This is a genomic window from Bradyrhizobium sp. BEA-2-5, assembly GCF_032918025.1.
Classification (GTDB): domain Bacteria; phylum Pseudomonadota; class Alphaproteobacteria; order Rhizobiales; family Xanthobacteraceae; genus Bradyrhizobium; species Bradyrhizobium pachyrhizi.
In genome coordinates this window covers 2,577,274-2,633,091 of the sequence record NZ_CP136629.1, presented here as the reverse complement: position 1 = coordinate 2,633,091, position 55,818 = coordinate 2,577,274, and the positions used below count along the sequence as shown (strand labels likewise).

The 55,818-nt window shown below is 64.5% G+C and carries 52 protein-coding genes and 5 pseudogenes (2 of these 57 cut by a window edge); 34 read left to right on the top strand and 23 right to left on the bottom strand.

All coding sequences use genetic code 11. The annotated features are described in order from the left end of the window. From RX327_RS12335 to RX327_RS12320, 4 genes and pseudogenes are all read right to left on the bottom strand, one after another. On the bottom strand, positions 1-877 hold the 5' portion of the coding sequence (locus tag RX327_RS12335) for an acyl-CoA dehydrogenase family protein (protein ID WP_317250383.1). It extends 296 nt beyond the left edge of the window; the window shows 877 of its 1,173 coding nt (coding positions 1-877); its start codon is at positions 875-877; its stop codon lies off the left edge, out of view. Further along, entirely contained in the window at positions 871-1,668 is a 798-nt protein-coding gene (locus RX327_RS12330) for an ABC transporter ATP-binding protein (protein ID WP_317250382.1), read from the bottom strand. Before RX327_RS12330 ends, RX327_RS12335 begins: the two co-directional genes overlap by 7 nt. Beyond that, a pseudogene (locus RX327_RS12325) lies at positions 1,662-2,679 on the bottom strand (ABC transporter permease). Before RX327_RS12325 ends, RX327_RS12330 begins: the two are co-directional and overlap by 7 nt. Beyond that, complete coding sequence (locus RX327_RS12320; RefSeq protein WP_410712156.1) at positions 2,657-3,754, bottom strand: ABC transporter substrate-binding protein; 1,098 nt, start codon at positions 3,752-3,754, stop codon at positions 2,657-2,659. Before RX327_RS12320 ends, RX327_RS12325 begins: the two are co-directional and overlap by 23 nt. Before the next feature lie 473 nt (positions 3,755-4,227). Here RX327_RS12320 and RX327_RS12315 point away from each other — a divergent pair, with 473 nt between their 5' ends. Both RX327_RS12315 and RX327_RS12310 read left to right on the top strand, forming a co-directional pair. Then, positions 4,228-5,214 carry an ABC transporter substrate-binding protein gene (locus RX327_RS12315; RefSeq protein WP_317250380.1) on the top strand — a complete coding sequence of 329 codons (987 nt, stop codon included), beginning with the start codon at positions 4,228-4,230 and terminating at the stop codon, positions 5,212-5,214. 323 nt (positions 5,215-5,537) lie between these two features. Beyond that, complete coding sequence (locus RX327_RS12310) at positions 5,538-6,317, top strand: SDR family oxidoreductase (RefSeq protein WP_050387779.1); 780 nt, start codon at positions 5,538-5,540, stop codon at positions 6,315-6,317. A gap of 167 nt (positions 6,318-6,484) precedes the next feature. Here the strand turns inward: RX327_RS12310 and RX327_RS12305 are convergent, their stop codons facing one another. Further along, a complete protein-coding gene (locus RX327_RS12305) occupies positions 6,485-6,784 on the bottom strand; it encodes an HU family DNA-binding protein (RefSeq protein WP_317250379.1) in 300 nt (99 codons plus the stop codon). Between the two features lie 434 nt (positions 6,785-7,218). On the opposite strand from RX327_RS12305, the gene RX327_RS12300 reads away from it, so the two are divergent. The 4 genes from RX327_RS12300 to RX327_RS12285 all read left to right on the top strand — a co-directional run bounded on the left by RX327_RS12300 (position 7,219) and on the right by RX327_RS12285 (position 12,525). Further along, a complete protein-coding gene (locus tag RX327_RS12300) occupies positions 7,219-8,832 on the top strand; it encodes an ABC transporter substrate-binding protein (protein ID WP_050387780.1) in 1,614 nt (537 codons plus the stop codon). A 260-nt stretch (positions 8,833-9,092) separates the two neighbouring features. Further along, on the top strand, positions 9,093-10,070 hold the full coding sequence (locus RX327_RS12295; protein ID WP_028334421.1) for an ABC transporter permease: 978 nt from the start codon (positions 9,093-9,095) through the stop codon (positions 10,068-10,070). A gap of 2 nt (positions 10,071-10,072) precedes the next feature. Further along, positions 10,073-10,903: an ABC transporter permease gene (locus tag RX327_RS12290; protein WP_028334422.1), complete on the top strand. Its 831-nt coding sequence runs from the start codon at positions 10,073-10,075 to the stop codon at positions 10,901-10,903. Further along, the gene (locus RX327_RS12285; protein ID WP_317250378.1) at positions 10,900-12,525 is read left to right on the top strand and encodes an ABC transporter ATP-binding protein; all 1,626 of its coding nucleotides are present in this window, start codon (positions 10,900-10,902) and stop codon (positions 12,523-12,525) included. Before RX327_RS12290 ends, RX327_RS12285 begins: the two co-directional genes overlap by 4 nt. 16 nt (positions 12,526-12,541) lie before the next feature. Here the strand turns inward: RX327_RS12285 and RX327_RS12280 are convergent. The 3 genes and pseudogenes from RX327_RS12280 to RX327_RS12270 all read right to left on the bottom strand — a co-directional run bounded on the left by RX327_RS12280 (position 12,542) and on the right by RX327_RS12270 (position 16,675). Further along, positions 12,542-13,686, bottom strand: a pseudogene (locus tag RX327_RS12280) (fructose-1,6-bisphosphatase). Between the two features lie 214 nt (positions 13,687-13,900). Next, positions 13,901-15,088: a 6-phosphofructokinase gene (locus RX327_RS12275; RefSeq protein WP_317250377.1), complete on the bottom strand. Its 1,188-nt coding sequence runs from the start codon at positions 15,086-15,088 to the stop codon at positions 13,901-13,903. Between the two features lie 219 nt (positions 15,089-15,307). Continuing rightward, entirely contained in the window at positions 15,308-16,675 is a 1,368-nt protein-coding gene (locus RX327_RS12270; RefSeq protein ID WP_050387951.1) for an NAD(P)/FAD-dependent oxidoreductase, read from the bottom strand. Between the two features lie 77 nt (positions 16,676-16,752). Here RX327_RS12270 and RX327_RS12265 point away from each other — a divergent pair, with 77 nt between their 5' ends. The 4 genes from RX327_RS12265 to RX327_RS12250 all read left to right on the top strand — a co-directional run bounded on the left by RX327_RS12265 (position 16,753) and on the right by RX327_RS12250 (position 20,803). Beyond that, a complete protein-coding gene (locus tag RX327_RS12265; RefSeq protein WP_317250376.1) occupies positions 16,753-17,607 on the top strand; it encodes a VOC family protein in 855 nt (284 codons plus the stop codon). A 117-nt stretch (positions 17,608-17,724) separates the two neighbouring features. Beyond that, a complete protein-coding gene (locus RX327_RS12260) occupies positions 17,725-19,047 on the top strand; it encodes an ABC transporter substrate-binding protein (protein WP_028334427.1) in 1,323 nt (440 codons plus the stop codon). After that, on the top strand, positions 19,044-19,982 hold the full coding sequence (locus RX327_RS12255; protein ID WP_050387784.1) for a carbohydrate ABC transporter permease: 939 nt from the start codon (positions 19,044-19,046) through the stop codon (positions 19,980-19,982). The genes RX327_RS12260 and RX327_RS12255 overlap by 4 nt, the downstream gene beginning before the upstream one ends. After that, complete coding sequence (locus tag RX327_RS12250) at positions 19,979-20,803, top strand: carbohydrate ABC transporter permease (protein WP_028334429.1); 825 nt, start codon at positions 19,979-19,981, stop codon at positions 20,801-20,803. Before RX327_RS12255 ends, RX327_RS12250 begins: the two co-directional genes overlap by 4 nt. On the opposite strand, the gene RX327_RS12245 is transcribed toward RX327_RS12250, so the two are convergent. Continuing rightward, entirely contained in the window at positions 20,800-21,477 is a 678-nt protein-coding gene (locus tag RX327_RS12245) for an isochorismatase family cysteine hydrolase (protein ID WP_317250375.1), read from the bottom strand. The genes RX327_RS12250 and RX327_RS12245 overlap by 4 nt on opposite strands. A 145-nt stretch (positions 21,478-21,622) precedes the next feature. On the opposite strand from RX327_RS12245, the gene RX327_RS12240 reads away from it, so the two are divergent. Next, entirely contained in the window at positions 21,623-22,636 is a 1,014-nt protein-coding gene (locus RX327_RS12240) for a formamidase (protein WP_050387785.1), read from the top strand. 63 nt (positions 22,637-22,699) lie between these two features. On the opposite strand, the pseudogene RX327_RS12235 reads toward RX327_RS12240, so the two are convergent. After that, positions 22,700-23,771: pseudogene (locus RX327_RS12235) on the bottom strand (YeiH family protein). Between the two features lie 86 nt (positions 23,772-23,857). Here RX327_RS12235 and RX327_RS12230 point away from each other — a divergent pair. Next, positions 23,858-24,829, top strand: a complete 972-nt coding sequence (locus tag RX327_RS12230; RefSeq protein WP_050387787.1) for a LysR family transcriptional regulator — start codon at positions 23,858-23,860, stop codon at positions 24,827-24,829. Here RX327_RS12230 and RX327_RS12225 read toward each other — a convergent pair. The 3 genes from RX327_RS12225 to RX327_RS12215 all read right to left on the bottom strand — a co-directional run bounded on the left by RX327_RS12225 (position 24,777) and on the right by RX327_RS12215 (position 27,852). Further along, positions 24,777-24,998 (bottom strand): hypothetical protein, encoded by a 222-nt coding sequence (locus RX327_RS12225; protein ID WP_038377517.1) that lies wholly within the window; start codon positions 24,996-24,998, stop codon positions 24,777-24,779. The genes RX327_RS12230 and RX327_RS12225 overlap by 53 nt on opposite strands. A 149-nt stretch (positions 24,999-25,147) precedes the next feature. Further along, a complete protein-coding gene (locus tag RX327_RS12220) occupies positions 25,148-26,383 on the bottom strand; it encodes an ATP-binding protein (RefSeq protein WP_317250374.1) in 1,236 nt (411 codons plus the stop codon). A 197-nt stretch (positions 26,384-26,580) separates the two neighbouring features. Beyond that, positions 26,581-27,852: an allantoate amidohydrolase gene (locus RX327_RS12215; RefSeq protein ID WP_317250373.1), complete on the bottom strand. Its 1,272-nt coding sequence runs from the start codon at positions 27,850-27,852 to the stop codon at positions 26,581-26,583. A gap of 373 nt (positions 27,853-28,225) precedes the next feature. Here RX327_RS12215 and RX327_RS12210 point away from each other — a divergent pair, with 373 nt between their 5' ends. From RX327_RS12210 to RX327_RS12190, 5 genes are read left to right on the top strand one after another with little or no spacing between them, the layout of a single operon-like run. Further along, complete coding sequence (locus tag RX327_RS12210; protein ID WP_050387790.1) at positions 28,226-29,335, top strand: BMP family ABC transporter substrate-binding protein; 1,110 nt, start codon at positions 28,226-28,228, stop codon at positions 29,333-29,335. Further along, the gene (locus tag RX327_RS12205) at positions 29,332-30,441 is read left to right on the top strand and encodes an ABC transporter permease (RefSeq protein WP_050387791.1); all 1,110 of its coding nucleotides are present in this window, start codon (positions 29,332-29,334) and stop codon (positions 30,439-30,441) included. Before RX327_RS12210 ends, RX327_RS12205 begins: the two co-directional genes overlap by 4 nt. Before the next feature lies 1 nt (position 30,442). Next, positions 30,443-31,369 carry an ABC transporter permease gene (locus RX327_RS12200; RefSeq protein ID WP_028334438.1) on the top strand — a complete coding sequence of 309 codons (927 nt, stop codon included), beginning with the start codon at positions 30,443-30,445 and terminating at the stop codon, positions 31,367-31,369. 19 nt (positions 31,370-31,388) lie between these two features. Continuing rightward, positions 31,389-32,072 (top strand): cysteine hydrolase family protein, encoded by a 684-nt coding sequence (locus RX327_RS12195; RefSeq protein WP_050387793.1) that lies wholly within the window; start codon positions 31,389-31,391, stop codon positions 32,070-32,072. After that, complete coding sequence (locus tag RX327_RS12190) at positions 32,069-33,601, top strand: ABC transporter ATP-binding protein (protein ID WP_050387794.1); 1,533 nt, start codon at positions 32,069-32,071, stop codon at positions 33,599-33,601. The genes RX327_RS12195 and RX327_RS12190 overlap by 4 nt, the downstream gene beginning before the upstream one ends. A 302-nt stretch (positions 33,602-33,903) precedes the next feature. Here the strand turns inward: RX327_RS12190 and puuE are convergent, their stop codons facing one another. Further along, complete coding sequence (gene puuE / locus RX327_RS12185) at positions 33,904-34,842, bottom strand: allantoinase PuuE (RefSeq protein WP_317250372.1); 939 nt, start codon at positions 34,840-34,842, stop codon at positions 33,904-33,906. 1 nt (position 34,843) lies between these two features. Further along, a complete protein-coding gene (locus tag RX327_RS12180; RefSeq protein WP_317250371.1) occupies positions 34,844-35,257 on the bottom strand; it encodes a DUF3830 family protein in 414 nt (137 codons plus the stop codon). Positions 35,258-35,453: 196 nt separating this feature from the next. On the opposite strand from RX327_RS12180, the gene RX327_RS12175 reads away from it, so the two are divergent. Then, complete coding sequence (locus RX327_RS12175; RefSeq protein WP_317250370.1) at positions 35,454-36,188, top strand: SDR family NAD(P)-dependent oxidoreductase; 735 nt, start codon at positions 35,454-35,456, stop codon at positions 36,186-36,188. On the opposite strand, the pseudogene RX327_RS12170 reads toward RX327_RS12175, so the two are convergent. The 3 genes and pseudogenes from RX327_RS12170 to RX327_RS12160 all read right to left on the bottom strand — a co-directional run. Further along, positions 36,185-36,343: pseudogene (locus tag RX327_RS12170) on the bottom strand (IS5/IS1182 family transposase); the annotation flags it as partial. The gene RX327_RS12175 and the pseudogene RX327_RS12170 overlap by 4 nt on opposite strands. Positions 36,344-36,600: 257 nt before the next feature. Beyond that, positions 36,601-37,146 (bottom strand): cytochrome b, encoded by a 546-nt coding sequence (locus RX327_RS12165; protein ID WP_160321825.1) that lies wholly within the window; start codon positions 37,144-37,146, stop codon positions 36,601-36,603. 8 nt (positions 37,147-37,154) lie between these two features. After that, positions 37,155-38,018, bottom strand: coding sequence for an oxaloacetate decarboxylase (locus RX327_RS12160; RefSeq protein ID WP_050387797.1), 864 nt, complete (start codon positions 38,016-38,018; stop codon positions 37,155-37,157). A gap of 155 nt (positions 38,019-38,173) precedes the next feature. On the opposite strand from RX327_RS12160, the gene RX327_RS12155 reads away from it, so the two are divergent. The 3 genes from RX327_RS12155 (at position 38,174) to RX327_RS12145 (ending at position 39,719) form a co-directional block, all read left to right on the top strand. Continuing rightward, the gene (locus RX327_RS12155; protein WP_317250369.1) at positions 38,174-38,641 is read left to right on the top strand and encodes a MarR family winged helix-turn-helix transcriptional regulator; all 468 of its coding nucleotides are present in this window, start codon (positions 38,174-38,176) and stop codon (positions 38,639-38,641) included. Between the two features lie 193 nt (positions 38,642-38,834). Beyond that, a complete protein-coding gene (locus RX327_RS12150; RefSeq protein ID WP_050387799.1) occupies positions 38,835-39,065 on the top strand; it encodes a hypothetical protein in 231 nt (76 codons plus the stop codon). Positions 39,066-39,113: 48 nt separating this feature from the next. Beyond that, complete coding sequence (locus tag RX327_RS12145; protein WP_082190838.1) at positions 39,114-39,719, top strand: CarD family transcriptional regulator; 606 nt, start codon at positions 39,114-39,116, stop codon at positions 39,717-39,719. A gap of 78 nt (positions 39,720-39,797) precedes the next feature. Here the strand turns inward: RX327_RS12145 and RX327_RS12140 are convergent, their stop codons facing one another. Continuing rightward, positions 39,798-40,484, bottom strand: a complete 687-nt coding sequence (locus tag RX327_RS12140) for a hypothetical protein (RefSeq protein WP_050387800.1) — start codon at positions 40,482-40,484, stop codon at positions 39,798-39,800. Between the two features lie 112 nt (positions 40,485-40,596). Between RX327_RS12140 and opgC the strand changes: the two genes are divergently transcribed. The 4 genes from opgC to RX327_RS12120 all read left to right on the top strand — a co-directional run bounded on the left by opgC (position 40,597) and on the right by RX327_RS12120 (position 43,576). Next, a complete protein-coding gene (opgC, locus tag RX327_RS12135) occupies positions 40,597-40,875 on the top strand; it encodes an OpgC domain-containing protein (protein ID WP_050387801.1) in 279 nt (92 codons plus the stop codon). A gap of 281 nt (positions 40,876-41,156) precedes the next feature. Next, complete coding sequence (locus tag RX327_RS12130; RefSeq protein ID WP_050387953.1) at positions 41,157-42,005, top strand: Npun_R2479 family HD domain-containing metalloprotein; 849 nt, start codon at positions 41,157-41,159, stop codon at positions 42,003-42,005. Positions 42,006-42,290: 285 nt separating this feature from the next. After that, positions 42,291-43,292 carry a tryptophan--tRNA ligase gene (gene trpS, locus RX327_RS12125; protein WP_283090058.1) on the top strand — a complete coding sequence of 334 codons (1,002 nt, stop codon included), beginning with the start codon at positions 42,291-42,293 and terminating at the stop codon, positions 43,290-43,292. An 83-nt stretch (positions 43,293-43,375) separates the two neighbouring features. Beyond that, positions 43,376-43,576, top strand: a complete 201-nt coding sequence (locus RX327_RS12120; protein WP_050387954.1) for a hypothetical protein — start codon at positions 43,376-43,378, stop codon at positions 43,574-43,576. Between the two features lie 11 nt (positions 43,577-43,587). On the opposite strand, the gene RX327_RS12115 is transcribed toward RX327_RS12120, so the two are convergent. From RX327_RS12115 to RX327_RS12105, 3 genes are all read right to left on the bottom strand, one after another. Further along, positions 43,588-44,457 carry an aldose 1-epimerase family protein gene (locus RX327_RS12115; protein WP_317250367.1) on the bottom strand — a complete coding sequence of 290 codons (870 nt, stop codon included), beginning with the start codon at positions 44,455-44,457 and terminating at the stop codon, positions 43,588-43,590. A 112-nt stretch (positions 44,458-44,569) separates the two neighbouring features. Further along, positions 44,570-45,337, bottom strand: a complete 768-nt coding sequence (locus RX327_RS12110; RefSeq protein ID WP_050387804.1) for an enoyl-CoA hydratase-related protein — start codon at positions 45,335-45,337, stop codon at positions 44,570-44,572. 77 nt (positions 45,338-45,414) lie between these two features. After that, on the bottom strand, positions 45,415-45,849 hold the full coding sequence (locus RX327_RS12105; protein ID WP_028334454.1) for a MarR family winged helix-turn-helix transcriptional regulator: 435 nt from the start codon (positions 45,847-45,849) through the stop codon (positions 45,415-45,417). 298 nt (positions 45,850-46,147) lie between these two features. Between RX327_RS12105 and RX327_RS12100 the strand changes: the two genes are divergently transcribed. The 8 genes and pseudogenes from RX327_RS12100 (at position 46,148) to RX327_RS12065 (ending at position 54,628) form a co-directional block, all read left to right on the top strand. Then, positions 46,148-47,047, top strand: coding sequence for a CHAD domain-containing protein (locus RX327_RS12100; RefSeq protein ID WP_244482658.1), 900 nt, complete (start codon positions 46,148-46,150; stop codon positions 47,045-47,047). 165 nt (positions 47,048-47,212) lie between these two features. Beyond that, positions 47,213-47,485 (top strand): helix-turn-helix domain-containing protein, encoded by a 273-nt coding sequence (locus RX327_RS12095; RefSeq protein WP_038377518.1) that lies wholly within the window; start codon positions 47,213-47,215, stop codon positions 47,483-47,485. Further along, a complete protein-coding gene (gene hyfB, locus RX327_RS12090) occupies positions 47,482-49,497 on the top strand; it encodes a hydrogenase 4 subunit B (RefSeq protein ID WP_317250366.1) in 2,016 nt (671 codons plus the stop codon). Before RX327_RS12095 ends, hyfB begins: the two co-directional genes overlap by 4 nt. Continuing rightward, positions 49,488-50,444, top strand: coding sequence for a respiratory chain complex I subunit 1 family protein (locus RX327_RS12085; protein ID WP_317250365.1), 957 nt, complete (start codon positions 49,488-49,490; stop codon positions 50,442-50,444). The genes hyfB and RX327_RS12085 overlap by 10 nt, the downstream gene beginning before the upstream one ends. Further along, positions 50,444-51,106 carry a hydrogenase-4 component E gene (locus RX327_RS12080; protein WP_317250364.1) on the top strand — a complete coding sequence of 221 codons (663 nt, stop codon included), beginning with the start codon at positions 50,444-50,446 and terminating at the stop codon, positions 51,104-51,106. Before RX327_RS12085 ends, RX327_RS12080 begins: the two co-directional genes overlap by 1 nt. Then, positions 51,103-52,552: pseudogene (locus RX327_RS12075) on the top strand (hydrogenase 4 subunit F). Before RX327_RS12080 ends, RX327_RS12075 begins: the two are co-directional and overlap by 4 nt. A gap of 18 nt (positions 52,553-52,570) precedes the next feature. Then, positions 52,571-54,082 carry an NADH-quinone oxidoreductase subunit C gene (locus RX327_RS12070; RefSeq protein ID WP_317250363.1) on the top strand — a complete coding sequence of 504 codons (1,512 nt, stop codon included), beginning with the start codon at positions 52,571-52,573 and terminating at the stop codon, positions 54,080-54,082. Positions 54,083-54,094: 12 nt separating this feature from the next. After that, on the top strand, positions 54,095-54,628 hold the full coding sequence (locus tag RX327_RS12065) for an NADH-quinone oxidoreductase subunit B family protein (RefSeq protein ID WP_050387810.1): 534 nt from the start codon (positions 54,095-54,097) through the stop codon (positions 54,626-54,628). Positions 54,629-54,677: 49 nt separating this feature from the next. Here the strand turns inward: RX327_RS12065 and RX327_RS12060 are convergent, their stop codons facing one another. Continuing rightward, the gene (locus RX327_RS12060) at positions 54,678-55,688 is read right to left on the bottom strand and encodes a LacI family DNA-binding transcriptional regulator (protein ID WP_050387811.1); all 1,011 of its coding nucleotides are present in this window, start codon (positions 55,686-55,688) and stop codon (positions 54,678-54,680) included. 98 nt (positions 55,689-55,786) lie between these two features. Between RX327_RS12060 and RX327_RS12055 the strand changes: the two genes are divergently transcribed. Further along, on the top strand, positions 55,787-55,818 hold the 5' portion of the coding sequence (locus tag RX327_RS12055; RefSeq protein WP_028334463.1) for a phytanoyl-CoA dioxygenase family protein. Its footprint extends 841 nt past the window's final position; 32 of the gene's 873 nt are visible here — the first part of the coding sequence; the start codon lies at positions 55,787-55,789; its stop codon lies beyond the right edge, outside the window.

Here is a 55,818-nt window from a genome sequence, read left to right as displayed (position 1 = left end):
CCTCCTGCATCCGTGGCAAGGTCGCAAGCGGCGCGCCGAGGCTGGCGGGCACGCGCTGCTTCAGGAACTGGACGAACCAGTCGCGCGCCGCACGGGCAATACCATCATAGATCGCGGCGACGAAGATCGCGTGCACGGTCGCCTGGGTGACGTCAGGAACCTTCCAGTCGTCGGGCCCGCGGACGTCGATCTCGTAATCCAGCGGAAACACCACGTCGTCGAAGATCACGGTATGGCTGCCGCTGGCGCGCAGGCCGTGATGGTCCCAGGTCTCGACGATCCGCGTTCCCGGCAACCCGGCGGGAACCAGAAACAAGCCGACACGGGTCTCCGGCTCATCGGTCTTTGCCCAGACCGAATACCATTTCAGGATCGGCGCGCCGGTCGAGTAGATCTTGTGGCCAGAGAGCCGCCAGCCGGTCTCGGTGCGGCGGGCCACTGTCGCCGGCAGGCCGCCCCGCGCGGGCGAGCCGAGTTCGGGCTCGACCCGCAAAGCGTTGATCAGCGCCACACCCTCGACGGCTTCCTTGGCGAGCTTGCGCGACAGCCGCGCCGGCCAGGTCGGGCTGCGCGCCATCACCAAATGATTGATGTAGTGCATCGACAGCACCAGCGCGGTCGACGGATCGGCCTTGCCGATGATGCCGAGCACACGCGCGGCGTCGCGGGCACCCGCTCCGCCGCCGCCGAGCGCTGCCGGCACCGTCAGCGCCAGCAGGCCTTCGCGCGACAGATCGGCGAAATTCTCGAAGGGAAAGCTGGCGTCGCGGTCGTGCGCCGGCGCGCGCGCAGCAAACACAGCGGCGAGCAGCAACGCGCGCGCGATGTACTCCGGCTCGTTCGCCGGCGGCAGCTCCCTCGCCGCTGATGTCACCATGTCGCCTCCAGTCCGAGCAGGCCGAGGATCTGCTTGCGCAGCTCCGCCAGATAGGGATCGCCGCGATGCCGCGGGTACGGCCGGGCGACGGCGATGTCAGCCTTGATCCGCGCCGGCCGATCGGACAGCACGATGACGCGGTTGGCGAGCACCAGCGCCTCCTCGGCATCATGCGTGACGAGGAGCGTGGTAAAGCCCTTGCGCTGCCACAACGAGACCAGCTCGGCCTGCATGGTGATGCGGGTCAGCGAGTCGAGCTTGCCGAGCGGCTCATCCAAAATCAGGATCTTGGGATCGTTCACCAGCGCCCGCGCCAGCGCCACGCGCTGCGCCATGCCGCCGGAGAGCTGGTGCGGATAGGCATTGCGGAACGACGACAGTCCGACGAGATCGAGCGCATCATCGACACGCTGCCGCTGGCTCTTCAGAATGCCCTGGGCTTCGAGGCCCAGGGCGACGTTGTCCCACACCGTGCGCCACGGAAACAGCGTCGGATCCTGGAACACAACGACCCGCGACGGATGCGGGCCACTGATGCGCACTTCATCCTCGCGCAGCGTGCCCGCGCGCGGCTTCTCCAGTCCCGCCACCAGCCGCAGCAAGGTCGACTTGCCGCAGCCGGACGGGCCGAGCAGCGCGACGAACTCGCCCGGCTCGATCGCGAGATTGACATTATCGAGCACCGGAAGCGTGGCGCCATCGATATCGAAGGCGTGGCTGATGCCTTCGATATCGAGCTCGGCGCCGACCGCCGGATAGGTGATCGCCTCAGCTGCGGACTGCACTACCATTTGACGACGCCCTTCTGCCAGACCAGCAGACGGTCGCGGATCGCAAACAGCAGCGTGATCGCGCCGGAGCAGAGCAGCGACATCACGATCAGCGCCGCATACATGTTGGCATAGGCAGCCCAGCCCTGCGCCCATTGCAGGTACCAGCCGAGACCGGCCTTTACGCCGATCATCTCGGCGACGACGAGCACGGCAAAGGAGGCGCCGAGCCCCATGAACAGCCCAACGAAGACGTGCGGCAGCGCGGCAGGGATCGCGACCTTCAGCACCAGGAAGGACGGTTTTTCCCCGAGCGTCCGCGCGACATCGTAATAAGCACTGCTGACACTCGCGACGCCCGACCATGTCAGCACCGTGACGGGAAAACCGGTCGCGAGCGCGATCAGAAAGGTCGACGCGCTCCAGCTCGAGGGGAAGGTGAAGAACGCGATCGGCAGCCAGGCGGTTGCCGGCAGCGGCCCGATGAAGCGCAGCACCGGGTGCACCCAATAGCCGACCGCGCGCGACCAGCCGATCGACACCCCCGTCAGGAAGCCGACCGCAGCGCCAATGATGTAGCCGCCGAGCTGCAGCTTGACCGAGGCGAACAGGCTGTCGAGCAGCTTCGGCAGATCGTCGGTATAGACCTCGATGATCGCCTGCGGCGGCGGGAAGAACGGCAGCGGCAGCCAGGCAAACTTGGCGGTCGCGACCTCCCACAGCGTCAGGAACGCGCCGAGCGCGATGAGCCAGGGCGCGCGCTGGCGCAGCGCCCTGCCCGGCGCCGCCGAGATAATCCGCGCTGAATGTGCCGAACAGGATGAAGGCAGCGACAACGATCGCGCCGATGCCGAGCGATCCGGTCCGCGACCAGTCGCCGACATCGGGCCAATAGAGGCATGAGAGGCCGAAAGCGAGCCAGACGAGGCTCGCCGCAAGGCCCACACCGTAACTGCCGGAGAGGTCCGCGAGCGTGATCGCTGCCCGCGGCGCGGCCGCGGCAGTCGCGTCAGACACTGAATACGTCGACATAGATCCGCTCCGCGAATTTCGCCGTGTCGGTGCTCTGCTTGAACACCTGCACCGTCTTGAGGTCGTCGGCGTAGCCCTTCAGCTCGCGCTTGAGCACTTCGCCGGTCGGATGATGATGGTGGGTGTGGTAGCGCACCATGCCCTCGATATCGGCGAGCGTTGCGGCCTTCGGTGCGTAGGGCTGGAATGACTTTGCCGCGACGGCCGGATTCTGCGAGGTGAACATGGCGGCGTCGAGCAGCGCCTGAGTGATCGCACGCGCGACCTGGGGTTCTTCGCGAACCAGCGAGCCGCGCAGGCCGACGATGCAGCAGCTCTTGTCGCGATAGTCGCCATCGAGGTTGGAGGCGACCTCCCTGTACTGGGTGTCCTTGAGCCAGAGATAGGCAAGCGGGTCGGACGACAGGAAAGCCTGCACCTCGCCCTTCTGGACCGCAACATCGAGCAGATTGCCGGGATAGGCGCGCCAGTCGACGTCCTTGTTAGGATCAATGCCGAGTTTTGCCAACTGGATCGAGAAGAAGTTCTTGTCGGGACCAGCGAGATCGCCGACCGCACCGATCTTGCCCTTGAGATCGGCAAGCTTGTTCACGCCGGAATCGGCGCGGCTCAGCACGCGCATGCAGCCGCCATGGGTGCCGGCGGCGATCTTGACGTCAAAGCCCTGCTCGAGCGGTTTCAGCCAGCGCAGCGCCATGCCGAGACCGGCATCGCTCTTTCCGGTCGCGATGGCCTCGAGCAACTGGTCGGTCGAACCGGAATAGTTGACGAGCTCGACATCGAGATTCTGCTTCTGGAAGAAGCCGTGCTCGATCGCAACAGGCAGCGGCGCAAGGCACACCGCGCCGGCATTCCACGAGAGCTTTAGCTTGCGCGGGGCGCCGGTCAGAGCCGGCGCATCGGACGCGGTCTTGCAGATCGGGAATTCGGAGAAGTCGATCGCCGGCGTGATCGCCCGTGGCGCGAAGGCCTGCGCGCTATACGCCCCGATCGGCGCGGCAAAGGCCGCGGCAGCGCCCGCACGCAGCAATGTGCGGCGATCCATCACCGTCTTCTTGTTATCCGTCGACATCATCACTCCTGCATTTCGGCAAGGCTCCGCCCCGCGCGCAAAACGTCTCCGTTTGCGCACCCCGTCGTTCGAAGCTCATGGTTTTAGAAAAAGCGGATTTCTCCGGCGCTATTGCATTCAAAGCAACCCGCAAATGATGCGGCGCGACAAGTTCATCGTCAATGAAATGGAATTTCGAATGTTGTCGGCGCCGCAGCTGAACTCTCCACGATCGCATCGCGCGGCGATGAAAGGATTTTCACGATCGTCCCACACGGAGATGCGGCGCGATCACCCGTGACTGCATCAAATTTGAGCGTTTTGCGGTCGCATGCGCGATGTCTTCTACGCGCGGCATGCCTGACGAGATCATCCTTGCCGCGCAGCCGCCGAATTCAGATTTCCGTTTCGTTGACGGCGAACGGCTTGCTCATAGACTTGGTCGAACGCTGCCGCGCGTTCCGCCGAGCAGCGAATGAATTGGGAAAAAAATTCCAATGCGCAAACTGACCCGCTCGGGCCTTGCCTATTCTCTCACCCGCCGCACCGCGGCCGCGCTGATCGCGGCCGCGATCACGCTGTCGACGTCGGCCGCGGCACTCGCGGGCGACGCGATCGTGCTGCGCGTCGGCGACCAGAAAGGCGGTAAACGCTCGCTACTCGAGATCTCGGGTTATGCGAAGGACCTGCCTTACAAGATCGAATGGTCGGAATTCCCGGCGGCAGCTCCCATTCTGGAAGCGCTCAACGCCGGCGCGCTCGACGTCGGCTACACGGGCGATCTGTCTTTCCTCTCCGTCTATGCAGCGGGCGCGCCGATCAAGGCGATCGGCGGCACGCGGTCGGATGCCAAGACGCAGGCGATCCTGGTTCGTCAGGATTCACCGATCAAGTCGGCCGCCGACCTCAAGGGCAAGCGCCTCGCTGGTACGCGCGGCGGCTGGGGCCAGTTCCTGATCAACGCGACGCTGGAAAAAGCCGGCAGCAGGATCGAGGACGCGACCTTCGCGCCTCTCGGCCCTGTCGATGCCAAGGTGGCACTGGTGGCGGGGTCAGTCGACGCCTGGGCGGTGTGGGAGCCCTATGTCTCATTCGCGACGTTGAAGGACAAGGCGCGCGTCATCGCCGACGGCGACGGCCTGACGCCGACCATCACCTTCATCGTCGCCTCCGACAATGCCATCGCCACCAAGCGCGCCGCGGTTCAGGACCTCGTGCAACGGCTGAACAAGGCACGGCTGTGGTCGCTGGACCATATTGCGGAATACGCCAGGAGCACGGCCGAGCTGACCAAGCTGCCGGAGGACGTGCTGCTCGCGGCCTACACCGCGCAGCGCACCAGCCCGATTGTGATCGACGAGGGCGTGGTGAAAGAGGTGCAGGAAGCCTCCGACCGCTCGACCCGCTACGGCATCCTGCCGAAGACGCTCGACGTCAGCAAAGCCGTCGACCGCAGCTTCACGGCGAGCGCGAACCTGAACTGACGCGCGCCTGAACTGGAGCGCTCTTTCCTCACCTCCCCTTGCAAAGGGGAGGTCGGATTGCGCGCAAGCGTAATCCGGGTGGGGATCTGCCTCCACAAGCGGCCGGCGTCCGCGGAGAGCAACCCCCACCCCGCCCTCCCCCTTTCAGGGGGAGGGAGATGAGCGGCGGTGCTCACCTCACAACGCACCACAATGGAGACCTCCGATGTCCGGCCCGCTCCATCTCGCACTGATTGTCACAGCACACCTGCTCTGCATGACCTTGTTGGTCGCGCTGTCGGTTTGATAGCGTCCTCTCCGGGCCAGCCCCAGGGAGAACAACAATGAACCTATCAATGAAGGACCGCGTCGCGGTGGTTACCGGCGGCAGCAAGGGCATCGGGATCGCGGTGGCGCGGCGGTTTGCCGAATCCGGCGCCAGGGTCGCGATCCTCGCCCGCGGCGCGGCCGATCTCGCTGCGGCGCGCGAGGCGCTCGCCAGGGATGGCCTCGTGGTGCGCGATTATGTCTGCGACGTCGCGAAGGCCGCCGACATCAGCAAGGCCCACGACCAGATCGTTGCCGATCTCGGCAAGATCGACGTGCTCGTCAACAACGCCGGCACGGCACGCACGCTGGCGTTCGAGAGCATCAGCGACGAGGCCTGGCAGGAGGACCTCGACCTGAAGCTGTTCGCCGCGATCCGCTTCAGCCGGCTGGTGTGGCCGGGCATGAAGCAGCGCAAATGGGGCCGCATCATCAACGTGCTCAACACCTTTGCAAAGGCGCCGGCCGGCAATTCCGCGCCGACCTCGGTGTCGCGCGCCGCCGGCATGGCGCTGACCAAGGTCATGGCCAATGAAGGCGGCGAGCACAACATCCTGGTGAATGCGCTCTTGGTCGGCCTGATCATGAGCGATCAATGGGTCAAGCGGCATGCTGCCCAGGCGCCGAACACGGATTTCGGGGAATTCGCCAAGGGCCTTGCCAAGGGCACCCCGCTCGGCCGCATCGGCACGGCGGAGGAGTTCGCCAACCTCGCCTGCTTCCTGGCCTCGGAGCAAGGCTCCTACATCACCGGCACCGCCATCAATGTCGATGGTGGCCGCTCGCCGGTGGTCTAGAGCCCCGGTCCCGGTTCAACCCGGTCCGGAGCTCCAGATTCTGCTTTGGCGCGTTTTCTTCACGCGAACCGGTGTCCGCTGCGCTCGAAAACGCTCAAGCGGGCAACCAACGGCAGGAAGCGACGGCTCAAAAGCAAAAGGCCTCCGTCACCGGAGGCCTTTTCGTCTTAAACGGCGTCCTTGGCGGCCTTGACCGGACGGGCGCGGACGATCTTCCGGGCCGGCTTGGCCTTGAACATCATCTCTTCACCCGTGAACGGGTTGGTGCCCTTTCGCGCCTTGGTCGCGGGCTTCTTGATGACCACGAACTTGGCGAAGCCCGGCACCAGGAACAGGCCGTTCTTCTTGAGCTCCTTGTGACCGACGTCGGTCAGCGTCTCCATGACGTTCTTGACGTCGCGCTTGGAAAGCTCTGTGGTGGTCGCGATCTTCTCGATCACTTGCGACTTCGACAGTTGGGTAGCCATGGTTGCTCCATTGATTCTGGAGTGGGCACGATATGGCGGAAAATGCCGAGAAAAACAGTGTTTTCTGCACTTCCCACCACAATATCGCTGTGGACAGCCTCCGAATCAGGGATTTTTCCAGTGTTTTTTCAAGTCAAGGCGCTTCCGACCCCTAAAATTACAGCGTTTGCGCGGCTTCGGGGCTCCCGAAACAGTCCCTCGAGAGAATCACCAGACGCAACTCGCGCGGCCCAAACTGCGACAATGCGGCGCTCGATCCGGGTTGCGAAGCGCTGCCGCGCGCCACTTCAGGTTTCGGAAACGATCCTCCAAAAGGCCGAGGCATTAGAAAATGACTTGGGTTCCCATTCCAAGCTAACATCGCCAAATGACGGCCACGACCGATCGGCTGGCCGCCCGATGCAAGCCTTTATGCAAGTTCTGGAGACCCGCGTATGGATTTGAGCCGCCTCGAGATCAACCGCCGCACGGCCCTTCTGACCTCGGCCGCGATTGCGGCCAATGTCATCAATCCGATGCGGGCATTCGCGCAAGAAACCCCGCGCAAGGGCGGCGTGTTCAACGTCCATTACGGCGCCGAGCAGCGCCAGCTCAATCCCAGCATCCAGGCCTCGACCGGCGTCTACATCATCGGCGGCAAGATCCAGGAGAATCTGGTCGACCTCGACGCCAACGGCCAGCCGGTCGGCGTGCTCGCCGAGAGCTGGGAGGCGACCCCGGACGGCAAGACCGTCACCTTCAAGCTGCGCAAGGGCGTCACCTGGCACGACGGCAAGCCGTTCACGTCTGACGACGTCGCCTTCAGCGCGATGAACATGTGGAAGAAGATCCTCAACTACGGATCGACGCTGCAGCTGTTCCTCACATCGGTCGATACGCCCGATCCGCAGACCGCGATCTTCCGCTACGAGCGGCCGATGCCGCTGAACCTGTTGCTCCGGGCCCTGCCCGACCTCGGCTACGTCTCCGCCAAGCATCTCTATGAGAGCGGCGACATCAGGCAGAACCCGACCAATCTGGCGCCGGTCGGCACCGGCCCGTTCAAATTCGTCAAATACGAGCGCGGGCAATACATCATCGCCGACCGCAACCCGGACTATTGGCGGCCGAACGCGCCCTATCTCGACCGCATCGTCTGGAAGGTGATCACCGACCGCGCCGCCGCGGCCGCACAGATGGAGGCCGGCGAGCTGCACTACAGCCCGTTCTCGGGCCTCACGATCTCGGACATGGCGCGGCTCGGCAAGGACAAGCGCTTCATCGTCCAGACCAAGGGCAATGAGGGCAACGCCCGCACCAACACGATCGAGTTCAACTTCCGCCGCAAGGAGCTGGCCGACATCCGGGTCCGCCGTGCCATCGCGCACGCGATCAACGTGCCGTTCTTCATCGACAATTTTCTGGGCGATTTCGCCAAGCTCGGCACCGGCCCGATCCCGTCGACCTCGACCGACTTCTATCCCGGGCCGAACACGCCGCAATACCCCTATGACAAGGCCAAGGCGATCGCGCTGCTCGACGAGGCCGGCTTCAAGGCCAGTAGCGGCAACCGCTTCTCGCTGAGGCTCTTGCCGGCGCCGTGGGGCGAGGACATCTCGCTGTGGTCGACCTTCATCCAGCAGTCGCTGGGAGAAGTCGGCATCCAGGTCGACATCGTGCGCAACGACGGCGGCGGCTTCCTCAAGCAGGTCTATGACGAGCACGCCTTCGATCTCGCGACCGGCTGGCACCAGTACCGCAACGACCCTGCGGTCTCGACCACGGTATGGTACCGCTCCGGCCAGCCCAAGGGCGCGCCGTGGACCAACCAATGGGGCTGGGAGGACAAGACCGTCGATGCCACCATCGACAACGCCGCGACCGAAGTCGATCCGGTCAAGCGCAAGGCGCTCTACGCCGATTTCGTCAAGGAGGTGAACACCGAGCTGCCGGTCTGGATGCCGATCGAGCAGATCTTCGTCACCGTGATCACGGCCAAGGCGCGCAACCATTCCAACACCCCGCGCTGGGGCTCGACGAGCTGGCACGATCTTTGGCTGAGCGCATGAGGCTGCGCGCCCTTGCTTCTCCCTCGCCCCGCTCTTGCAGGGAGAGGGTTGGGGTGAGGGGCTGTCTCCGCAAGTGATGCGGGTGGATGGTCCGGTACCCCCTCACCCGGATCGCATCTAACGATGCGATTCGACCTCGAAGACCGAGCTTCGCTCGTCTCGACCCCGCAAGCGGGGCGAGCTGACCGAGCGGCCGACGCTGGTTCAAGTCAATGACGGCGACCGGTGGCCACTTCCTTCGAAAACGCTATAGATAAGGCATGCGTATCCTGAGCCTTGCGGGGCGGCGGCTCGCCGCCTCGATCCCGACCCTGTTCCTGATCCTGATCGGCGTGTTCCTGCTGCTGCAGCTCGCGCCGGGCGACACCGTCGATGCGCTGATGGCGCAAATGGGCGGCGGCGACGCCGCGACCGCCGAGGCGCTGCGCAAATTCTACGGGCTAAACCTCTCGGTTCCGGCGCAGCTCGGGAACTATCTGTGGCACCTGGTCCGGCTCGACCTCGGCTTCTCCTCGATCTACGGCAAGCCGGTGGCGACCGTGATCCTGGAACGGCTGCCGCCGACCATCCTGTTGATGACCGCGTCGCTGTCATTCGCGTTCTTCTTTGGCCTCGTGTTCGGCGTGATCGCCGCGCGCGGCGTCAACCGCTGGCCGGACACGATGATCTCCACCCTCGGCCTGATCTTCTACGCCACGCCCTCGTTCTGGTTCGGGCTGATGGCGATCGTGGTGTTCTCGGTCTATCTGCAGTGGCTGCCGCCGGGCGGCTTCGAGGACATCGGCACGGTGCAGACCGGGATCTGGCGCGTGCTGGATATCGCGGCCCATCTGGTGCTGCCGACGCTGACGCTCGGGCTGATCTTCCTCGCAATCTATTTGCGCATCATGCGCGCCTCGATGCTGGAGGTGCTGAACCTCGATTTCGTCCGCACCGCCCGCGCCAAGGGGCTGGACGAGACCCATGTCATCACCCGCCATGTGCTGCGCAACGCGCTGCTGCCAATGGTGACGCTGATCGGATTGCAGGCCGGCACCATGCTCGGCGGCTCGGTCGTGGTGGAGAGCGTGTTCTCCCTGCCCGGCCTCGGCCGCCTTGCCTATGAATCGGTGGTGCAGCGCGACCTCAACACCCTGCTCGGCATCGTCTTCGTGTCCGCACTACTCGTCATATCCGTGAACTTCGTCGTCGACCTGCTCTACGCGCGGCTCGATCCGCGCATCGCGGCGGAGGGCTGACGATGGATGCCGTGAAGCGCTACTTCCGCAGCCCGGCCGCGGTGATCGGCCTGATCCTGCTGCTGCTTGTCATCGCGATGGCAATCAGCGCGGGTGTCCTCTATCCGCGCGATCCGCTCGCCCTTGCCGGCCGGCCGCTGATCTGGCCGTTCTCCAACCCGCGCTTCCTGCTTGGGACCGACAATTCCGGCCGCGACATCGCCGCCCAGATCTTCTACGGCGCGCGGATCTCGCTGCTGATCGGCGGCGTCGCCACCGTGATCGCGATCCTGATCGGCATCCTGGTCGGCGCCTTCGCCGGCTATTACGGCGGCTGGGTCGACAATGTCTTGATGCGGATCACCGAGGCGTTCCAGACGCTGCCGAACTTCGTGCTGCTGCTGGTGCTGGTCGCGGTGTTCGGCTCGACCCTGACCACGGTGACCATTGCAGTTGGCGTGGTGTCGTGGCCGGCGCCGGCACGGCTGACCCGCGCCGAGTTCCTGTCGCTGCGCAACCGCGAATTCGTCCAGGCCGGCAAGACGCTCGGCATGAAGGACGTCCAGCTCATTCTCGGCGAAATCCTGCCCAACGCGCTGCCGCCCGTGATCGTCTATGCCAGCGTGGTGATGGCGGTCGCGATCCTGCTGGAAAGCGCGCTCGCCTTCCTGAGGCTGTCCGATCCCAACGTCGCCTCCTGGGGCAATCTGATCGGGCTCGGCCGCGACGTGCTCCGGGTGCAGTGGTACGTCTCGGCGATCCCCGGCATTGCGATCCTCGTCACCGTGCTCGCGGTGTCGCTGGTCGGCCAGGGCCTCAACGATGCGCTCAATCCGAGGCTGAAGAGCCGATGAGCGAGACGGTCCTTTCGCTCGACGCCCTGACAGTGCGCCTGCCCAAAGGCGCCGACCGGCCGCATGCGCTGTCCGACGTCTCATTGTCGATCGCCTCCAACGAGATCCTCTGCGTGGTCGGCGAGTCCGGCTCCGGCAAGTCGATGATGGCGAACGCCATCATGCGGCTGCTGCCGAACGAGGTGACGATCGAACGGGGCCGGATGATGTTCGACGGCCGCGACCTCTGCGCCGCCGATCCGGCAGAGATGCGCGATGTGCGCGGCGCCGGGATCGCGATGATCTTCCAGGAGCCGATGACCGCGCTCAACCCGCTGTTCACGGTCGGCGACCAGATCGGCGAGATGTTTGCGATCCACACCGCTCTCTCGAAGGCCGAGATCAATGCGCGGGTGCTGGCGCTGCTCGAGGACGTCCGCATCCCCGACCCCAGGGCTGCCGCAAAAGCCTACCCGCACGAGCTGTCCGGCGGCCAGCGCCAGCGCGCGATGATCGCGATGGCGCTGGCGCTCGAGCCGGCCGTGCTGATCGCCGACGAGCCGACCACCGCGCTCGACGTCACCACGCAGGCGCAGATCCTGAAGCTGATCCGCAATCTCCAGCGCAACCGCAACATGGCGGTGCTGTTCATCACCCATGATTTCGGCGTCGTCGCCGACATCGCCGACCAGGTCGTGGTGATGCAGCACGGCTCGATCGTCGAGCAAGGCGCGGCCGACAAGGTGCTGAACGATCCGCAGCATGCCTACACCAAGCAGCTGATTGCGGCCGTGCCGCCGCTGAAGGCGCCGCCGCCGCGCATCCTTTCCGGCAAGGATATCCTGACCATCGACGGCGTCTCCAAGACCTACCGCACCGGCGGCTTCCTCGGCCGCGGCGCGCGGATCACGGAAGCCGTCAAGAACGTGTCGCTGCATCTCCCGCGCGGCGCGACGCTCGGCATCGTCGGCGAATCCGGTTCGGGCAAATCGACGCTCGCGCGCTGCATCGTGCGGCTGATCGATCCCGACACCGGGTCGATCGTGCTCGACGGCAAGGACTGGGCAAAGCTCGGCCGCGACGATATCAGGCGCGAGACCCGCCACATCCAGACGGTGTTCCAGGATCCGTTCGCCTCGCTCAATCCGCGCCGCAAGGCGGCCGAGCTGGTGGCGCAGGGACCGATCGTGCACGGCACCGATCGCGCCACCGCGATTGCGGAAGCGCGAAAGCTGTTCGGGCTGGTCGGGCTCGATCCGTCCGCCGGCGATCGCTACCCGCACGAATTCTCCGGCGGCCAGCGCCAGCGCATCGGCATCGCTCGGGCACTGGCGCTGAGGCCGCGCGTGCTGATTGCCGACGAGGCTGTATCAGCGCTCGACGTCTCCGTGCAGGCGCAGGTCTTGAGGTTGCTCGCCGGGCTGCGCCAGCAGCTCGGCCTCTCGATGCTGTTCATCACCCACGATCTGCGCGTCGCAGCCCAGATCTGCGATCTCGTCGCCGTCATGAAGGATGGCGCCGTGGTCGAGCAAGGGCTGACCGCCGAGGTGTTCGGCAGGCCGCAGCATTCCTATACGCAGGCGCTGCTGTCGGCGATCCCCGGCGGCGCGTTCGCGCGCGAGCACGGCACCGCAACCGAATAGCCGGGCACGCGCGGCCCTACTCCGCCGCTTGTGGCTTGGGCTCCTCGCGCAGCCGGAAGCGCTTCAGCAATCCGGATACCGTGTCGCGGAAGCCGCCATATTCCAGCTCTGAATAGGGCAGCATCGCAGCACCGGACCAGCCCTGGCTGCGCATCTCGATCGCCTTGCGCTGCGCGCGCTGGCGGACCTCGTCCCACGCGAGGTTGTCAAAGAAATCGGTATAGGACTCCGAGAACTTCCCGTCCCGGTCGATCGAGAAGCCGACGCAGGAAACGATCGGCAGGCAGTACATCCCCGTCACCGGGTGTTGAGCGGCACCGGCATGAGCGGCATCACATGCGAGCCGCGCGCATCGCCGCCCACGAAGTGCGCCTTGGCAAAGGGCGAGATGATTTCTTCGGGCGCCGCGAAAATGCCCTGGTTCCTGACGACCGCGACCGGATCATCCTTGCCGGTGTACTTGCCTGCGATGGAGTGCAGGCGCTGCGCCGAAACGGCGACGGCGACCTCGCCATACGTTTTCGAGACGATGCGATCAATGCCGAAGCGCTCGTTGTCGCGAAGCAGCGCCGCAATGTGGTAGCCGTCCGCGGGCGCATCGAGTTCGATCACGCTGTCGCCGGCCGTGTTGTCCATATCGATGATATGGAAACGGAAGCCCTTGATCATCGGGGGCAGCATCAGCCCGGCGCAATACATGGGATCGGCAAAAGCCAGATAGAGCGGCAGGTTGTAGGCGCCGGGGCCGCATTTGTCTGCGGCGAACACCATGAAGGACTCCGCGGGTCTCGCGCCCGAGAGGTTGTGGTCGAAGCTGAGTTCGGCGACGGCCGGGCCCGCGCCGCGAACGTTTCCGGAAGGGGCGTCGACAAGAAGATCCTGGCCGGCGCCGTAGAGCCCAGAGGTCTTCGCAACCGCAGTGGCCGCGAGAAACGTCTTCCAGGCGAATTGGTGGACTTCGGAGCTCCCTTCGCCCCGCGTGTGCGTCATGATGATCGCAATATCGTCGCCGGTATGGCGCACGAAACCGTCGATCAGGAGACCGTTGTCGATCGCTTTCGCGACCTCCCCTTCGACTGCCGCCATCATGCGCGCAGATGGTTTCGTGTGGCCCCCAACGGAGCCAATGTCAGCCTTGATGACCGAAATGGTGAGTTTCATGAGCATCCCTCCGACCGCAGCGCAGCGCCTTCGCCTCGGCGCTCGCTGCGCCGGGGGCGACGGCGCGCTCATTTGCGAAAAGAACGTCGTGTGGTGCGACAGGTTCCCTGAGCAAATTCCTTGCGGAACTATGGCCCCTCCGTCACCGCGTGTCGATACGGGCTATCGACGCATCTGGAATAGCTCGTCATGCTCGATGGGGTTACCACCCACCCTATGAAGCGCGGTTGAGAAAGATCGGCAGGCCCCGCTTGTTGGAATAGAGAGGACGGTACCGCTCGGTGTTGTACGCGCTTGCGACGTCCAATTTGCGTGGCCCGAGCTTGGCGTCAGGGATCGGCACGAGGTCGTAGCGGCCCTCGACCAGCGCCGACATGAGGCCGGTTTTGCCTTCCAGGATCGCATCGTAAGCCATGTTGCCGAACGTCAGCGCCACAAGCTTGTCGATGAAGTCCGGATCGCCTGACCGCAGGTCGTAGGTGAGGTCAGAGACGATGGTCTCCTCGCCGGTGCGCCGCTTGATCTCGTCCGCGAACGCTTCGGCCACGCTCGCCTTCCTGCGGTGACCGTAGGCGTCAGGCTCGCCGAATTCCTGCACCTTGTAGCCCTCCCACTCGGCGCCCTCGCTGAGCACGATCAGCGCGTAGTTGCTTGGGTTGCCGTGCTTGTCATCGAGGAGAAGCTGGATCAGCTTGTCGAGATTGACCTTGAACTCCGGTATGGCGCATCGGATCGAGGTTGCGTATGCGGTATAGAGTGCCGTAAAGCCGGCATCGCGACCAAAGACGCGGAAAATGCCGATTCGTTCGTGCGAGCCGACGGTGGTGCGCTGGCGCTGGATGGCATCGCTGGCACGGGTGATCGCGGTCGAGAAGCCGATGCAGTATTCGGTGTTGCGAACGTCGTTGTCCATCGTCTTCGGGATGGCAATGATCTTGACGCCTCGCCTGTTGAGCTTGTCCGCGTAGCTGAGCGTATCGTCGCCGCCGATGGCGATCAGATGTTCGATACCGAGCCCCGCGAGGTTCGCGAGCACCTCGTTGGTGAGGTCCCACGTCGTGGTTGCGATGCCGCCCTTGGTGCTCTGGGAAGCCGGAAAGTCGCGGCCCGCGAGATGATCGGGCAACTTCTTCATTTTGGAGGGATTGGTGCGGCTCGAGTGCAGCACGGTGCCGCCGCGCCGGTCGATCACGCGCGTGTTTTCGCGGTTCAGCGGGATGATGTAATGGGACTTACTCGACGGGTCGTCGAGGTTCAGGTGCGTGAGGGCCTCCCAGCCTCGGCGGAGACCGACAACCTCGATGTCGTCCTCGCTGCCGCGATAAGTCACGCTCTTGATCACCGCGTTAAGGCCGGGGACGTCACCGCCTCCCGTGAGAATGCCAATGCGCTTCCTCGCCATGCCCACCTCCCAGGGTTGCTATCTGGCAATAACGCCTGCGTCGCGTCGGGGTTTCCACAACGCTATCCGCCAACGGCGGAATCCTCGTGATCACGGCACCCGGCCGAACCTGCTTGGCCCCGCATTCTTCCAGCGACGTTCTCCGACCAGCCCCCACCTCGGGCGGCTCGCCCCTCCATGCCCTTTATCTCGCGTGCGCGGCGCGACGTTGCTCCGCGTTCACCGCGAACGGCGCGAAGCGAGGAAATACTCCGCCCATCGCAGCAACTCGAAACGATCGCCCTTGACCAGCTCCTGTGCATCGCGGCGCCGGTAGAGCACCAGCATCCAGGGAGCGAGCTTGCGCAGCAAGCCATGCGCCATGTACTGCACCGGCTCGGAGAATGGCAGCGCCAGTTCGCTTTCCGGCACGCCCCGGACTGCGCGTGCCAATTCGCGGCCGAGCGGGATCGTCAGCGCGACGGCACGGCCGTTGCAGCCGGTCCAGCCATAGGCGTTGGGACCCAGCCGATGCATGCGCGGCAGGAAATCCGCGGTCATCCCGACATAGCCGTTCCAGACATAGTCGAAGGAGACCTCGCCGATTTGCGGCCACAGGCGCTGCAACCGCTCGGTCACCCGTGCCTTCAGCCGCCCGGTCCTGTCGCCCGGACCGAGCACAGCACCGCCGGTGACGAGGCGGTTGCGGGCGTCGTAGCGCGCGAAATACAGCTCGCCATGGGTATCCGACATCGCCTGCCGGCCGGGGATGATGGTCCTGCGGACATTGTCCGACAGAGGCTGCGTCGCCATCTGCCAGGACAGCACCGGCATCACCTCGGTCGCGATTTCGGGCACCAGTGATTTCGCGAACTCCCCGCTATAGGCATTGGTGGCGACCACCAGCGAGCGGCCGGAGATTTCACCCTTCTCGGTCTTCACCACCCAGCGATCGCCGCGGCGCTCGAAACTGAGTGCAGGCGAACGCGCATAGATCCGCGCACCGAGGCCGACCACGGTCCGCGCAAGGCCCCGCGCCAGCGCCAGCGGATTGACGTGACCGCCGGTCCTGTTCCAGAAGCCGCCGTACCACGCATCCGAGCCGAGCATGTCCTTGGTCTGATCGCGCGACAGCAACTCGACCGGCGCGCCGAATTTCGACCATTGCTGCACCCGCCGCTCCGCGATCCTGATGCGGCCCGGCGAATGCACCGGCTGCACCCAGCCGGCCTGCTCCTGCTCGGCCGCGATGTTGTAGCGCCTGACGACGTCGAACAGATCAGCGGCACTGTCGCGCAGCATCGCGACGAAGCGCTCGCCGGCCGCACCGTGCCTCGCGATGATGTCATCCGGATCGGGGCGTGACAGCGTCGGGATCACCTGGCCATTGTTGCGCCCGGAGGCGCCCCAGCCCGGTTCGGCGGCCTCGACGATCGCGACGTCGACACTGACCTCGCGCAGATGCAGCGCGGTCGATAGACCCGTGAAGCCGCCGCCGATGATCACGACATCAGCCTGCTGCGCGCCGGTCAGCTCGGGACAATCAGGGCCGGAGGGCGTCACTGCCGCCCAGAGCGAATTGGGCCAGCGCACGGCATTGCTGTTCATCATGATCCTTTCTTGCGGGCGCCCGGTCATTCTGGTTAGCTAATTCTACTCTCCTATTCCAGCCGGGAAGACAACAAGTGGCCCTCAAGAACGTCATCGGTATCGACCACGCCGTGGTCATGGTGAAGGACCTCGACAAGGCCGCCGAGAACTACCGGCAGCTCGGCTTCACGGTGTCGCCGCGCGGCACCCACAGCGCGCATATGGGCACCGGCAACTACACCATCATGTTCGATCCCGACTACATGGAGCTGCTGGGCGTGCTCGCCGCGACCGAGCAGAACGCGCCGGCGCGCGCGTTCCTCGACAAGCGCGGCGAAGGCATCGAACGCATCGCGTTCACCGCGGTGGATTCTGCGCTAGGTGCCGAGGAGATCCGCGCACGGGGCCTGGCGCCGATCGGCCCGACCGATTTCGAGCGGCCGGTGACGCTGCCTGACGGCACGGTCTCGGCGGCGAAATTCCGCACCTTCATGTGGCCGACTGCGGAAGCGCCCGGCGGCGTGCGCATCTTCGCGTGCCAGCACAAGACGCGCGAGACCGTGTGGATTCCCGAACTGATGCAGCACGCCAATGCGGCAAAACGCCTCAAGCAGGTGCTGATCGTCTCGCCCGATCCCGCAACCGATGCCGCGCATCTCTCCAGGATGATCGATATCGCCGTCAGGCACGATCCCGACGGTGCTGTTGCCGTGCCGTCCGGCGGCGACCGCGCCGACTTCGTGTTCCTGACCAGGGACCAGCTCGGCAAGCGCTATCCCGGCGTATCGCTCGACGGCCTGCCCGATCGCGGCGGCGCCGGCCTCGTGATCGCGGCCGATCTTGCCGCGACCGAAAAGGCGCTGGGCTCAGCCGGCGTGAAGAGCGGCAACAGCATCACCGTGCCGCCGGCTTCCGGCAACGGCACCCTGCTCGCTTTCGTCAAGGCATAGCTGCCATACCATGCGCGGCGCAGCGTTATGCAACGTCGCCGCGCATGTGGGACTAGGCACAGAAAGTTGAGGCGCTAGTATCTCTCCCAAACAAGAACCGTCCCAGGGGAGAGAAACATGTCGCATCACCTGATCTCGCGCCGGCAGATGCTGGCCGGCACCGCCGCGGCCGGCGCGGTTGGACTGACCGGATTTCCGGCCCGCGCCGACGTCAACTGGAAGAAATATTCCGGCACCACGCTCGAGGTGATCCTCGCCAAGGGGCCGCGCGGCGACAATCTGCAAAAATACATCAAGGAATTTACCGAGCTGACCGGCATCAAGGTCGAGTCGGAGCAGATCCCCGAGCAGCAGCAGCGCCAGAAATGCGTGATCGAGCTGTCCTCGGGCAAGCCGAGCTTCGACGTTGTGCACCTGAGCTATCACGTGCAGAAGCGGCAGTTCGAGAAGGCCGGCTGGCTCGCCGACATGTCGCCCTATCTCAAGGATCCGAGCATGACGCCGCCGGATCTCGTCGAGAGCGATTTCTCGGCGGCCGGGCTGCAATATGCCCGCAACGACAAGGGCCAGATGCTGTCGCTGCCGTGGTCGGTCGACTATTTCATCCTCTACTACAACAAGGAGCTGTTCCAGAAGAAGGGCGTCGAGGTCCCGAAGACGCTCGAGGAGATGGCAATCGCGGCCGAAAAGCTGACCGATCCGAAGGAAGGCATCTACGGCTTCGTCGGCCGCGGCCTGCGCAACGCCAACATGGCGATGTGGACCAACTTCTATCTGAACTATGGCGGCGAATTCCTCGATGCCAAGGGCAACATCCTGACCGACGGCCCCGAGGCGATCGAGGCCACCAAGCTCTATCAGCGGCTGCTGACGAAATGCGCGCCTCCCGGCGTCGCCGGCTTCAACTGGATGGAGTCGATGGCGTCCTTCACGCAGGGCAGGTCCGCGATGTGGATCGACGCCGACGGCTGGGCGCCGCCGCTGGAAGATCCCGCCGCCTCGCGCGTCGTCGGCAAGGTTGGCTACACGCTGGTGCCCGCCGGTCCCAAGGGCAAGTTCTCCTCGACCTATGGCGACGGCGTCGGTATCGCCGCGGCGAGCAAGAACAAGGAAGCCGCCTATCTGCTCTGCCAATGGGTGGTCTCGCGCGGACAGGGCGCGCGCCTGCTGCAGGCCGGCGGCGGCGTGCCGTTCCGCAACTCCATCGTCGACGATGCCGAAGTCGCCAAGGGCGTGAAGACCAAGGAATGGCTGCAGTCGGTGGTTGACTCCGCCAAGATTTCGAAGCTCGGCCTGCCCGTCATCATCCCGGTCGCCGAATTCCGCGACATCGTCGGCGCCGCGCTGACCGCGACGCTGTCGGGCGCCGACCCCGCCACCGAGCTGAAAAAAGCGCACGAGCAATTCCGCCCCATCCTGGAGCGTAGCGAAAAAGCGTGAGTGTGGTGACACAAGCTTCGCCGGCGGCGGCCGATAACGCCGCGCCGGCACGTGAATGGCGTCCGCCGTCCTACTGGCCGTTCGTGATCCCGGCGCTCGTCGTGGTGCTGGCGGTGATCATCTTTCCGTGGGTGTTCACGATCTGGATGAGCCTGCAGGAATGGAAGGTCGGTTCGCCGACCGTCTTCGTCGGGCTCGCCAACTATCTGCGGCTGCCGACCGATCCGCGCTTCGTCGAGGCGGTCGGGCACACGCTATCCTACACCGCGCTGTCGGTGCTGCTGCCACTGGTCTTCGGCACGCTGGCGGCGGTGGTGTTCCACCAGAAATTCGCGGCGCGCGGCTTCCTGCGCGGCATCTTCATCATGCCGATGATGGCCACTCCCGTGGCGATCGCGCTGGTGTGGACCATGATGTTCCACCCGCAGCTCGGCGTGCTCAACTATCTGCTGTCGCTGGTCGGGCTGCCGGCGCAGCTCTGGGTGTTCAACCCCGCGACGGTGATCCCCTCGCTGGTGCTGGTCGAGACCTGGCAATGGACGCCGCTGGTGATGCTGATCGTGCTCGGCGGCCTCGCCGCGATCCCGAACGAGCCTTACGAGAGTGCGCAGATCGACGGCGCCAATTTCTGGCAGGTGTTCCGCTTCATCACGCTGCCCCTGATCATGCCGTTCCTGTTCATCGCCGGCATGATCCGGATGATCGACGCGGTGAAAAGCTTCGACATCATCTTCGCGATCACGCAAGGAGGACCGGGCTCGGCCTCGGAGACCATCAACGTCTATCTCTACAGCGTCGCCTTCGTCTATTACGACCTCGGCTATGGCTCGGCGATCGCGGTGGTGTTCTTCCTCCTGATCGTGGCGCTGGCGGCGCTGCTGCTCTACTTGCGCAAGCGCCTGCTGTGGACCTCACAGCTCGGGAGCGAGGCATGAACCCGCGCTACATCCTCGGTCGGATCGGACTGTGGCTGTCGGTGTTCGTCATCGTCTCGCCGGCGATCCTGTTCTTCCTCTGGATGGCCTCCCTGTCGCTCAAGTTCGAGATCGACAACGCCTCCTATCCGCCGGTGTTCTTCCCGGAGCATATTGCCTGGAAGAACTATGCCGACGTATTCGCCTCCAACCGCTTCCTGACCTATTTCAGCAACAGCCTGATCGTGACCGGCTGCGCCACGGGACTTGCGATGCTGGTCGGCGTACCCGCCGGCTACGGCATCGCGCGGATGGCCGCGCATAAATCGGCGATCGTGATCCTGATCGCGCGCATCACGCCCGGCCTGTCGTATCTGATCCCGCTGTTCCTGCTGTTCCAATGGCTCGGCCTGCTCGGCACGCTGGTGCCGCAGATCATCATTCATCTGGTGGTCACGGTACCGATCGTGATCTGGATCATGATCGGCTATTTCGAGACCACGCCGCTGGAGTTGGAGGAAGCCGCGCTGATCGACGGCGCGACGCGCTGGCAGGTGTTCCGCCATGTCGCGCTGCCGATCGCGAGGCCCGGGCTCGCGGTCGCCTTCATCCTCGCGGTGATCTTCTCCTGGAACAACTTCGTGTTCGGCATCGTGCTGGCGGGGCGCGAGACCCGCACGCTGCCGGTCGCGGTCTACAACATGATCTCGTTCGATCAGCTGAGCTGGGGCCCGCTCGCCGCCGCCGCATTGATCGTGACCGCGCCGGTGCTGCTGCTCACCGTGATGGCGCAGCGGCAGATCGTCGCCGGGCTGACGGCGGGTGCGGTCAAAGGTGGCTAGTCCCCGAGCGCCTCCAGCACCGCGGCTGAATCAGCGACCCAGCCGAAGATGCCGCCCTGGGCCTTGATCATCTTCAGGCCCATCTCGTGAAACTCGGGGAAGTAGGATGCGCAGCCGTCGGAGATGACGACGCAGCGATAGCCGCGGTCATTGGCCTCGCGCACGGTGGTGTTGACGCACACTTCTGTCGTGACGCCGCACACCAGGAGATTCTCGACGCCGTGCTTCTCCAGGACATCGCCGAGCTCGGTGGCGTAGAAGGCGCCCTTGCCCGGCTTGTCGATCACGATTTCGCTGTCGAGCGGATAGAGCTCGGGAATGATGTCGTGGCCGGCCTCACCGCGAACGAGGATGCGTCCCATCGGCCCGGGATCACCGATGCGAAGGCTCGGCGCGCCGCGCTCGACCTTCGCCGGCGGGGCGTCGGAGAGATCGGGCAGATGCCCCTCGCGCGTGTGGACCACCAGCATGCCGCTCTCGCGCGCCGCCGTCAGCACCGCGCCGATCGGCTTCACCGCGCGTGCAAGCTGGCTGACGTCGTTGCCGAGCGTTTCACCGAAGCCACCGGGCTCCATGAAGTCGCGTTGCATGTCGATGATGAGAAGCGCGGTGGCGGGCCAGTCGAGCGTAATCGGCTCGGGCTCCGCCGCGATCGTACCGCTTGAATTCGCCATGACCCACGCCTTGAATGCGAGAAGACCCGCGCCTGGTTAAGCAAACCGCATGCCATGGCGCAACAATGGTGCTGGCATGATCGTTGCTAGCCTAAGGCAGGATCGAACGAAGCACCCAAGCGTCTCAAACAAGCGGGAGGACAGCATGAATGGACTTGGCGGTCTCAACAAATCACCCAACGGTGTGGTGATCGGGCTGGTGCAGCTACAGCTGGCCGTGGTTGCGACCAAGGCCGATCTGGCACGACAGACCGAGCGCATCGTCTGGATGGTCGGCAAGGCACGGCGCAATCTCGCCACCATGGATCTTGTCGTATTCCCGGAATACTCGTTGCACGGCCTCTCGATGGACATCAATCCGGAGATCATGTGCCGGCTCGACGGGCCCGAAGTCGCGGCTTTCAAGCAGGCCTGCATCGACAACAAGATCTGGGGCTGCTTCTCCATCATGGAGTTCAACCCGCACGGCAACCCCTACAATTCCGGCCTGATCATCGACGATCACGGCGATATCAAGCTGTACTACCGCAAATTCCATCCCTGGATTCCGGTCGAGCCGTGGGAGCCGGGCGATGTCGGCATTCCCGTGATCGACGGACCGAAGGGCGCGAAGCTCGCGCTGATCATCTGCCACGACGGCATGTTCCCGGAAATGGCCCGGGAGTGCGCCTACAAGGGCGCGGAGATCATGATCCGCACCGCGGGCTACACCGCGCCGATCCGCGACAGCTGGCGCTTCACCAACCAGGCCAACGCGTTCCAGAACCTGATGGTGACGGCCAATGTCTGCATGTGCGGCTCGGACGGGTCGTTCGACTCGATGGGCGAAGGCATGATCGTCAATTTCGACGGCAGCATCATCGCGCACGGGACCACGGGACGGGCCGACGAGATCATCACCGCCGAGGTGCGGCCCGACCTCGTGCGCGAGGCACGGATCAACTGGGGCGTCGAGAACAACATCTATCAGCTCTGGCACCGCGGCTATGTCGCGGTGAAGGGCGGTGCGATGGATTGCCCGTACACGTTCATGCAGGACATGGTGTCCGGCCGCTTCCGCCTGCCGTGGGAAGATCAGGTCAAGATCACCGACGGCACGTCCTGCGGCTTTGCTGCGCCGACACGGATGTTCGGCAAGACCGCGAAGGCCGCCGAGTAGCCGGCCCTTTGATGTGAGCATGATCTCTTCGGAAAACCGCTGCACACTTTTCCGGATCATGCTCTACTTGAAGAAATGCACTAGACCGATGCTCAAGGCCAGCAGCAACAACAGCGACAGCGTGACGGCCGCCGTCACCCGGCCGCCGACCGTCGAGAGCACCCGCACATCGACGCCGAGCCCGAGGGCTGCCATCGAGACGACGGTGAGGATCGCCGCCGTCTTGGTCACCGGCGCGATCGCGATGTCAGGCACGAGCTGGAACGAGCGCAGCGCGGCCAGCACCAGGAAGCCGATGATGAACCAGGGCACCAGCTTGAACGGGCTGATCGAGGCGGCCTTTGAAGTGCCCTCGCTGGCGGCGCCGGCCTTGCGCCGCCGCGCCACCAGCAGCGAGAGGCCGATCACGATCGGGCCCGAGCATCAGGACGCGCATCAGCTTGACCAGCGTGCCGATCTGGGTCGCGACGAGTCCGGCCGGCACCGTGGCGGCCAGAACCTGCGGTACAGCATAGACGGTGAGGCCCGCGAGGATGCCGTATTGCGTGGCCGACAATTGCAGCAGCGGGATCAGGAGCGGCAAGCCAAGCACCATCATCACGCCAAGGATGGCGGTGAAGGAGATCGAGGATGCGATCTCGTCGCCATCGGCCTCGATCACCGGCGCCACCGCCGCGATCGCCGAGTTGCCGCAGATCGAATTGCCGCAGGCGATCAGGATCGCGAGTTTGGTCTTGAGCCCGAGCATCCGGCTGAGGCCATAGCTCACCGCCAGCATGATCACGACGGTCACCGCGATGGCGCCGATCAGGAGCCCGCCCGACGCCACGATCGCGGCAAAGCTGATGGAGGCGCCGAGCAGCATCACCGCGACCTCAAGCAGCTGCTTGGCGCTGAAGGCAATGCCCGATCGCCAGCGCGCCGACGGCTCCCAGGCGGTGCGCACCGCCATGCCGAGCAGGATCGCGACGACGAGGGCCTCGATATAGGGATGGTCGAAAACGCGCTCCTCGGCGGCCTGGATGCCGAGCGAGATGACGGTGACCGCCCCGCAGAGCAGAATCCCCGGAATGAGCTGGAATATGCGCCGCAGCGCCCCCTGCTTCTGCCCCTGGTCTTGTTCTTGTTCCGGCACAAAATCCTCTTTTCGGAGAAGATTTTATGCGCCAAGGCACACCTCTTGGCTAATATATTTTCGGACTGCCCCGATAGAGAGAAGTTATGTCCCTCAACCTGCATCTGCTCCGCCTGTTCGCGGCCGTGGCGAGGACCGGAAGTTTCTCCCGTGCCGCCGACCTCCTGCACATCAGCCAGCCCGCCATCTCCAAGGGCGTGCGGGATTTCGAGCTGCAGGTCGGCTGCCGGCTGCTCGACCGCACGCCGAAGGGGGTGCGGCCGACCCGGGAGGGCGCGGCGCTGGCGCGGCACGCCGAGACCCTGTTCGCGGCCGAACGCGCCGCCGAGGACGAATTGCAGGCGCTGCGCAATCTCGACAGCGGCTCGCTGCGGATCGGCGCCAGCACCACGATCGCGACCTACATGATCCCGGAATATCTCGGTGTGTTCCACCGCGCCTTTCCCGGCATCGATCTGCACGTCGTGAGCGCCAACACCAGCGATATCGCCACGCTGATGCTGGGGCACGAGATCGAGATCGCGCTGGTCGAGGGGCCGGTCGAGGACGAGAATTTGATCAGCGAAGCCTGGCGTACCGACGTGATGGCGCTGATCGCAGGTCCGGATCATCGCTTCGCGGCGGTCCAGGGGCCGATCGACATCCGGTCGCTGAACGACGAGATCCTGATCGTGCGGGAGCCCGGCTCAGGCACGCGCGAGGTGGTCGCGCAGGCGCTGGCTGCCCACCACGTCGAGCCGCAGCGCACGCTCGAGATCGGCAGCACCGAGGCGATCAAGCAGGCGGTGGCGGCCGGCGTCGGCGTCGCCATCGTGTCGGTCGCAACGATCGACGATCAGGTGAAGCTGGGAAAGCTGAAGGTGATCCCGATCAAGGGCATCCATATCGAGCGCACGCTCTGGCAGCTGAAATCGCCCGGCCGGCTGGACGTGCCGGCGGCGGTGGCGTTCGAGGGGATCATTCGGGAAGCACAAAGGGCCAGGACGGCCCCGCGCGGACCTGCGGCTAGAGCGCGGCGAACAGACCCTGCGCCCAGGCAACGGCATGCTCGAAGCTGAACACGCCGGGCTCGAAATAGACGGCCCGTGCCAGCACGATGCCGACCACCAGCACCCAGAACACGCTGGTGCCCGCGGTCTTCAGCCATTTCGACACGCCCTCGCTCGCGATCGAAGGATCGACCGCGGGGACCGGCTCGCCGAAGGGATCGAATGCGGATTGGCTCATCGTCGTAACCATCAGGAATACCCTGAGAATGTCGCGACGACGGGGGCGGAAGCAAGGGTAGTGGAATGCCTTTTGCGGCGGTGACTTGGAAGGACGTTTTCCGGCTCGAAAGCGGGGGAGCATTTCCTTCTCAACGCCCCCTGTGGGCATCAACTATCGGTCACGCGCCGCGGCGCCACGCGTGGCAGCGTGATCCGCATGCGTGTCCCCATGCCCGGCGCACTGTCGAGATTGAGCTCTCCGCCCAGCCGGTTCGTGACGATGTTATGAACGATATGGAGACCGAGCCCGATGCGGCCGATATCGCGGCGCGTGGTGAAGAATGGATCGAAGGCCTGCCGCAGCACGTCGTCGTCCATCCCGCAACCGTTGTCGGCGAACAGGATCTCGACCTGATCCGCGCCTGAGGCGCGCAGCCGGATCGTGATCATGCCGCCCTTGCCGTCCGGGAAGGCGTGCGCCACCGAATTGAGAAACAGGTTGGTCAGCACCTGCCCGTACGGGCCGGGATAGCTGTTCATGGTAAGACCGGGCGGGCAATCGACCTCAAGCGCGAGGTTGTTCTTCGGCAAGGCCGGACGCAGGCTCGAGAGAACCTGCTCGGTCACCGCGCCGAGATCGAACTGGCTCCGGTCGAAGTAGCTGCGATCGACGGCCACCTGCTTAAACGATTGCACCAGGTCCGCCGCGCGCTTGAGGTTGCCGACCAGCAGCGACGAGGCGCTTTCGACGACCTCGATGAAATCGCTCAGGCTGGATCGCTTCAGCTTGCCGCGCGCGGCCTCGGCAGCGAAGTCGGCGCATTTCTGCTCCAGCACCGAGGCGACGGTGAGACTGGTGCCGACCGGACTGTTGATCTCGTGCGCGACGCCGGCCACCAGCCGGCCGAGCGCCGCGAGCTTTTCCGCCTCGATCAGCGACGCCTGGGTCTCCTGCAGATGGTGCAAGGCCTTCTCGGCGGCGTCGCGCGCGGCGCGGATCTCGCGTTCGCTGCGCTTGCGATCGGTGATCTCTTCGGCCGCAACGTTGACGCCGACGATGCTCCCGTTCGGTTCGCGCTGCGGATGCCAATGCGTGATCCAGCATCGCTCGTCATTGTGGCCGGGGCGCTGGCCGTAAACCTCCACGTCGGTGACGGGCTCTCCGGTCTCCATGATCGATTGAACGATACCTTCGACGGCCGAAGCCAGTGCGGGCACGCAATCGTGCACCGTACGCCCGAGGTGACCTTCGACCGAAATGCCGCAGATCTCGGTGAGACGCTGGTTGATCTGAAGGTAACGGCAATCGGGAGAGAGATAGGCAAGCCCGATCGGCGCCGTGTCATAGATCAGCTGCAGCGCCGGTTGCTTTGGGAACTGAACGTCCTGGACGGACGACCTCATGTTCACTACCCCCCGTTGCGTCAAGTCTAGCGCTTCGCGCCCGACCCGCAAATAGGCCAGCTGAGCCGGAAACGGTGGTCTGATCTGTCCGGATTAGGCACGAGGGGGCGCAGCGGCCCCTGGACCGGTGCCTGCGGCGTGCTGACGCAACGTGGACAGCAAGCGCTCCTCGGCCAAGGCCTGCGAAGCGCGCAATTTTAGCTATTCACTAAACCGTGCGGACGAAAATTCTCGACGAACCGCAGCAGCACCCGCGCGCCGGCATCGGCATCGGCGAGCTCGACATGCTCATCCGGGTGATGGCTGATGCCGCCGCGGCAGCGAACGAAGATCATGCCGACATCGGCAATGTCGATCATCGCCATGCCGTCGTGCCCTGCGCCGCTCGGCAGCTCGAACACGGCATAGCCCTCGGCCGCGACCGCCTCGGCGATCTGGGACTTCAGCCATGGCGCGCAGGGCACGCTGCGGTTCTCGTGAGTGACGTCGATCTGCAAGGCGAGGTCGCGGCGTTTTGCGATCGCCTCGATCTGCCGCACGATGTCGGCGACGGCGCGCTTGCGATGCATGTCGTTCTGCGAGCGGATATCCATGGTGAAGGACACCTTGCCCGGGATCACATTGGTGGCGCCCGGCATCGCGTTGACATAGCCGACGGTGCCGACGAGGCCTTGTTCGTCGGACCTGCAAAACTGTTCGATCGCAACGATGCATTCGGCAGCGCCCGCCAGCGCATCGCGCCGCAGCTTCATCGGCACCGTGCCGGCATGGCCGGCGACGCCGGTGAGGCTGGCGGCCAGCCGGGTCGCGCCCGAAATCGCGGTGACGACGCCGACCGGCAGCGCCTTCTCTTCCAGCACGGGGCCCTGCTCGATGTGCAGCTCGACATAGCCGAGCAGCTCGCGGCGGGCGCGCGCCGCCTTGCCGATATGATCGGGATCGAGCCCGAACTGGATCAGCGCATCGCGCATCGACGTGCCGGCGCGGTCGCGCGTGTTGAGCACACTCTCGTCGAAGGTGCCGGCGACCGCGCGGCTGCCGAGCAGGGTCGAGGCAAAGCGCACACCCTCCTCGTCAGCAAAGCCCACGATCTCGATCGCAAACGGCAATCGCCTGCCGCGCCGGTTCAGATCGGCGACGCAGGCGATCGCGGTGATGACGCCGAGCGGGCCGTCCCATCTGCCGGCGTCGCGCACGGTGTCGTAATGCGAACCGAGCATCAGCGCAGGCAGCCCCGGCCGCTCGCCCTCATAGCGGCCGCAGACATTGCCGATGGCATCAAGATGCGCGCTCATGCCGGCCTCGCGCATCCAGGACAGGATGAGATCGGCCGCCTTGCGATGCTCGTCGGTGAGGAAGATTCGCGCCAGATGCTCCGGCGTCTCGGAGATCGACGCGAGCTGATCGATCCGCGCCACGATCTCTTCGCCAAGGGAAGACGATTTCGATGACGGTTTTATCTCGCTCATGCTGTTTCCCATCAGTCCAACGCGGCCGCCGGAGCTCGCTTCACTCGTAGCAGGCCCGATCCGATTCACCAGCCGGCAATTGGCGCGTCGTGCCCAGGCCCCGCCCGGGCTCGCACCGGCTGTCCGGCGGTTAGCGACTGCTTAACGGCATTGCATACAACAGCGATCGATCGCTCATAAAATAGGCAAGCCGATCTCAATCAGCTTCCGAGCTTTCTGGGACCAATCACCATTCTCACGTACATTCAATCATTTACGGAGGACTGATCGCCAAACATGCTCTGGCATGAAGCTTGCGACACTTCCCCCAAGCTCCGCCGTCAGGCGGTTGCGACAGGGACAGGCGGGCCGGACCCGCCGGAGGGAGCGAGCGATGGATTTTGGCAGGATTTCAAGAAGGCATTTATTGCAGGGGAGCGCCGCACTGGCGCTCGGCAGCACGCTCGGCATTCGTGGCGCGGCGGCAGCGGAAACCACGATCGGCTTCATCTATGTCGGGTCGCGCGACGACTACGGCTACAACCAGGCCCACGCCCAGGGCGCGGCGGCGGTGAAGAAGCTTCCCGGCATCAAGGTCGTCGAGGAAGAGAAGGTGCCGGAGACCGATGCAGTCGAGAAGACCATCGAGTCCATGATCAATCTCGACGGCGCCACGCTCATGTTCCCGACCTCGTTCGGCTACTACAACCCGCACGTCCTCAAGATGGCGGGCAAGTTTCCAAAACTGCGCTTCGAGCATTGCGGCGGCCTGTGGTCCGACAAGGACCCGAAGAACGCCGGCAGCTATTTCGGCTATATCGACGAGGCGCAATACGTCTCCGGCATCGTCGCCGGCTATTCGACCAAGAGCGGCAAGCTCGGCTTCGTCGCCGCCAAGCCGATCCCGCAGGTGCTGCGAAACATCAACGCGTTCACGCTCGGCGCCCGGCTCGCCAATCCGAAGGCGACCACGCAGGTGATCTTCACCGGCGACTGGTCGATGCCGGTCAAGGAAGCCGAGGCGACCAACAGCCTGATCGACCAGGGCGTCGACGTGCTGACCTGCCATGTCGACGGACCGAAGACCATGGTCGAGAACGCCGCGCGCCGCGGCGCGCTTGTATGCGGCTATCACGTCAACCAGTCGCCGCTGGCGCCGAAGGCCTATCTCACCGGCGCCGAGTGGAATTGGGAGGCGCTCTACCCGAAATTCGTCAAGATGATCACCGCGGGCGAAGCGATCCCGAACTTCTATCGCGGCGGCCTCAAGGAAGAGATCGTCAAGGTGTCGCCCTATGGCGAGATGGTGTCGGCGGAAGCACGCAAGCACGCCGACGACGTCAAGGCCAAGTTCATGTCCGGCGAGTTTACGATCTTCAAGGGCCCGCTGGTCGACAACAAGGGCAAGACGGTGATCGCGTCCGGCACCGATCGCGGCCAGCAGGATCCCGAACTCGAGAAGATGGACTATCTCGTCGAGGGCGTGATCGGAGCCACCGCGTGACGACCGAGACGGCGGAATCGGTGGAGGCGGCCGGCATCGCTCCGGCCGCCGATCCCGGATTCCTCCAGCGCCACGGCGCGCGCATCGAATACATCGTGATCCCGGGCGCGGCGCTGGTCGGCGCGCTCGCGGTGTTCGGCGGCTTTGTCGCGCTCTACGGCAAGAACCCGCTCGATCTGTATTTCTACATGTATTACGGCGCGTTCGGCACCGCCTTCTCCTGGCAGAACACGCTGACCCGCGCCGCGCCGCTGATCCTGACCGCGCTGTGCACGGCGCTGCCGGCGCAGCTCGGCATGGTGATCATCGGCGGCGAAGGCGCGCTGCTGATCGGCGCGCTGTCGGCGACCGCGGCGGCGCTGGCGCTGCAAGGCGCGGCGCCGACCGTGGTGCAGATCGCCATGGTGATCGCGGGCATGATCGGCGGCGGCCTCTGGATCACGCTGTCGGGCGGCCTGCGGCAATATCGCGGGGTCAACGAGACGATCTCGAGCCTGCTGCTGGTCTATATCGCGCTTGCCGTCCTCAACCATCTGGTCGAGGGGCCGATGCGCGATCCGGCGAGCCTCAACAAGCCGTCGACGCGCGAGATCGGCGCCGCCAACATGATCGGCACCATTCCCGGCACCGACGTGCATTGGGGCCTGGCGTTCGGCCTCGTCGCGGCCGTTGCCGCCTACATCCTGATCTATCACACCACCTTCGGCTTCGCCGCGCGCGTTGCCGGCGGCAACATCCGGGCGGCCAAGATCGTGGGCCTCAGTGTCGGCAAGCTGATCCTGACCGTCTGCTTCCTCGCCGGCAGCTGCGCCGGGCTTGCCGGCATGATCGAGGTCGCGGCGGTGCAGGGACGCACCAACGCCAATCTTGCGGCGGGCTACGGCTTCACCGGCATCCTCGTCGCGTTCCTGGCGCGGCAGAATCCGCTGGCGATCATTCCAGTGGCGATCCTGCTCGGCGGCATCTCGGCCTCCGGCGGCCTGTTGCAGCGGCGGCTCGGCCTGCCCGACGCTTCGGTGCTGGTGCTGCAAGGCATCATCTTCGTGTTCGTGCTGGCGAGCGACGCGCTCTACGGGCGCATCGGCTTCCTGAAGGGAAAGTCCTGACATGGCGGACGCATCGCTCGGGCTCTGGACCGTTCCGCTCGCCGTATTCGGCGGCGCCATCCGCGTCTCGACGCCGTTCCTGTTCGTCAGCCTCGGCGAATGCATCACCGAGCGGTCCGGCCGCATCAATCTCGGCCTCGAGGGCACGCTGGTGATGGGCGCGATGAGCGCCTATGGCATCTCCTACCTGTCGGGCTCGCCGTGGTTAGGGGTGCTCGCGGCCGGAATCACCGGTGCCCTGTTCGGCGCGCTGCATGCCGGCATCTGCTCGCTGCCGCGGGTCAACGACATCGCGGTCGGCATCGCGCTGATGCTGCTCGGCACCGGGCTCGCGTTCTTCCTCGGCAAGCCGCTGATCGAGCCGACCGCGGCCCGGCTGCCGGCGATCGATTTCGGCTGGTGGAGCGACGTGCCGCAGCTGCGCGCGGCGCTGCGCATCAACGTGCTGTTCCTGATCGGCGTCGCGATCGCACCGCTGCTCTATTGGGCCTTCAGGACCACGCGCTGGGGCCTCTTGATCCGCACCGCCGGCGAGAGCGCGGATGCCGCGCGCGCGATGGGCCATTCGGTGCTCTTGATCCGGCTGCGCGCCACCATGGTCGGCGGCTTCCTCGCCGGCATCGGCGGCTCGTTCCTGTCGCTGTTCTATCCCGGCAGCTGGAACGAAGGCCTCTCCTCGGGACAGGGCATCACCGCCGTGGCGCTGGTGATCTTCGCGCGCTGGGACCCGATGCTCTGCCTGTGGGCCTCGCTCGCCTTCGGCGGCGCCGCCGCGCTCGGGCCCGCGCTGCAATCGGTCGGCATCACCTCCGGCTATCATTTGTTCAACGCCGCGCCTTACATCCTGACGCTCGCGATCATGATCATCACCTGCTCGCCGAGACGCACGCTGACCGGCGCGCCCGCCGAATTGTCCATCACCCGATAGCATCTCGCGAGATCATTTCATGCCCGAGCGCTTCATCAAGTCCGAGCCCTATGCCTGGCCCTACAATGGCGACCTGCGGCCAGAGAATACCGCGCTCATCATCATCGATATGCAGACCGACTTCTGCGGCGTCGGCGGCTATGTCGACAAGATGGGCTACGACCTCTCGCTGACGCGGGCGCCGATCGAGCCGATCAGGAAGCTGCTCGCGGTGATGCGCGCGCAGGGCTTTCACATCATCCATACACGCGAGGGGCACCGGCCCGACCTTGCCGACCTGCCCGCCAACAAGCGCTGGCGCTCGCGCCAGATCGGCGCCGGCATCGGCGATCCCGGCCCCTGCGGCCGCATCCTGGTGCGCGGCGAGCCGGGCTGGGAGATCATTCCCGACCTCGCGCCGCTGCCGGGCGAGCCTGTTATCGACAAGCCCGGAAAAGGCTCGTTCTGCGCCACCGATCTCGAGCTGATGCTGCGGCTGCGCGGCATCGAGAACATCGTGCTGACCGGCATCACCACCGATGTCTGCGTCCATACCACGATGCGCGAGGCCAATGACCGCGGCTTCGAATGCGTGCTGGTCGAGGATTGCTGCGGCGCGACCGACAAGGGCAATCACGATCACGCGCTGAAGATGATCAAGATGCAGGGCGGTGTGTTCGGCGCGGTGACCAGATCGGCCGACCTGATCGGGGCGCTGTCGTGATCATCGGCGAGCCGCCCGCCCCTTCTGGCGCGTTCGGCGTCGACGCCATCGCCATGACGATGCGGTTCGGCGATTTCGCAGCGCTCGACAATGTCGAGCTCAAGGTGCGTCCAGGCTCGTTCCACGCCTTGCTTGGTGAGAACGGCGCGGGCAAGAGCACGCTCGTGAAATGCATCATGGGCTATTATCACGCGACCGAAGGCGACATCATTGTCGGCGGCCGGCAGCAGGCGATTGCCAATCCGAGGGACGCGCATGCGCTCGGGCTCGGCATGGTCTACCAGCACTTTACCTTGGTGCCGGCGATGACGGTTGCCGAAAATCTGGTGCTCGCGCGCGACGACGTTCCTGCCGTGGTCGACTGGCGCAAGGAGAAGAAGGAGCTCGAGGCCTTCCTGGCGCGGATGCCGTTCAAGGTGCCGCTCGACGCAAAAGTCTCCGACATCTCCGCCGGCGAGCGGCAGAAATGCGAGATCCTCAAGCAGCTCTATCTGAAGCGCCGCTTCCTGATCCTGGACGAGCCGACTTCGGTGCTGACGCCGGGCGAGGCGGACGAGGTACTTGGCATGCTGCGCGGCATGGTGGTCGCGGGCGAGCTCACCATCCTGATGATCACGCACAAGTTCCGCGAGGTGATGGCCTTTGCCGACGAGGTGACCATCCTGCGCCGCGGCAAGCTCGCCGGCAGCGGCCGGGTCGCCGAGCTGACGCCGGACGAGATGGCCCGGACCATGATCGGCGCCGAGCAGCTGACGGTGCAACCGCCGCGCACCGGCGAGACCGGAGCGGCCCGGCTCGAACTCGACAGGCTCACCGCGCTTGACGATGCCGGCGCGATCGCCGTGCACGGGGTGTCGCTGACCATGAAGAGCGGCGAGATCGTCGGCATCGCCGGCGTCTCCGGCAACGGCCAGCGCCAACTCGTGGAGGTCCTGGCCGGCCAGCGCGAGGCCGAGAGCGGCACCATCCGCGTCCAGGGCGAGACCTATGCGGCGAGCCGCACTGAGATGCGGCGCTACAGGATGTCGCTGCTGCCGGAAGAGCCGCTGAAGAACGCCTGCGTCGGCGGCATGAGCGTCGCCGACAACATCGCATTTCGCGAGTTCGATCGCGCCCCGTTCGCGCGCGGCGGCTGGTGGCTGAACCGTGCCGCCTTCCGCAACGACGCCGAGCGCAAGATCAACCGCTACAAGATCAAGACCCGCACGCCGGAGACGCCGATCGCGGCACTGTCGGGCGGCAATGTGCAGCGCGCAGTGCTGGCGCGCGAGCTCTCCGGCGACGTCGAGGTGCTGATCGCCGCCAATCCCTGCTTCGGACTCGACTTCGCGGCCGTGGCGCAAATCCACGCCGAGATCATGGCCGCCCGCAACCGGGGCGCTGCGGTGCTGTTGGTCAGCGAGGACCTCGATGAGTTGCTGGAGCTGTCGGATCGGCTGGTCGTGATGTTCCACGGCGCGTTCGTGCATGAGGCCCGCGCCAGCGAGGCCGACCTCACCGAGATCGGCCGGCACATGGCCGGGCATTGAGGGCTCTCCCTCACCCGGAACGCATCTGGCGATGCGTTCCGGTCTCTCCCCGCAGGCGGCAGGGCAATCGCATATGCAAAGCTTGGTGTCGTCCCGGCGTAGGCCGGGACCCATAACCACAGAACCTTGTTGTTGAACAAGGCCGTGGCCCCAGCTCGCTTTTATCACCACGCCCTGTGGTTATGGGTCTCGGATCGGCGCTCCGCTTCGCTGCGCTTGTCCGGGACGACGAAGTTCTTTTGCCATATGCGATTGCCCTGCCGCAGGCGAGGCGAAGCGGCCGCGGCTCGCTAACGACCGCGCTACCCGATCTCGAACGCGTCCGCGGCGAGATGCTTGAGATTGGCGTGCCAATGCTCGGCGATCTGAAGCCGCGTCGGCACCCAGACGTGCTCGTGCGTCTGGATGTAGTCGAGAAAGCGCATCAGCGCGGCGGCGCGGCCGGGACGCCCGACGACGCGGCAATGCAGGCCGATCGACATCATCTTCGGCGAGGTCGCGCCTTCGGCATAGAGCACGTCAAAACTGTCTTTCAGGTAAGTGTAGAACTCCTCGCCGCCGCCAAAGCCCTGCGCGTTGATGAAGCGCATGTCGTTGGCATCCAGCGTATAGGGAATCACGAGATGCGGCTCGGTGCCGGCTGCCTTGATCCAGTAGGGCAGATCGTCGGCATAGGAGTCGCAGAGATAGAGGAAGCCGCCTTCCTCCATCAACAGCCGGTTGGTGTTGATCGAGGAGCGCCCGGTGTACCAGCCGAGCGGCCGCGAGCCGGTCGCCTCGGCATGCACGGCAATGGCGCGAGCGATCTCCTCGCGCTCCTCGTCCTCCGACATGTCCTTGTGCTCGACCCAGCGCAGGCTGTGGCTTGCGATGTCCCAGCCCGCCTCCTGCATCGCGACAACGACGTCCGGATTGCGCCTCAGAGCCATCGCGACGCCGAATACCGTGGCCGGCAGCTTCCGCTCGGCGAACATCCGCCACAGCCGCCAGAAGCCGGCGCGCGAGCCATATTCGAACATCGATTCGATGTTGGCGTGGCGCTGGCCCGGCCAGGGCTGCGCGCCGAGCACGTCCGACAGAAACGCCTCCGAGGCGGGGTCGCCGTGCAGGATGTTGTTCTCGCCGCCCTCCTCGAAATTGACGACGAACTGCACCACGATCCGCGCATTGTCGGGCCATTGCGGATGCGGCGGATTGCGGCCGTAACCGCGGAGATCGCGAGGGTAGCGGGCCTCGGTCACATCAGATTTCCTCGAAGCGAATGTTCTGCGCGCCCTTCCACAACACAGTCTTGCCGAACGCGGTGAGATTCTCCAGGCCCGAGGTCAGCGTGATGAAATGGTTGCCGGCGAGCTGGCCCATCTTGCTCGCGAAATGCACGCCGCCATAGGCGAGCAGGATCTCGGTCTCGCTGATGCCGCCCGGGTAAAGGATGATCTGGCCGGGCGCGGGATAGCTGGTGTGGTTCTCGTAGCCGACGCCGAAATCGAGGTCGCCGAGCGGCATCCATACGCCCTCACCGCTCCAGCGCACATGGATGATGTGGCTTTCGAACGGCAGTGCCTTGCGGAACGCTGCGACGGTCTTGGGCGCGAGCTGCTCCTCGAAACGGGCGTCAAAGGTGAACTCGCCGGCGCGGACAATCAGTTTGCTCATCGATCTCTCGTGGGTGGGCCAAGAAGTGATGTCCCAACCATTGCCGCCGGCCCGGGCCGGACGCAAGGCCGATTCCGGCCCCGGAAGCCGGTTTTTCGCCGCGCTGCGGCCTCCAACGCAGATTTGAGCAGAGTTGCATTGCGCCGCGCCTTCCCGTTTGCGAGCCTGCGAGGGTACATCGAACAGGGTGACTTTGATGACAACAAGCAGTCTGCACGGACATGTGGCACTGGTGACCGGCGGATCGCGCGGCATTGGTGCTGCGATCGTCAAGATGCTGGCGGATGCCGGCGCCGCCGTCGCCATCAATTATCGCGAGCGCTCGGCCGAGGCGGAGACGCTGGCAAAGGGCATCACCGCCGCCGGCGGCCGCGCCGTCGCGATCGCCGCCGACGTCTCGGAAGCTGCCGCCGTGGCCGCAATGGTCGAGCGCGTCACGGCCGGGCTCGGGCCGATCGACATCCTCGTCAACAATGCCGGCATCGCCATCACGCGCGGCATCGACGATCTCACCGAAGACGATTTCGACCGTACCATCCTGGTCAACCTGAAATCCGCCTTCCTGTGCACGCAGGCCGTGCTGCCGTCGATGCGATCTAGGAAGTGGGGCCGCATCGTCAACATCTCCTCGGGTGCGGCGCGCGGCGCCGGCTCGATCGGCCCGCACTACAATGCGTCCAAGGCCGGCATGGAAGGCCTCACGCGAGGCTATGCCGCGCGGCTGGTGAAGGAGGGTATCACCGTCAACGCAGTGGCGCCGTCGCTGATCGAAACCGACATGATGAGGGGACAGAGCGAGCTCGTCAGCCGGATCCCGGTCGGCCGCTTCGGCACAGCGGAAGAGGTGGCACAGGCCGTGATGCTGCTGGTCAACAATCCCTACATGACCGGACAGACCATCGCGATGAGCGGTGGCATGGCGTTCAATTAGGACGCGGGCTCATCAGCGCGCAGCCATAGCCTGATCGACGCGAGTTGAACGAAGGCAAGGTAGTTGGCGGCGAGCTTGTCCTAGCGCGTCGCAACCCGGCGGCAGTTCTTGATCTTGTTGAAGAAGCGCTCGACCAAGTTCCGGGCGCGATAGAGATACAGGCTGAAGCGGATAGGCTCAGTTGCATCGTGGCGGGATGTTGGCCCATGCACCCTTCTCGACCGCAAGGCAACATGCCCGGCCAAGGAATGCTTTGGCGACGATGCGCCCGAAAGCGGACGCGTCATGGTCACTTTGAGTTTTGTCGTTCGTGACCCATTGCCGAACTGAAAGTCACTCTTTGTCCAACCCCGCCGCCCGCCCCGGGCGCGCGGCACGGCGGTTCGAGACGGCCAAATCGCCGTCATCGGGCTCACCGCTCAATCAGGGTTGGCCACATCCTGCGCAAAACACCGTCCTTGATCACATAGCGGTGGAAAAGCGCGGCCGCGGAATGAAGCAGTGCCACAACGACGATGATATTTGCGATCAATCCGTGCCACGCATTGACGCTACGCATGAATTCGTCACCGCCGAATTTCGGAAAGTGCAGAATATTGAACAGTGGGAAACCGTGCGCAAACACATTGGCGATACCTAGTGCGACCATGATCACGAGCAGCAGATCGATCAGCCGGTGCATTGCCACTGCCGTCACATGGAGGACGCCGCGGTTAATCGGCGGCAATCTACGGCCGCGTGTGGCGCGCCAGAACATTCCGAAGATCACTACGCTCGCGAACGCAAAACCAAACAGGACATGCACGGACCAGATGTCGACCCGAAGCGGGCCCCGCTGCAGAAGGTTAGTTGTCCTACCGATCAGAAACTGGATCGCGACGAGAATTGCGGTCGCCCAGTGCAGCGTGATCGTCGTGCGGTCATAGACTTCCGGCTGACTTCCAGATGTGTCGGTCACGGCGCGGCTCAATCCGCTTCCGATGAGGCGTATTTTTCCTCGAAAGCCCACACCTCCTGAAAACCAATCAACGAGCTGAACACGTTGAAGTCATAGAGCGGCTCCTGCACCGGCTTGTCTTCGGCCAGCGCACTATAGACGTTGTTCAGAGCATAAGCGGTAGCGAGCAGGCCCGCCGTCGGATAAATAGCCATCCGGTAGCCGATTTCCCTAAGTTTATCCTGACTGAGAATGGGGGTCCGACCCCCGTGCAGTTGGTTCGAGACCAGCGGCACGCCCAAAGCCATTCCGATCTTTCGCATCTCCGCTTCCGATTCCGGACTCTCGATGAAAATAATGTCGGCCCCGGCTTTAGCATAGGCTTCGCCGCGGCGGATCGCTTCATCGAGACCAAGTTGCGTGCGAGCGTCCGTGCGCGCGATGATTAGGAAATCTTTCGACGAGCGGGCATCGTTCGCGACGGTCAACTTGTTGACCATCTCCTTGGCAGAGATCACGTGCCGGTTCGGCGTATGCCCGCATTTCTTAGGGCTCTGCTGATCTTCAAGCTGGATCGCTGCGGCTCCAGCCTTCTCGTAGCCGCGGACCGTATGATGAACATTCAGCAGACCACCGTAACCGGTATCGCCATCGGCGATCAGCGGCTTGCGCACGGTTTGGGCGATAACCTGCACGCGATCTAGCATCTGCGAATAGGTCGCTAGACCGGCATCAGGCAGTCCGAGGTAGGACGCCGCGACCCCATAGCCTGTCATGTAGAGGGCGTCGGCCTTGGTGCGATCGGCGAGCTTGGCGGAGACCAGATCGAAGACACCGGGACAGGTCACAAACGGCTTTTCCTCGATCATCTTTCTCAGGGTTTTGGACGTCATCGTGATCTCCTCAACTGATTTTGGATGATGAGGTGGGCTGCGATCGTCACGATTGCCGGAGGCGGCCAGCGCAGCAGTCCTCCTGCACGGAAGCATTCAACAGATCGCTCATGGCCTCTATTGCTATCCGTCAATAGCTATTTGATAGTAGCAATATGAAAATTCAACGCCGGAACCGCGACATCACGCAACTGCGAAAACAGTTGATGGACGCTTCCCGCCGGCTGCGTCGTGAAGCCACCGCGGACGATCGATCCTGGGCGCGGTTGCTCGTGCTGGGTGCGATCGACCGCCACGGCGAGTTGGCCACACCTTCGGTGCTCGCGGCTGACGAAGGCATGCGCTCTTCAAATCTTGCTGCAGCGCTGCGCTCCCTCGAAGCGCGCAAGCTGATCGTGCGGACGCCGGACACCAAGGACCGGCGCAAAGTCAGGCTCCGGCTTAGTTCAGCCGGGCAGCGATTTCTCGATGACAGCCGCGCCCGCGGCGAGCACTGGCTCACCGAAGCCATGGATGCATGCCTCACGGCCAGCGAGCGCTCGGACCTGATCAAAGCCGGAGCCTTGCTCGACCGCGTCACGGCTTATTCCAAAGCGGCAACGCGGCGCAGCCAAAAATCGTGAGATTCCGTAGGACTGATTTCAGTTTGAATGTCGCAATTGGCCCATAGCTGACGGTCTTTGGATGACCAACGGGAATGACGGCTCTCCGAAGTGAACCGGGAATCCATGGGTTCGGTCGCTATCGGCGGCTTTTGACCCCAAGCGGTCGCGGCATCATCGCGCCTGCGGTACGAATGAGTGAGCTGATCGAGGCATGAGAGATCGCGTCTCTGGGTTTGGCAAGTGTTCGTTTCATCGGCACGGAACGATTGATTTCGCCGAGTGGGAACACGTTGCCAAGAAGCCACAGCGATTGAAGGGAATAGAAATTGGAGCCGTCATTCTCGTGGCGGCGCGCGCGCTCACGGCTTATTGGTTAGGGATCAGATCGGGCAACATGAATCATTTCCAGCCCGGCAGTTTGTTTCAGACGCTGATTGATTAGAGCTGGAATTGGCACGAGCCCATTCCAGAAGCCATGGAGCTTCGCGAAATGAATTTCGATAATCAGACCAGATCTAGTTATTCGAACCACACACATTCAGCATCAGCGACCTCCGCCGATGAAACGAATAAGGGCCAGGACGGCGAGACACGCTTTGGATTTAGAGCAACGGACTTGATCGTATACCCTGCGCACGGCGTCGGCCAAATTGTAGCGATTGAGGAACAGACAATGGCGGGGGCTTGCCTCGAGTGCTTTGTCGTCTATTTCGCGAAGAGCAAGATGACGCTACGCGTTCCGACGAGGAAGGCGGCAAACGTCGGAATGCGCCAACTGTCCGATCCCGTTTCCATCGAGCACATGCGACGAATTCTGGGGCAGGCGCCGCACAAAGCGCGGGGTAATTGGTCCCGGCTTGCCCAAGAATACGAAAGCAAGATCAATTCGGGCAATATTATCGCTATCGCGGAGGTCATGCGCGATCTGTATCGGCCCGCGGTCAATGCCGAGCAGAGCTACAGCGAACGACAACTGTACGCTGCGGCAGTCGAACGCCTGTCAGGAGAAGTGGCGCTTGTTAGCGGCATTACTGAAGCAGAAGCCGTCAGGGAGCTTGAAAGCCTCATAATTGCTGAGGTCAGGCGGAGCGCATAGAGACCAGTCGGACATCCTCGGAACGTCTGCGTCCGGGTCCTGGCCGACGTTCCGGCGCCCCTGGCCAGATATGGTTTCCTAGGATGGCCGTTCGACGAAGGCGACGGCCTTATTGCTGTAGGTCCATATCGCGCCGTCGCGTTTGCTGATCCCGAGAAAGGCGGTCTTTGTACCGGCATATTTCATGTCCCGATTGCCCCCGTCGATGCCGTAGGCCCATGGGTCGAGGCACAGGAACTCGGTGATCTTGCCGTCGGCTCCCGATGTGCGGTGCCCGACGATGCCCACATAATGAGCGCCGCCGAGGGAGGCCCTCACCGGCACCTTGTTTTCGAGATTCTTGATTGTCCAATCCACCGCTTTGCTGGGATCGCGGCCCGCGCTCACCTGGTCGCGCGCCGTCGGTTCGGCCATTTTCCAGCCCATGTAGCGGACAAACACGATCTTGATGATCGAACCGCACCAATATTCATTGTTAACTGCCTTGAGGAAACCGCCATTGTTCTGGTTCCACGGCAGCTTGCTCTTCTTGTAGTTTTCCATCGACGCGTCAGCGGTCGCCGCCAGGGCGGGAAGGGTGTGCAGCTGTTCATCCACCAGCATTTCATAGACGCGATGGCGGTTGTCCAATTCGTCGCTGGCGTCCTGATTGCTGTAGAACTTGCGATAGGCGGTGGGTGCCTTGGCCACCGTCGTGACGGTGTGGAAATAGTGCCAGATTAGATCGGTTTTCCACGAGGAGTCGCGGACATGGGTGTCGGGCATGGAGAGGGTCCATATAAGGCATTCGGCTGCGGCGGCTTCGCGGTCTTTTCCGCTTGCGGTTGGACCAGCCGCGCTGAATGGTTAGTCCCCGCTGGATTGATGACGGTTCAACGTGGACTTTGGTGGCGCCAGGACCGCCCTGCCGGATTTCGACGCTCCCTCCTGTGTTTTGCTTCGGCGGTTCCTATCGTTCGCTGCTCACTGGATACTTGTTCAGGTCTCGGGCGGAATTTTTGCCCAGATACTCGTGAGTGTCTTGGGCATTGTACTTCTGGTGGGCATCGCCTGGTTGGCAACTTGGTACCGCAGCCTACCGATGCTCTTCGCGGTACCGGAGACCTCCGAGAGCGACAAGCTCGAGTTCGGACCCAAAGACCGCGCTAGTCTTTGAAGGGCATTAACTAGGGCTCTCGTGTCAGCTTCAGGTCAAGCGCGACCGTTTCGCCCGGTCTCAGCAAAATCCGGCATGCACCTCACAGCGGACAGTTTGGCGGTCGGGTGCATTGATCGCGATGGGCCATCAGCAACAGTTCAGCCTTGCCTCATCCCGGGTAGCTCTCAAAACCGGGCTCGACGGGCCTCCGGCTCCCAGGCTCCGGCCCAATTCGCGGGACCAACAACCCGGTGACGAAATACCCAAACCGGCATAGCATCCGCGCATTGGAGGCGATCATGTTCAACCCAACTCAAATTGTCATCCAAGCGTTTGTCGATCAACTTAAAGGTACATACGGCCAAATCTACGGAATCCTCGAGCCCGCCTATCCGGACATCATCGGTTTCGTTGGGCGCCTCGCGTTGGAGAATATCGCCAATAGCGATGCGGCCTACCACGACATGAACCACACCATCATGGTGACGTTGGTGGGACAGAACATTTTACTCGGGAAGCATACGAGCGAAGGCGGCGTCAGGCCGCGCGACTGGCTCCATTTCATGATTTCGCTCTTATGCCACGACATCGGCTATGTACGCGGGGTATGTCGAGGCGACCGGGACGGACTTTATGTTTGCAACGAAAACGGTGATCGCGTCCGGATATCTGCTGGAGCCACGGACGCATCCTTGACCCCCTATCATGTGACACGATCCAAGCTCTTCGTCCGCGAGCGTTTCGGCAAGGTGAGCTTGACCTCCATCGACACAAAAGAAATCGAGGCAAACATCGAGCACACGCGCTTTCCGGTACCGGGGAAAGAGGAGCATACCAGTACGGCAGATTATCCCGGCCTGCTTCGTGCCGCGGATTTGATCGGCCAATTGGCCGACATTGACTATTTGCGGAAGACGTCAGCCTTGTTTGCCGAATTTCAGGAGACTGGCGCAAGCGAGAAACTCGGATATCAGACTCCCGACGATCTACGTGCAGCGTACCCTGCTTTCTTCTGGAAGGCCGTCTGCCCCTATATCGGCGACGCACTTCGATATCTGCGGGTCACGCAGGAAGGTAAGCAATGGATCGCCAACCTTTATGCGCACGTGTTCTCGGAGGAGCACCGGGGAGCGATTACTCGAGCATAGCCGGGTGGACCAATCCATGGAAATCTTAACGTGTGGATCCGACAGATGGTCCGTCACGATTCTAGCGAGAATGACTGGCCATGCCGTCTTGACCGGCTCGCTCGATTGCCTTACGCCTCACGCCATGAACCGCTCGATCCTGATCGCCAATCTCTGGTGGCTCGCCGACTGACAGGCGGGCCGAACGCGTTCATGCATTTCGGGGCCGCCGCATTGGGCGGCCTTTTTCTTTCACCTCATCCAGCCCGCATGCGGTGTCCCCATTCAACCGAATGGAGATAAGCCGTGACCAAACCGATCATCCTCACCGGCGACCGCACCACCGGGCCGCTGCATCTCGGCCATTACGTCGGCTCGCTTCGAAGCCGCCTCGCGTTTCAGGACAGCCATGAGCAATACCTGCTGCTCGCCGACATGCAGGCGCTGACCGACAATGCGCACGACATCGGCAAGGTCCGCGGCAACGTCGTCGAGGTCGCGCTGGATTATCTCGCCGTCGGCATCGATCCCGAACGGACCTCGATCTGCCTGCAGTCGCAACTTCCGGCGCTTGCGGAATTGTCGATGCTCTATCTCAATCTCGTCACCGTCGCGCGGCTGGAGCGCAATCCCACCATCAAGGACGAGATCCGCGCCCGCGGATTCGGACGCGACATCCCGGCGGGCTTCCTGTGCTACCCGGTGGCGCAAGCCGCCGACATCACCGCGTTTCGGGCCACCGTCGTGCCGGTCGGCGAGGACCAGGCTCCCCTGATCGAGCAGACCAACGAGATCATCAGGCGCGTCAACGCACTCGCCGGCCGTGCGATCCTGCAGGAGGCCGTGGCCGTCATACCACGCGCGGGACGGCTGCCGGGCGTCGACGGGCGCGCCAAGATGAGCAAATCCGCCGGCAATGCGATTGCTCTCTCGGCCTCGCCCAAGGACATCTCGGCCGCGGTGCGTGCGATGTTCACCGATCCCGATCATCTGCGCGTCGGCGACCCCGGCAAGATCGAGGGCAATGTCGTCTTCCTCTATCTCGACGCGTTCGACGACGATCGCCACGCCGTCGAGGAATTGAAGGCGCGCTATCGGCGTGGCGGTCTCGGCGACGCAGCCGTCAAGCGGCGGCTCGAGGACATCCTGCAAGCCCTGATCGCACCGATCCGGACCCGGCGCGCCGAGCTGGCGGGCGATCGCGACCATGTCGCTGACGTGATCAGACGCGGAACCCTGAAAGCCCGGGAGATCACCGAGAGCACCAAGCGCGATGTGATGGCGGGACTCGGCTTGTTCCAGCTCTGAATGCGCTGTCATCAAACCATGGCAGGAACTGTGCTTGCCTGTAACAGTTGTCCGCTTGGCGAAAACCGGATTTGGAGCTTGTCGTGATCGATCCGAAAACGCTTCTCGAACGCGCCGCGCAATTGACCGATCAGGCCAAGGGCGAGGAAGATGCCGGCATCCGCGAGCGGCTGCTTCGCATGGCCGACCATTACCGCGACCTGGCCGCACACGAGGCCTGGGCGAACGAGAACCCGCCATCGGTCGGCGCGATCACCAGTGCGCTCAGCCCCCGCGCACATTGACCTGCTCTTCGTCAGCTCACGCGAATGCGATAGCCCAGTGACTGCCGCGCGCCCGGTGCAATGTGCATCAGGCCGGGCTTGTCGGTGAACTCGCCGTCGAATTCGACCGGGCTGGCGAAACCGTGCCACGACTCGATGCAGAGGAACGCCGCGCCGCCGACCTTCGACCAGATGCCAAGTTCGCGAAAGCCGCGCCAGGACAGCTCGATCGCGGGTCCCCGACCGGCTGCAAAGCGGACCCACGCGCTCGCAACCTGATCGAGGATCATGGCATCGTCGTCGAACAATTGCTCGGACAACGCCAGCACCCTGCCCCTGATCGGACTCGGCTCGGCTTGCTGCCGCATCAGCCCGCCCTCAAGCCGCCGGATCGGCGCCGGCTCATCCTTCGCGAAGGTCAGCGCGTAGGCTTCCTTCCGCCCCCCCGGAAGGAGCGGCCAATTGAAGGCGGGATGACCGCCGAGCGACGCGGGCAATGTCTCCTTGCCGGTGTTGACGATGTCGAAGGCGACATCGAGATCGGCGCCATCAATGGTATAGGTGACCTCGAGCCTGAACGCGAAGGGATAGCGCGCACGCGTCTCCGTATCGTCGGTGAGCGCAAGCTTGCAGGATCGGTGCCCTTGCTCCACCCAGGCAAAGCGGCGATCCCGCGCAAAGCCGTGCTGCGTCATCGGATAGGTCGTGCCGTTGTGGCGCAGCGTATCGTTCTTCAATCGGCCGACGATCGGGAACAGGATGGGCGCATGACGCGGCCATTGCGGGCCGGCCTGCCACAACAGTTCGGTCCCGTCGGCATTTCTGAGCGACGACAATTCGGCGCCCTGCGCCGAAATGGTCGCGGCGATTCCATCGCCGCGCAGCGTGTGACTGTCGCTCATGCCTCGCCTCGCCGGGTTGCGCTATGCCCCGACAGGAGATGTTCGAAGCCGGCGAGGCCGTCAACCCCAAAGCAAATGGGGCCGCCCTTGCGTCGCGGCCCACGCTTCGGGCCTAGCCGGTAATCTTGGAGAAATCGGGCTGGCGGCGCTCGGCAAAGGCGGCAAAGGCCTCGCGTGCTTCCGCGCTCATCAGCCGTTCCTGGAAGATCTCGCCCTCGCGCGCCATCTGCGCGCTGATCCTGGCGGGGTCGCGCATCAGCGCCTTGGTGTGCTGGAGCGAGCCGAACGGCCGCTTCGCCAGCGCGTCCGCCGCCGCGCGCGCCTTGGCGCGCAGGTCCGCGAGCGGCACGACCGCGTTGGCGAGGCCGATCGAGACCGCCGTCTCCGCCTCGACCGGTTCGCCGAGCGCGAACATCGCATAGGCCCGCGCATAGCCGATGCGCTGCGGCAGCAGATAGGTCGAGGCCGCCTCCGGCACCAGCGCCAGATTGACGAACGGCGTGATCAGCCGCGCGGTCGGCGCGAGGTAAACGAGGTCGCAATGCAGCAGCATGGTGGTGCCGATGCCGACCGCATTGCCCTGCACGGCGGCAACCAGCGGCCGCGTCGCCTTGGCTAGCCCGGCGAGGAAGCGCGTCACGTGGCGCTCGCCCTGCACGCCGCGCGACACCGCCGCGAAATCGGCGAGATCGTTGCCTGCGGTAAAGCTGTCGCCGTCGCCCTGCAACAGCACGGCGCGGATCGCAGCATCGCCCTCCGCGCGCTCGAGCGCATCGGCCATCGCGCCATACATCGCGTTGGTGATCGCGTTCTTCTTGTCCGGGCGCGCCATCGTCACGGTGAGGACGCCACCGTCCAGCACTACGACCACTTCACTCATGCTTCACTCCTGTTGCTCGGTTCGTGTTTGACGCGCCTTCTTCACGCCAACCGGTAGCCACTTCGCTTGAAGACGCTCTAGCTGTCTTTGTCTTTCGGAAACTTGTCTTGCAGGCTGGTCAGCCAGCGCGACACCACCTCGATCTCCGCGTCCGAGAAGCCGTCCATCAGGCGGCTATTGATCGCCCTGGTCCGCGTTGCGGCGCGCTTGCCGAGTTCCTGCCCCGCCGCGGTCAGATGGAGCCGCTGGCTGCGCCCGTCCTCGCCATCGCGCCGGCGCTTCACGAGACCTGCACGTTCCATCCGGTCGGCGAGGCCGCTCATCGCCGACGGCACGATGTCGAGCGCCTGCGAGACGTCGCCGATCAGCGCGCCGTCATTGCGCCCGAGAAAGAACAGCACGCCGGCCTGGGCCGACGTCAGATCGTGGATGGCCGTCTCCTGCTCGATGGCGCGCTGCAACCGGCGATAGCCCACGGTCAGGAGAAAGATCAGCCGGTGTTCCGCTTTCATAACGCCGTTATATATTTCGTATGCGAAATATCAAGATATTTCGTGCACGAAATATCCGGCGCTGCGGCGAACTCCACCCTCCCTTTGCCGCGGCTTCGAAACCTTGATGTTCCCCGGAAAGTTTCAGCCGGGATATCGACCGAAACGAGCTCCTGCCGTCGGATTGATGCGACATTTTGATCGCGTCGCCGCATCGCTGCGCTGCAGCCAGCAGAAAACGCTTGATCGACATCGATCAAACGGGAAATCTTTGCATCCGGGAGCCGCGTTGCAGCTCTCGCGGGGTCACGAGAGTGTCATGACGTTAGCGGCAAGTCCGGCCAGGGAGCGTGTTGTCCGCCCGAAGCGGCCACGCCATCTCAGCGAAGCCATGCGTTGTGAGACCGCGTTCCGCCTGATCCTGTCCGAATGCCTCGAGGAAGTCTCGACCAATCACGAGGCCATGAGCTCCGGCGATCCCGCCGCGCTGCACCAGACCCGTATCGCGCTGACGCGGCTGAAGGCGGCGATCGCCTTCTATGGGCCGATGGTGGCGGACGCCGAATGGACGCGACTGAAATCCGAGTTGAAATGGCTGAGCGCCCATCTCGGCGCCACGCGCGACCTCGACGTCGCGATCGAGAACAGCAAGGGCCTGCCTGAAGAAGGCATGCTCCAGACGGCGCGAACAGACGCGTTCGAGGCGCTCAAGGAGGCGTTGCAAAGCGATCGATACTGGCGATGGTTCGACGGCATGTGGGACTGGGTCGGCAGCGGCCCCTGGACCACGCGGCAGGACCCCCGCGCCGCGCAGCGGCGAGCCGTGCCGGTTGCGGTGTTTCACGCGCGGCGGCTGGCGCGATGGCATGGCAAGCTGTGCCAGAAGAGCCGCGGGCTGCAAGGCATGGGCAAGAACAAGCGCCACCGCGTCCGTCTCGCCAGCAAGCGGCTGCGTTACGCGATCGAGTTCTCGGAGGGCGGCTTGCCCCCCGACGAATACGCGTCATGGCGGATCATCCTGAAGCATCTGCGCAAGGGACAGCAATTGCTCGGCGAATTGAACGATGACGAGGTCCGTCGCGGGCTGCTCGAGAGCGCCGATGCACCCGCGCAACGCGCCCACGAGCGCAAGGCCAAGCACCAGCGCGTCCACGAGCGGAAGCGCAAGAGCCGGCTGCTGCGCCACGCCGCGGCGGTCTATCGAAAAATCTCCGACTGAGTGCACATCAGCGAAGCCTCGTCGGCGCGCGGATACCGCTCGCGTTGAGGACCGCACATTGGAACGATGTATAAAACATCATTTGTTGTACTTGTAACATCATTACTTGGTGTGTATAAATGACATCCAAATTGACGCGACTCTCACATCGACGGCCATTAATCGATGATCACCGCGGCGCAGCTACGAGCGGCCAGAGCCTTGCTCGGCATCGACCAACGGCAGCTCGCCGAGCTGTCCGGACTTTCGGTGCCAACCATCCAGCGGATGGAGGCGAGCGAAGGTACCATTCGCGGCAACGTCGACTCGCTCGTGAAACTGATCGACGCGCTCGGCACAGCCGGCGTCGAGGTCATCAATGAGGGTGCCGTCAGCAACGGCGGCGGCCGCGGGGTGCGATTGAAGGCCGGATCAGGCTCACCGACGGTGCAGACATGATCCCGGCGGTCACTCAGCAGATCTGGTGTGTAGCCGCCCTGCTGGGAACGACCGCTCTCGCGATTGCAGCGAGCAGATCGCGCCAATCGACAGCCATCGTCTACGGCACGACCTTTTCGATTTCGCTGGTCGCCTTGGCCGGGGCCCTGCTCGCGCTCATCTCCCGTACCAGCGCGACAGAACTGGCTCTGCCGATCGGCTTGCCCTGGCTGGGATCGCATTTTCGCCTTGACGCGCTCGCCGCATTCTTTCTCGTCGTGGTCAATCTCGGCGGTGCGGCCGCAAGTCTTTATGGCCTCGGCTACGGCAGCCACGAATCCGCGCCGCAGCGCATCCTTCCCTTTTTCCCGGCGTTCCTGGCCGGCATGAATCTCGTCGTGCTCGCCGACGATGCGTTCACCTACCTCTTGTGCTGGGAATTCATGTCGCTCGCGTCGTGGGCGCTCGTCATGGCGCATCACCGTGACGCGGATAACGCCCGCGCAGGCTACGTCTATCTCGTGATGGCAAGCTTCGGAACGCTGGCTCTGTTGCTTGCCTTCGGCCTGCTGGCGGGAGCCGGCGGCAGCTACAGCTTTGCGGCCATCCGCGCTGCTCAGCACACCCCGTCCGAAGCCGCACTGGTGCTCGCGCTGATGCTGCTCGGCGCCGGGTCGAAAGCCGGCCTGATCCCGTTGCACGTGTGGCTGCCGCTGGCTCATCCCGCCGCGCCGAGCCATGTCTCGGCGCTGATGAGCGGCGTGATGACGAAGGTTGCGATCTACGGATTCATCCGGATCGTATTCGATCTGCTCGGGCCGCCAAGCTGGTCGGCGGGTGTCGCGGTTCTCATCCTCGGCGGCGCCACCGCCGTCATGGGGATCCTCTACGCGCTGATGGAGAAGGATCTCAAGCGCCTGCTCGCCTACAGCACGATCGAGAACATCGGCGTCATCTTCGCAAGCCTCGGCCTTGCGCTGGCATTTCAGGCGAACGGCCTCGGCCTCGCGGCGGCCCTCGCCTTCACGGCCGCATTGTTCCACGTTCTGAACCATTCGTTGTTCAAGAGCCTGTTGTTCTTCGGCGCCGGCGCGGTGCTGGGAGCGACCGGCGAGCGCGACATGGAGAAGCTCGGCGGCCTGATCCATCGCATGCCGAAGACGGCGTTCGCGATGCTGGTCGGCTGCGCCGCGATCTCGGCATTGCCGCCGTTCAACGGCTTCGTTTCGGAATGGCTGATGTTTCAGGCCGTCCTGCAGAGCCCCGATTTGCCGCAATGGCTGCTGAAGATCATGGTGCCCGCGGTCGGCGCCTTGCTGGCGCTGGCCGCCGCGCTCGCCGCTGCATGCTTCGTCAAGGCTTTCGGCGTCACGTTCCTCGGCCGCGCGCGGAGCCCGGCCGCAGAAGCCGCCCGCGAGGTCGATCGCTGGTCGCTCGCCGCGATGTTCAGCCTCGCCGCACTCTGCTTCCTCGCCGGCATTGTGCCGGGCCTGGTGATTGACGCGCTTTCGCCGGTTGCGCAGGCCGTGATCGGCCACCGGATGCCGGTTCAGCTGGACGACGCCTGGCTCTCGATCGTTCCGATTGCGGAGAGCCGCAGTTCCTACAACGGATTGCTCGTCTTTGCTTTCATCACCGCCGCGGCGTCGCTCGCGGCGTATTTTATCCATCGCTTTGCGTCGCGCGCGATCCGGCGCGGACCGGCCTGGGGTTGCGGCTTCGCCGATCCGACACCGGCAGCGCAGTATTCCGGCGTGAGCTTCGTGCAGCCGATCCGGCGCGTGTTCGGCACGCTGGTGTTCCAGGCCCGCGAGCATGTCGACATGCCCGCGCCGGGCGAGATGCGGCCGGCCCGCCTCAAGGTCGATATGCACGATCTGATCTGGGAGCGGCTCTACACACCCGTGACTGAGGTGGTGTGGTTTTTCGCCGACCGGCTGAACCAGCTCCAGTTCCTGACCATCCGCCGCTATCTCAGCCTGGTCTTCGCAACCCTCGTCACATTGCTGCTGGCACTCGCGATATGGTCGTGATCTCGGACATCCTCGTTCAGTTGGGTCAGATGACGCTTGTGCTGCTGCTCGCGCCGCTGCTGACCGGCGTCGTGCGCAGGATCAAGGCCCGCCTGTTGCGGCGGAAGGGACCGTCGATCTTCCAGCCCTACCGCGACCTGATTCGCCTGATGCGCAAGGACGTCGTGCTCGCGGACAACGCATCCTGGCTGTTCCGCGTCACGCCCTATGTGACGTTCGCTGCCATCTGGGTCGCGGCGGCGCTGGTCCCGACCTTTGCGACCGGGCTGCAATTCAACTGGAGTGCTGACCTGATCGCGATCGTCGCGCTGCTCGGCAGCGCCCGTTTCTTCCAGGCGCTCGCCGGCATGGACGTCGGAACCGCCTTCGGCGGCATCGGCTCCAGCCGTGAGGTAATGATCGCCTCCCTCGCCGAGCCCGCGATGCTGATGATGGTGTTCTGCGTCGCGCTGATTGCCGGCTCGACCCAGTTATCGACGGTCGCGACCTTCATGGCGTCGTCCGAAGTCGGACTGCGCGTCTCGCTCGGCATGGCGATGATCGCCCTCATCATGGTGGCGCTCGCCGAAAACGCCCGCATCCCGGTCGACAACCCGGCGACGCATCTGGAGCTGACCATGGTGCACGAGGCGATGATCCTCGAATATTCCGGGCGTCACCTCGCCATGATCGAGTTCGGCGCCTTCCTCAAGCTGCTGCTCTACATCTCCCTGATCATCTGCGTGTTCTTCCCGTGGCAGATCACCACGGAAGGCGCCGGGCCGCTGTCCTATCTGGCGAGCGTTGCCGCCTACATCCTCAAGCTTGCGGTCGCGAGCTTCCTGCTTGCCGTGTTCGAGACCGCGATCGCCAAGATGCGCGTGTTCCGGATTCCGGAGTTCTTGGGCGCGGCGCTGATGCTCGGCCTGCTCGGCACGCTGCTTCGGTTCGTGTCACGGGGCTTCTGATGCATAACCTCGCCTTCGACATCGCCCATCTGCTCGCCGGCGGGCTCGTGCTGATCAGCTTCATGATGCTGTACCAGGACCGCCTGTATGCGCTGCTGAACATCTTCGCACTTCATGCCGTGGTGCTCGCAGCTTCCGTCGCCTGGCAGGCCTTTATCCAGAATGCGCCGCATCTCTACGTGACCGCGGCCATCGCACTGGTCTTCAAGGCGATCGTCATCCCGGTGGCTTTGCATCGGATCATCAAGCAGCTCGGCATTCATCGCGATATCGAGACCGCGGTGAGCATCGGTCCGACCATGCTTGCGGGCATGGGGCTCGTCGCCCTGTCCATGGTGCTGATGCTGCGCGTCACCGGCGCGGCCGATCCGCTGGCGCGCGAGGACCTTGCCTTCGCGCTGTCGGTGGTGCTGCTGGGGCTCCTGATCATGGTTACGCGACGCAACGCCGTGAGCCAGGTCGTCGGCTTCATGTCGCTGGAGAACGGGCTGGTGCTGGCGGCAACCGGAGCCAAGGGCATGCCGCTGGTGGTCGAGATCAGCGTCGCCTTCTCGGTGCTGATCGCTTTCATCGTGATCGGGATATTCCTGTTCCGCATCCGCGAGCGTTTTGACACCGTCGACGTCGGCGCGCTCGATGAATTCAGGGGGGAGCGCCGGTGACTGTCGCGTCGGATGCCGTCACCTGGGTTCTTTTGATACCGATCACCGCCGCGGCGGTGCTGGCCGCGCTGCCCGGCTACCGGTTGACCGCGGGTCTCAACATCGTGGCCAGTCTCGGCACCTTGCTGGCAGCGCTTTCGCTGCTCGTGGTCGAGCGCCCGCAACCCGGCCAGTACCTGCTGATCGACGATCTCAACATCGTCTTCATCGTGCTCAACACCTTCGTGGGATTCACCACGAGCGTGTTCAGCGCGAGCTATATCGCCCATGAGCTCGAGACCGGACGGCTGACGCCGGGCTATCTGCGATTTTACCATGCCATGTATCAGGTGATGATGTTCGGCATGAACCTCGCATTCGTGTCCAACAATATCGGCCTGATGTGGGTCGCGGTCGAGGTGGCGACGCTGACGACCGTGCTGATGGTCGGCATCTACCGCACCCATGAGGCGCTGGAAGCCGCCTGGAAATACTTCATCCTCGGTAGCGTCGGCATCGCGCTCGCGCTGTTCGGCACGATCCTGGTCTATATGGCGGCGCGCCCCGCGGTGGGCGAGGGGCTGGACGGCATGGTGTGGACGGTGCTGATCAGGCGTGCGGCGACGTTCGATCCGGCGTTGCTCAACGTCGCCTTCGTTTTCCTCTTGCTGGGCTACGGCACCAAGGTCGGCCTCGCGCCGCTGCACGCCTGGCTGCCGGATGCGCATGCCGAGGGCCCTACGCCGATTTCGGCGGTGCTGTCCGGTCTGCTGCTCAATGTCGCGCTCTATGCGCTGCTGCGCTTCAAGATCCTGCTCGCCGCCAATCCGGATGCGATATCGCCGGGCCCGCTGATGGTGACCATGGGCCTGATCTCGGTGATCTTCGCGGCGCTGATGCTGTACCGGCGCCGCGACATCAAGCGGATGTTCGCCTATTCCTCGATCGAGCATATGGGCATCATCGTCTTCGCCTTCGGCATGGGCGGCCCGCTCGCCAACTTTGCCGGCCTGCTGCACATGGTGATGCACAGCCTCACCAAGTCGGGAATCTTCTACGCGGTCGGCCACATTGCGCAGGTGAAGGGCACGCAGCGGATCGCCAACATTCGCGGCCTGACCGAGTCGCATCCGGCGCTCGGCTGGAGTTCTCGTGATCGGCGTGGTCGCGATCGCCGGCCTGCCGCCGCTCGGTATCTTCATGAGCGAATTTCTCATCGTCAGCTCCACCTTCGCGCGCCAGCCGCTGCTCGCCATCCCGCTGGTGTTCGGCCTGCTGCTCGCCTTCGGCGCGCTGATCCTGCGCCTGACCAGCCTTGCGTTCGGCGAGCCGCGCGGCAATGCCGCGCCGGCGGATGCGTCCTATTTGCCGATGTTCGCGCATTTCGCGCTGGTGCTGACTGCGGGCATCTACCTTCCGGGACCGCTGGTCGTCTGGTTCCAGCACGTCGCCAACCTGCTGGGTTAGCGCGAGGGAGAACGGGATATGCCGAGGTTGATCGATCTGATCCGGGCGGGCCACAGGATCGAACGGCATCATCCATGGCCGCGCGCCGTGGTGGACGGCGATACCTGGCGCACCACAGCTCACGCATTTGCGGATGGCGGCCTGAGCCTGCTCGGGCTGTGGGGTGAGCCATCGCGCGTGCACATGGCCGTCCTCGACGAGCGCACGTCCGATATCGGCGTGATCAGCCTGGATTGTCCCGATCGCCAATTTCCTTCGGTTGCGGCCCATCATCCGCCGGCGCTTCGATTGGAGCGCACGTTGCATGACCTCTTCGGATTGCAGGCCATGGGCATACCGGATTCCCGCCCCTGGCTCGACCACGGCCGTTGGCAAACGCGCTTCCCGCTCGGCGAACGTCTCGATGCATCGGTGGACGCAGCGCCTTATCAATTCCTTTCGGCCGAGGGGGACAGCCTGCATCAGATCGCCGTCGGTCCGGTGCATGCCGGCATCATCGAGCCAGGGCATTTCCGCTTTACCGCGAGCGGAGAGACGGTGGTCCGCCTCGAGCAGCGGCTCGGCTACACCCACAAGGGCGTCGAAGGGCTGATGGCGGGGAGCACGATCGAGCAGGCCGCGCGGCTCGCCGGCCGGGTCTCCGGCGACAGCACGGTCGCCTATGGGCTGGCGTTCGCGCAAGCCGTCGAGGCCGCGCAGCGGATTGCCGTGCCGCCACGCGCGCTGTTGCTGCGCGCGCTGATGGCCGAACTCGAGCGGCTGGCCAATCATCTCGGCGATATCGGCGCGATCTGCAACGACGCGTCGTTTGCGCTGATGCAGGCGCATTGCGCCGTGCTACGCGAATCCGTGCTGCGCGCGGCCGACGCTGCATTCGGCCACCGCCTGATGCGCGACCTTGTCGTGCCCGGCGGCGTCGCGCGCGATATCGCCGGCGATGGAGCCGACGCGATCCGGGCCGCGCTCGACCAGATCCGCCGGCATTTCCCGGCGCTGATCGAGCTCTATGACAACACGGCGTCCTTGCAGGACCGCACCGTCACCACGGGCATCGTTGCTCCAACGCTCGCCCGGCAATTCGCCGCCGGGGGCTATGTCGGGCGCGCGAGTGGCCGCGACCATGACGCCCGACGCAAGCCCGGCTATCTCCCCTATGATGGCCTCCGCTTCGAAGTCCCCGTCCTCAGCGACGGCGACGTCAACGCCCGGGTCTGGATCCGGATCCGCGAGGTTGAGCAGAGTCTTGCGCTGGCGTACCAGATCCTCATCGGCCTCGAGGCCGGCCCGGTGCAAGTGCCGTTGCACAATGCGGCAGAGCCCTGCGAAGGCATGGCGCTCGTCGAAGGTTTCCGCGGCGACATCCTGGCCTGGCTGCGCCTGAACGGCGATCGGATCGAGCGATGCCACCTGCGCGACGCCTCGTGGTTCCAGTGGCCGCTGCTGGAAACCGCGATCGAAGGTAACATCATTGCCGACTTCCCGCTCTGCAATAAATCGTTCAACTGTTCCTATTCGGGGCAGGATCTCTGAGAGTTTGAGGCGATGCGCAAACTTCTGTTCCAGAGCCTGTTTCGCCAGCCATTGACGGAACAGGCGCCGCGCCCGGACGACGCTGCGCTCGCGGAGCTCGCGGCCATGGTCGGCCGCACCGCACGACGACGCCTCGGCCGCAGCCTCTCGATCCGCGAGGTTGATGCAGGCTCCTGCAACGGATGCGAGCTGGAAATACACGCGTTAAGCAATCCGTATTACGACGTCGAACGGTTTGGAATCCGGTTCGTCGCCTCGCCCCGTCACGCCGACGTGCTGCTGGTCACGGGTCCGGTCACGAAGAACATGCGCGAGGCGCTGGAGCGCACCTACCGTGCGACGCCGGATCCCAAATGGGTCGTCGCTGCGGGCGATTGCGCCAGGGATGGCGGATGCTTCGCCGGCAGCTACGCCGTGGTTGGCGGGGTCTCCGCGGTTATTCCGGTCGATCTCCACATTCCGGGTTGCCCGCCTTCGCCGATCGCCATCCTGCGGGGCCTCGTGAGCTTGCTCGAGGCGGTTGACTCCGGGGTCGCGGCAAGGTGAAAGCGCGGAAAGAAGCGAGCACCTCCGCCCGCACCATGGACGAGGCGCGCTAGCCGCTGTCGCGCAGCACCAGCTCGAAGCCGAGATCGACGCGGCGCTCGCCGCCGCGCTCCAGCGTCAGCGTCGCCGCGGTGCGGCCGATCGCGTCGCCATGCACGCTGATCGTGCTCAGCGTCGGCGAGATCAACTGGCCCATTTCGAGATCGCCAAGCCCGATCACGGCGACCGGTTGCGCCGATGCAGGCCCGTCGCGCAGCAGCCCAGCCTTGCGCAGCCCGGACATGAAGCCGATCGCATGCGCATCGTTGGCGGCGAACACCGCGTCGACACCGGGCAGGCGTGCGTGCGCCGCCACGCTGCCGGAATCCTTGCGGTCCAGGATCAACCGGCGCGGCTCGGCAAGGCCGCTGGCCAGCGCCTCGTCCCTGAAGCCGAACCAGCGGCGCGTGCCGCGCGGATCGTCGCCGCCGATGAAGGCGAGCTGCTTGCGGCCCTGCGCGACCAGATGCTTCGCGACGGCGACACCGGCCTTGTAATTGTCGAAGCCCGCGACCGCGTCGATCGGGTTTGCCGGCAGATCCCAGGTCTCGACGATCGGAATGCGCGCATTGCGCAGCAGGCGGCTGCCCTCCTCGGTCGCCGGCGAGCCGACCATGATGATCGCCTCGGGCCGCCGCGACAACAGCGCCGCCAGCATGCGGTCCTCGCGTGCCGCATCATAGCGCGACTGCGCCAGGATCACGGAGAAGCCGAGCGGCTCGAGCTTGTCGGACAGGCCCTGCACCGTGTCGGCGAAGATCGAGTTGGCGATGGTCGGCACCAGCACGCCGACCGAATTGGTCCGCGCGCTCGCCAGCGCGCCCGCCACCAGGTTCGGGACATAGCCGAGATCGCGCATCGCCCGCTCGACCCGCGCCCGGGTCTCCGGGGCGACCAGGTCGGGCATCCGCACCACCCGGCTCACCGTGATCGAGGAGACGCCGGCGCGCTTGGCCACCTCTGAAAGGGTGGGCGCGGCACCGGCCGGGCCGGTCCCGGGGGCGGTCAGTTCGGAGCTCATGGGCTGGAGCCTGCACGATTCCGGGTTGCCAAGCCATGATGTTAGCGCTAGCATCACCTCATGTTAGCGCTAACATGAAACAAAAAGGGAGAAACGGCATGATTTCGGACGAACAGGCCCAGGCTTACAA

Excerpts from the sequence above, each read along its gene's own strand:
- RX327_RS12330 (WP_317250382.1), bottom strand. The coding sequence starts at position 1,668 with ATGGTAGTGCAGTCCGCAGCTGAGGCGATCACCTATCCGGCGGTCGGC.
- RX327_RS12320 (WP_410712156.1), bottom strand. The coding sequence starts at position 3,754 with ATGATGTCGACGGATAACAAGAAGACGGTGATGGATCGCCGCACATTG.
- RX327_RS12315 (WP_317250380.1), top strand. The coding sequence starts at position 4,228 with ATGCGCAAACTGACCCGCTCGGGCCTTGCCTATTCTCTCACCCGCCGC.
- RX327_RS12310 (WP_050387779.1), top strand. The coding sequence starts at position 5,538 with ATGAACCTATCAATGAAGGACCGCGTCGCGGTGGTTACCGGCGGCAGC.
- RX327_RS12305 (WP_317250379.1), bottom strand. The coding sequence starts at position 6,784 with ATGGCTACCCAACTGTCGAAGTCGCAAGTGATCGAGAAGATCGCGACC.
- RX327_RS12300 (WP_050387780.1), top strand. The coding sequence starts at position 7,219 with ATGGATTTGAGCCGCCTCGAGATCAACCGCCGCACGGCCCTTCTGACC.
- RX327_RS12295 (WP_028334421.1), top strand. The coding sequence starts at position 9,093 with ATGCGTATCCTGAGCCTTGCGGGGCGGCGGCTCGCCGCCTCGATCCCG.
- RX327_RS12290 (WP_028334422.1), top strand. The coding sequence starts at position 10,073 with ATGGATGCCGTGAAGCGCTACTTCCGCAGCCCGGCCGCGGTGATCGGC.
- RX327_RS12285 (WP_317250378.1), top strand. The coding sequence starts at position 10,900 with ATGAGCGAGACGGTCCTTTCGCTCGACGCCCTGACAGTGCGCCTGCCC.
- RX327_RS12275 (WP_317250377.1), bottom strand. The coding sequence starts at position 15,088 with ATGGCGAGGAAGCGCATTGGCATTCTCACGGGAGGCGGTGACGTCCCC.
- RX327_RS12270 (WP_050387951.1), bottom strand. The coding sequence starts at position 16,675 with ATGAACAGCAATGCCGTGCGCTGGCCCAATTCGCTCTGGGCGGCAGTG.
- RX327_RS12260 (WP_028334427.1), top strand. The coding sequence starts at position 17,725 with ATGTCGCATCACCTGATCTCGCGCCGGCAGATGCTGGCCGGCACCGCC.
- RX327_RS12250 (WP_028334429.1), top strand. The coding sequence starts at position 19,979 with ATGAACCCGCGCTACATCCTCGGTCGGATCGGACTGTGGCTGTCGGTG.
- RX327_RS12245 (WP_317250375.1), bottom strand. The coding sequence starts at position 21,477 with ATGGCGAATTCAAGCGGTACGATCGCGGCGGAGCCCGAGCCGATTACG.
- RX327_RS12240 (WP_050387785.1), top strand. The coding sequence starts at position 21,623 with ATGAATGGACTTGGCGGTCTCAACAAATCACCCAACGGTGTGGTGATC.
- RX327_RS12230 (WP_050387787.1), top strand. The coding sequence starts at position 23,858 with ATGTCCCTCAACCTGCATCTGCTCCGCCTGTTCGCGGCCGTGGCGAGG.
- RX327_RS12225 (WP_038377517.1), bottom strand. The coding sequence starts at position 24,998 with ATGAGCCAATCCGCATTCGATCCCTTCGGCGAGCCGGTCCCCGCGGTC.
- RX327_RS12220 (WP_317250374.1), bottom strand. The coding sequence starts at position 26,383 with ATGAGGTCGTCCGTCCAGGACGTTCAGTTCCCAAAGCAACCGGCGCTG.
- RX327_RS12215 (WP_317250373.1), bottom strand. The coding sequence starts at position 27,852 with ATGAGCGAGATAAAACCGTCATCGAAATCGTCTTCCCTTGGCGAAGAG.
- RX327_RS12210 (WP_050387790.1), top strand. The coding sequence starts at position 28,226 with ATGGATTTTGGCAGGATTTCAAGAAGGCATTTATTGCAGGGGAGCGCC.
- RX327_RS12200 (WP_028334438.1), top strand. The coding sequence starts at position 30,443 with ATGGCGGACGCATCGCTCGGGCTCTGGACCGTTCCGCTCGCCGTATTC.
- RX327_RS12195 (WP_050387793.1), top strand. The coding sequence starts at position 31,389 with ATGCCCGAGCGCTTCATCAAGTCCGAGCCCTATGCCTGGCCCTACAAT.
- RX327_RS12180 (WP_317250371.1), bottom strand. The coding sequence starts at position 35,257 with ATGAGCAAACTGATTGTCCGCGCCGGCGAGTTCACCTTTGACGCCCGT.
- RX327_RS12175 (WP_317250370.1), top strand. The coding sequence starts at position 35,454 with ATGACAACAAGCAGTCTGCACGGACATGTGGCACTGGTGACCGGCGGA.
- RX327_RS12160 (WP_050387797.1), bottom strand. The coding sequence starts at position 38,018 with ATGACGTCCAAAACCCTGAGAAAGATGATCGAGGAAAAGCCGTTTGTG.
- RX327_RS12155 (WP_317250369.1), top strand. The coding sequence starts at position 38,174 with ATGAAAATTCAACGCCGGAACCGCGACATCACGCAACTGCGAAAACAG.
- RX327_RS12150 (WP_050387799.1), top strand. The coding sequence starts at position 38,835 with ATGAGAGATCGCGTCTCTGGGTTTGGCAAGTGTTCGTTTCATCGGCAC.
- RX327_RS12145 (WP_082190838.1), top strand. The coding sequence starts at position 39,114 with ATGAATTTCGATAATCAGACCAGATCTAGTTATTCGAACCACACACAT.
- RX327_RS12140 (WP_050387800.1), bottom strand. The coding sequence starts at position 40,484 with ATGCCCGACACCCATGTCCGCGACTCCTCGTGGAAAACCGATCTAATC.
- RX327_RS12130 (WP_050387953.1), top strand. The coding sequence starts at position 41,157 with ATGTTCAACCCAACTCAAATTGTCATCCAAGCGTTTGTCGATCAACTT.
- RX327_RS12115 (WP_317250367.1), bottom strand. The coding sequence starts at position 44,457 with ATGAGCGACAGTCACACGCTGCGCGGCGATGGAATCGCCGCGACCATT.
- RX327_RS12110 (WP_050387804.1), bottom strand. The coding sequence starts at position 45,337 with ATGAGTGAAGTGGTCGTAGTGCTGGACGGTGGCGTCCTCACCGTGACG.
- RX327_RS12105 (WP_028334454.1), bottom strand. The coding sequence starts at position 45,849 with ATGAAAGCGGAACACCGGCTGATCTTTCTCCTGACCGTGGGCTATCGC.
- RX327_RS12100 (WP_244482658.1), top strand. The coding sequence starts at position 46,148 with ATGACGTTAGCGGCAAGTCCGGCCAGGGAGCGTGTTGTCCGCCCGAAG.
- RX327_RS12095 (WP_038377518.1), top strand. The coding sequence starts at position 47,213 with ATGATCACCGCGGCGCAGCTACGAGCGGCCAGAGCCTTGCTCGGCATC.
- hyfB (WP_317250366.1), top strand. The coding sequence starts at position 47,482 with ATGATCCCGGCGGTCACTCAGCAGATCTGGTGTGTAGCCGCCCTGCTG.
- RX327_RS12085 (WP_317250365.1), top strand. The coding sequence starts at position 49,488 with ATGGTCGTGATCTCGGACATCCTCGTTCAGTTGGGTCAGATGACGCTT.
- RX327_RS12080 (WP_317250364.1), top strand. The coding sequence starts at position 50,444 with ATGCATAACCTCGCCTTCGACATCGCCCATCTGCTCGCCGGCGGGCTC.
- RX327_RS12070 (WP_317250363.1), top strand. The coding sequence starts at position 52,571 with ATGCCGAGGTTGATCGATCTGATCCGGGCGGGCCACAGGATCGAACGG.
- RX327_RS12065 (WP_050387810.1), top strand. The coding sequence starts at position 54,095 with ATGCGCAAACTTCTGTTCCAGAGCCTGTTTCGCCAGCCATTGACGGAA.
- RX327_RS12060 (WP_050387811.1), bottom strand. The coding sequence starts at position 55,688 with ATGAGCTCCGAACTGACCGCCCCCGGGACCGGCCCGGCCGGTGCCGCG.